The sequence below is a fragment of the uncultured Methanobrevibacter sp. genome (assembly GCF_937881195.1).
In the GTDB taxonomy this organism is placed as follows: domain Archaea; phylum Methanobacteriota; class Methanobacteria; order Methanobacteriales; family Methanobacteriaceae; genus Methanobinarius.
This window is the reverse complement of record NZ_CALGFC010000059.1, coordinates 57,672-98,432: the sequence shown is the minus strand read 5'-3', so window position 1 is coordinate 98,432 and position 40,761 is coordinate 57,672. Positions and strand designations below refer to the sequence as shown.

Genomic DNA, 40,761 nt, shown 5'->3' with positions numbered 1-40,761 from the left:
TATTAGTATTAGTATTAGTATTAGTATTAGTATTAGTATTAGTATTAGTATTAGAAATAAGTTTATTTTGAAATAACTATATAATAATAATTCTTATTATAAATTAATTCAGAGATAATTTAAAATGTTTACACATATAAATAATTAATAATTTCAATTTAATTATAATAATTGAAATATCATGCATAAAACTAAAATTAATTCATAATTATGTGATATAATGAAAGGAAAAGTAATTTTTATAGGTGCTGGTCCTGGTGACCCAAAATTATTAACGATTGGTGGATATCAAGCAATAAAAAATGCAGATATAATAATATATGCAGGTTCATTAGTTAACCCAGAAGTCTTAAATCATCGAAAAGAAGTTGCAAAAGTTTATAATAGTGCATCAATTGATTTAAATGAGATTATAAATATTATTGAAGAAGGAATATCTGAAAATAAAATAATCGCTAGAGTTCATACAGGCGATCCATCTATTTATGGAGCTATTGGAGAACAAATTAGGGAATTGAAAAAAAGAAATATAGATTATGAAATAATTCCTGGAGTAAGTTCTGTTTTTGCAACAGCAGCTACACTTGAATCTGAACTTACATTACCACAAATATCACAAACAGTAATCATAACTAGACCTGAAGGAAGAACACCCAAACCAAAAAAAGAAAGTTTGGCTAGTTTAGCAACACATCAGGCTACCATGTGTATATTTCTTGGAGTTGGAATGATAGAAAAGGTTGTAGAAGAACTAAAAGAGGGTTTTAATGGCCAAGAAGGATATAATGAAAATACTCCTATAGCTGTAGTAAAAAAAGCTTCATGGAAAGATGAATTGATAATTAAGGGAAATTTATCCAATATTGTTAGTAAAGTTAAAGAAGCAAAGATTACTAAAACCGCAATGATTGTTGTTGGGGAAGTTCTAGACCCTGGTGACTTTGAAAGCTCAAAATTATATGATAAAAATTTTAAACACGAATATAGAAAATAAATGACAATTAATATAAAAAAAATGAAATTCAATTAAAAATAAGATAGAAAAAATAAAAAATCATATAATAAAAAAATTTAAAATAAGGAATTATATTTAATAATAATTAAAAATCAAGTGCAATAAATTAAAAATAAGTTAAAAAATTATAATTTAAGAATTATTATATATTTTTCTAAATTATTTCATAATTTTAAAATATTAAATATCTAGATTATTAAATATTTTAGATATTGATTATTTTAAAATCTTTAGACCCTCAGATGTTCCTATCATCACTTGATCAACCATTTGAGAAAAAATACCATTTTCAACAACCCCTGGTATTGAATTTAAATCTTTTTCTAGTTGAATAGGGTTATCAATTTTGGAAAAATCAGCATCAACTATAAAATTTCCATTATCAGAAATAACTGGCCCATCTTTATATCTAGCCATTCTTATTTTAGGATTAGCTCCCATATCTTTAAGTGCTGAAAAAACAGGTTTTTTTGATTCAGAAATAATTTCTAAGGGAACAGGAAACTTTCCAAGCGTATCAACTAATTTTGAGTCATCAGCTATTATAATAAGCTTATCTGCAGAATAATCAACTATTTTTTCTAATGTGTGGGCAGCACCTCCACCCTTAATTAAATTGAATTTAGGATCAATTTCATCAGCTCCATCGACAGCAATGTCGACATCATGTTCTTCTAAAGTGGTTACGGGTATTTTCCAGTCTTTTGCTAAAAGAAAAGATTGATATGAAGTAGGAACTCCCATTACCTCAATTCCTTCCTCTTTCATCCTAATACCAACTTTTTCAATGAAATAATGAGTTGTAGAACCAGTACCTAAACCAATAATTTGACCATCTTTAATTTCTTCTGCAGCTGAAAAACCTGCTATTTTCTTGAGATTCATATTAAACACCAAAAATACTAATAAAAAACAATGAAAGTTATTAAATAATAAAAAGATAAATTTTACATAGATTTAACAATAATTATCAATAAATGAAAAAGATTTAATAAAAGCTTTAATCTGTAGATAAAAGATTTAATAATAAAAACTTTAATACTAAAATCTTAAATAATAAGCTAAGCAATTTAATGATAAAAACTTTAATAATAAGCTAAGCAATTTAATGATAAAAACTTTAATAATAAAATCTTAAATAATAAGCTAAGAGATTTAATAATAAAAATTTTAATAATAGCTAAAAGATTAAATCAATTCTATAAAGACCAAATATCAAGGATGTAATCTTAAACAAACTTTAGTAAGACTAAGGCCTTTAGCACATCCAGAATCATGCTTACCTAGATTTTTAACAATAATACATTTATCACCAGATTTTAACCCATCAGGAAAACATAAATCATAATAAATACAATCAATATCACAACTTGGAGATTCAAAAGAAATATTTGATCCTTCAAAAGCCTTTTTAGAATCTATAAAAGCATCAATATCAGCTAATTCTACTTCAACAACTCTTACAATTCCTTCATTATGAACATTACATTTTTGAGTAATATCTTTTACATTAGTAATAACATATTTTCGTCCTTTTTCTAAAGAATCAACACAGGATGCTTTAAATCTACAACTTTCACATTCTTCAACAGGACCTTCAAATATAAAAGACATCCCTACTTCTGCTAGATTTTCTCCAATTAAAGTTATCATTAAATCACTCCTGTTTTTATAGCTAATTTCTTAGCTGCATCTCTAGAAAGTCCTCTATCACCCAATATTGTATAACGCTCTGGCCTTATTGTGTGTGCCATAACAAGAGCTTCAATAATGTCATCAGGATCGATTCCTAATTCATATGCATTAGTTGGTGCTTTCATATCTTTCAATGCACTTTTTATAATTTCCCAGTCTCCACCATGAAGACTCATCATCATTATAGTTCCAACTCCACATTGTTCTCCATGGAGAGCAGGTTTTTTAGCTATTTTATCCAATGCATGGCTAAATTTATGTTCAGATCCACTTGCAGGCCTACTTGATCCAGCTATACTAATTGCCATACCACTACTAAATAAAGATTTTACAACAAGCCTAGCACTTTCTTCTAAACCTTTTTTAATAGATTTTGATGATTTCATTATTAATTTAGCAGTCATTAAAGAAAGAGCAGCAGCAGATTCACTATATGAATCATTTTGAAGCCTATTAGCTAATTGCCAATCCTTAATAGCCGTATAATTGGAAACAATATCAGCACATCCTGCAGAAAGGAGTTTAAAAGGAGCATTACGAATTATGTTAGTATCTGCTATTACTCCAATAGGAGCTTGAGCAGTTAGAGAAACAGAGCCTTTATTATTTTTAATTGAAGCTAATGGAGAAGCTATACCATCATGTGAAGCCGCAGTAGGTACAGAAACAAAATAAATACCAGCATTAGTAGCTGCCATTTTAGCTACATCAATTATTTTACCTCCACCCACACCAATGATTAAAGAAGTATCATCTAGTTTATTTTCAACTTTTTCTACTGTTTCATATGTAGCTTCATTTATTTTAGAAAGATCAACGGAAAATTCTTGCTTTTCTAAGCTATCAATAGCCATTTCTGCCCCAATTTTAGATGTATTTGGACCAGTTACAACGAGAACATTCCCATTAAAGCGTAAATCTTTACATATGCTCCCAGTATTTTCTATAACACCAGCACCTATATGAACTTCTCTAGGCATCTGAATTTTTTTTGAATCCATAAGTATCTCCTATTATATTATAATATATATTAACCTCCACTAATAAAATAAGTTTTGATTTTTTAGTAAAATTAATAGGATATGTTAAGAATATCAAAAAATCAAAACTTATTTTATATATTTTAACACTACATGAAAAAGTATAAGAAAAAATTATTCATTAAAATTACATTATTAATTATAATTCAAGATAATAATAAATTATTATTTGTAAAATAAAAGCAAGATAAATAGAATATAATTATATATAAATAAATCAATAAAGAATATTTATATTATTAATAGATTATTAGATTATATATTAAATTTATTATCTCTTTTTAATTAATTATTATATTAAAATTATTATATTAAATTATTATATTAAAATTAAGTTATAATGATTAAAAAAATAAAATATTAAGAATAAAATATTAAAATATAATATTAAGAATAAAATACTAAAAATAAATACTAAAAATAGAGATTATATTAAAAATTATTGATAAAAATATAATAATAAAAATAGATATTGAAGATATAGATTATTTTAAAATTATTTATAAAAAATATAAGTTAACAATTAATAAAAAAATTATTTTAAATATCCTGGTGATTAAATGGAAGATTTCAGCCAATGGTTTCATAATATTTTAGAAGAAGCAGCGATAATTGACTCAAGATACCCAATAAAAGGAATGAGTGTGTGGTTACCTAATGGATTTAAATTAAGAAAACATATTATTGAACCCCTCAAAAAATTATTAGATAATGATCATGAAGAAGTATTATTTCCCCTACTTGTACCAGAAGATGAGTTAGCCAAAGAAGGAATACATGTAAAAGGATTTGAAGATGAAGTCTATTGGGTGACACATGGAGGACAAAAAAAATTAAATAAAAAATTAGCTATTCGTCCAACTAGTGAAACAGCAATGTACCCTATGTTTTCTCTTTGGGTAAGATCACACATTGATCTTCCTATGAAGTTTTATCAAGTAGTAAATACATTTAGATATGAAACAAAACATACAAGACCACTTATAAGAGTTAGAGAAATTACAACTTTTAAAGAAGCACATACTGTTCATGCGACAAAAAAAGAAGCAGATGAACAAGTTAAAGAAGCTATCAAAATTTATAAAGAATTCTTTGATATATTATCTATTCCATACATCTTAAGTAAAAGACCTGTTTGGGATAAATTCCCTGGTGCAGATTATACAATGGCATTTGATACATTAATGCCAGATGGAAAAACATTACAGATTGGAACTGTACATAACTTAGGACAAACATTTGCTAAAACATTTGATATTACCTATGAAACAGCTGAAAGTACCCATGATTATGTTTACCAAACATGTTACGGACTTTCTGATAGAGTAATAGCTTCTGTAATTGGCATACATGGAGATGAAAAAGGATTAAAACTTCCACCAGAAATTGCCCCTAATCAAGTTACAATAATACCAATTATATTTAAAAAAGGAGGAGAAGAAGTTTTAGAAATGTGTAATGAAATAAAATCCTCCCTTGAATCTAATGGAATAAGAACTAATATGGATAATAGAGACATTAGACCAGGTAAAAAGTTTTATGAATGGGAATTAAATGGATCCCCAATAAGAATCGAACTTGGACCAAGAGATCTTGAAAATAAAAAAGCAATTATTGTTAGAAGAGACACTCTTGAAAAGATTGAAGTTGATTTAGAATCAGATTATGTTTCAAAAATTGAGGATTTATTTATAGAAATTTCTGAAAACATGCAAAAACAAGCATGGGATAAGATGAATAATTCTATTGTTTCCACAGATAACCTAGAAAATGTTAAAGAATTAATTAAAGATGAAAAAATAGTTTCATTTTCATGGTGTGGAGATGAAGATTGTGGAAAATCTATTGAAGAGATAACTGAAATAGATATACTTGGAACACAATCAGAAAATAGTGATTACAAAAATTCCAATGAATCAAAATGTATTAATTGTGGTAAAGAAGGCAAATTTACTGCATTAATGGCTAAAACTTATTAAATAATATTAATTTTGAATTGAATTGGAATAAAAATTAATGAACACTAAAAAAATAAAAAAGACAACCCCCATGGATAAAAAAAATAAAAAATTAAACAAATAAATATTAATAGAGAGTAGATAAAATGGATGAGATATATGCAATCATACCAGTGTCAAAATTTTCAAATGCAAAAACAAGATTATCTCCCTTTTTAGAATTAAAAGAAAGGGAAAAACTTCTTAAAGCTATGCTCAAAGATGTAACAAAAACATTGAAACCAGTCGTTGATGAAATTGTTATAATAAGTGCGGATAAAGAAGTATTGGAATATGCAAATAAGCTTGAGGTTTTAACACTTGTAGAAAATGAAGGCCTAAACTTAAACACAGCTATTTCTCAAGCCATGGATTGGTGTAGACATAAAACTAAAAAAGTAATCATTGTTCCATCAGATATACCACTTATATCTAAAACAAATATTGATGCATTGATAGAATCAGCCAAATCACTTGATTTTATAATAGTTCCTTCTAAAGGAGGAGGGACAAATGGCCTAATAATTAAACCATTAGCTATTGAAATGAATTTTGGAGAATTTAGTTTCAAAAAACATGTGAAAGAAGCTAATAAAAATGGTTTTGATCCTGTAATATATGATTCATTTTATATGTCACTTGATGTTAATATAACTGAAGACCTTGGAGAAATAATGATCCATGGTTCTGGATGTGAAACACAGAGCTTTTTAAAGAAATTAAAAATAGATGTTGAATCTATCCATGGTGCTGAAAGATTGAAAGTCACAAGAGAGAATAAATAAAGAAGATGATTAAATGATGGGGATTTCAATAGCGGGATTAGATCCTTCTGGAGGAGCAGGAATAATAGCAGACATAAAAACATTTTCAGCTCTTGAAATTCATGGAACATCAGTTATAACAGCATTAACAGCTCAAAATCCTAGTGAAGTTTTCTCATTAATGCCTATAGATAAAGGATATATTAAAGAACAATTTGATTCAATATTTGCAGAATATGGAGAAAATATTAAATATGGAAAAACTGGAATGTTATACTCTCCAGAAATAATTAAAACTGTAGCTAAAAAAATAAAAGAATATGATATTAATATTATTGTAGATCCAGTTATGGTTGCAAGTGCTGGAGAATCTCTCCTAAAAGAGAAAAAAGACATGAAAAATTCAAAAGAAACAATAGCTAATGCTCTTAAAAAATATATTCTCCCACAAGCAACAATTACAACACCCAATATTTCTGAAGCAGAAGTTTTAGCTGGAATGAAAATAAACAATCCAGAAGATGCGAAAAATGCTGCTTATGAAATTGGAAGAATTTGTAATGTTATAATAACTGGTGGACATCTTAATGGAATTAATACTATCTTTAATAAGTTTAATGATACATTGAAAACGATTGAAAAAAGCCTTATTAATACTACTAACACACATGGTAGTGGTTGTACTTTTTCAGCTGCTTTAACTGGTTATTTAATTAAAAATAATGATTTGAATAAGGCTATTAAAAAATCATTGGATTTTACAGAAATAGCTATAAAAAATGGACAGTATGGAACATTAAAACAAAACAATTGTTTAGGATTAAAATGATTGAAAATAAAAGATATAATTATCTTAAAACAATAAATTAACATAATGAAATTAAAACTCAAATTAATTAAAAAAGAATTATAATAAAAAATATAATAAGAAATATAATAAAAAATAAAATAAGAAATATAATAAAAAATTAAATTAAAAAATATAATAAGAAATATAATAAAAAATAAAATAAAAAATAAAATAAAAATTATAATAAAAAATATAATAAGAAATATAATAAGAAATATAATAAAAAATAAAATAAAAAATATTTATTTTTCTTTTTCAACATCATATTCTTTCTTTTCCCAATTATTTACAATATCATCAATAGTTGGATAAATTCCTTTATACATATTTAACTTTTTATTCAATCCCATTTTCCATAGTAATTTTCTAACTGGAGAATTTAAATGTGCCAATCTTAATTCAATACCTTTTTTAGCTAAAGTATCATTTAAAAGCTCTAAATTTTCAGCTCCTGCCATATCTAAATAATCAGTATTACCCATATCCAAAACCAAAACAGAAATCCCTTTTCTATATTTTATTCTTTTTAATATTTCATTATCTATATTTTCAGAATTAAGAAAAACCTGTGCACCATCTATTCTAAGTATAAGAATATTAGAAATTGATTCATCAGGTTCATGGAATTTTATATCTTTATATAATTTAGTACCTTTAACACGCCCTAACTCAACAATATGCGGATTGTATATATTATATAATATTCCCAAAACAGAAATTATAACTCCAACAACAACACCTTGCAATATTCCTAAAAATAAAACTCCTCCTGCTGTAACTAAAGCATATATAAGTTCTTTTTTACTTATTTGATAATATCTTTTTAGTTCCTTTAAATTAAAAATCTTTGTAACAGCAACTATTATAATAGCTGCTAGAATAGTTTGAGGAAGATTACTAAAGAATTCTGTGAAAAATAAAATTACAATAATTACAATTATAGCGGAAAATAAGCTTGAAAAAGGAGATTGTGAACCAGATTCTTCATTAATTGCAGATCTTGAAAAACTTCCACCAACAGGAAAACCTTGAGCAATACTAGAAGAAATATTAGCTAAGCCTAGAGCTAAAAGCTCTTTATTACTATCTGCAGAATCATCATCTCTTTTTAGACCCATTATTTTTGTAGTTCCCATACCTTCAACATAACTTAAAATAAAACAAAATGCAGCTAAATTAACTAAAAGCCCTAAATCCACAGAGGGTATTTTTGGAATTTGAAAATTAGGTAATCCTGCAGGGATATTACCAACCAAACTAACACCCAACCAGCTCAAATCAGTGAAAGAAAATAGTAAAATAGGTAAAGCTACAATTATTAAAGCATTAGGAAGTTTAGACAGGTATTTTTCACTTAAAATAAGATAAGCTATTGCTACTACCCCAATAACTAATGTGATTATATTAATTTCATAAAGATGAGTTCCTATGAAAGCTATTCTATCAAAAAATCCGCCAGTTACAGCACCATCAATACCCATCAATTTAGACAATTGTGTTGCCATTATATATACGGCAGCACCAGCAGAAAAACCAGTTAAAACACTTCTAGATATTATTCTTGAAATAAATTCCATATGAAGTAGCCAGGCAACAATAGAAAATATTCCAACCAATAGACCAACAAAAGAAGCAATAGCCCAAAAATTAGACGGATTAATTATAGTTATAGTTCCAATTGTAGACCCTACTAAAATAGATATTGCTGATGTAGGACCAACAGAAAGTTGATTAGAAGTTCCAAAAATAAAATAAACAATTAAAGCAGCGAAAGCAGCATAAAGACCTGCTTGAGGAGGTAAACCTGCTAAAGAAGAGTAAGCTATAGCTTCAGGGATAGTTATTGCCCCAACTGTAATTCCAGCAATAACATCTAATCGAAGAAAGCTTTTATTATATGTTTTTCCCCATTTAAGAATTGGAAATAGTTCCTTAGCACTTTTTAACATGATATTCCACATTTTAAAAAATCTTTAATTGAAAATTCTAATTTTAATGGAAAATTCTAAAATAAATTATATAATGAAATAATAGTTTATTAATAAACTATTTTTGTTAATTAAGTAATAAATAATTTATGTTAACATATAAATAATTTCTATAAATTAAAATAATATTTTTATATTAAGTAATAATTAAAATAACAGAAAATTGAAAATAATTATATTTTAAAATTAAAATTTTATAAATAAAATATAAAATATTATTTTACTATAAAAAGTATTCCAATATAAATTATATACAAAAATTATCCTAATATAAATTATATACAAAAATTATCCTAATATAAATTATATACAAAAATTATTCTAATATAAATTATTTTAATATAAATTTAATCTAAGATTAAGATATTTAAAAAATAGTTTCAAAATAGTTTAGGTTTAATATTATATTACTAAATATATAGAAATAATATAGAAAATAAAATTTTATGAATATAATATAAAAAATAAAATTTTGTAGAATATAATTTATAATATAATAAAATAAATATATTCTTTTTTAAAAAACTGATATCTTCCATTAAATAAAGTAAAATAATTAATAATGAGTTATTTATAATAACTCTTTTCTTAAATCGATTGTATCTTTTAAATCCGGACCAGTTGATATTATTGTAACTGGAACACCAGTTTCTTTTTCGATTTCATCCACAAAACTCTTAGTTTCACCAGAAAGGGAAGAATAATCCTGAGTTCTCTCACAATCGGGGAAAAGACGATCTACACATGTTAAAGCAATTTGTGTTGCACCATTTATCATACAAGCTTCTTTAGCTAAATCCATATCAAAGAGTCCTACTCTTCTTCTTCTTCCTGTAACAGTCCCATATTCTTCAATACCCATATCTTCAGCTTGATCTTGTGGCATCTCAGATGGGAAAGGACCTTCACCTACTCGAGTAATGTATGATTTAAATACAATAATTACATCATCTATTTTAGTTGGACCAACACCCACATCCGCTGCAAAAGTACTTGCAGTGGTATCTTTACTAGTAACAAATGGATAAGTTCCATAATAAAGAGAAAGTCCAAAACCTTGAGAACCTTCAATAAATACTTCTTCACCAGCATCTATAGCTTCATTAACTTCCAAAGGAACATCAGTTATATAATTTTCAAGTTCAGGTAAATCTTGAGCCATTTTAGCTGTTCGAAGAACCCTATCAGAATTAGCTGGACCACAACCAGTTCCAGTACTTCCAATTTTTTTAAATAAATGTTCAGAACCTTGATCACGTTCTTTGTGCTCAGAATCTATCATAGAACATCTATAATCCATAAAAGACCTGCTTTTAACATCATATTTATTAAGATAATCTAACTCATGGAAAAATACTTCAGGATCAACAAGAACCCCTGCACCAATAAGAAGTTTTGCCTCCCTATTTACAAAACCTGAAGGAGTAAGACGTAAACCATATTTTTCACCATTAAATTCGACTGAATGGCCAGCATTGGGTCCAACTCCAGCACGAGCTATTATACTAGGTTTATCATTATCACAGAGATAAGTTATGCATTTTCCTTTACCTTCGTCTCCCCAAGCTCCACCAACTAAAATATTACAAGTCATTTAAATCTCCTAAGCCATTAAATAATTATCAAACTTAAATTTTATATTATAAGATTATTATTAATTAAATTTATTGTTTTTGTAGAATATTATTTATTTTTCTACAATATTATATTTTATTTATATAGGATATTAAGCTATTTGATTTTATTCAAATATTTTTTAACTTAAAATCAAAAAAATCAATCCAATTATAATATTTAGAATTATCCTATATTAAGTTAATTGTTATTAATCAAAAATATAAAATATAAAATAAAATTATTTATTATTTTTAAAAATATTATTCATAATTAATCTATTATTTATAATTATATTTTTTAATTAATTATATATAAATAAAAATTAATTTAGTAAAAATTAATAATAAAATATTAATATAAAAATTAATACAAAATATGGCAATAATTTAATATCACATAGTGTAAAATTAACAAAAACTAAAAATATATGTTATTATCAAAAGTTATATTTCTAAAAAGTTATTTCTGTATCAGAATAATGATTCATAGATATATATTCAAAGTATATTGATTAATATTTTTTATTATAATAAAATATAATGATTATAAATATACTATATCCCATTCCTATTATAAAAAATATGATAAAAATAATAGGAATATACTAAATATTGTATAAAAAAATCCGAATAATATAGATAATATATAATAAGAAGGATGTTTTTATGTACACAATTTTTTTATACTATTAAAATTATATCTAAAAGATATTAAAAAAATATTTTTTATTATTAAATTTTTTATTAAAATTAAATCTTTTATTAAATTTTTTATTTTAATATAATTCATTTTAGCAAAATTATTTAAATAATATTATTAGTTATTTATAAACTCAATTATCTAAATAATAATACGTTTACCTAAATTTGTATTAAATAAATTTATTAATCTAAATTTAATCAGAAGATAAGATATATATGTAATCAATTACAAATGATAAAATATAAATTTCATTTGATAAAATAAATAAAACATTGAAAAACTATTAAAAATTTTTATAAATAAGGGGGAACTACATCTGAATATTAATAAAACAAAAATTGGAATATTTACAATAATGATAGCATTCTTCATACTATGCTCAATATCAGCAGCATCTGCTCAAGGAACATATGGAAGTAATGGATTTGAAGTAACTGATTCAAATGCAGATATTTTTACGCAATTAAGTGCAAATAAAGGAATTTATACTATTGAGAAGAATAAGGTTCCTAAAAAATGGAAAGCATATGAAAATTACACATTTCAAGTAGCTAAAGGGAATAAAATTAAATATAAAGCTTCCATAAATAGTGCCGGTGATGTTTTAGTATCTAATTTAAAAGGTATGAAAGTCAGTGGAGCGACTATAGATTTTGGAGATGGAACTAAAAAGAAGACTACTGGGTGGATATACCACACATATAATAAAGCAGGTTGGTATATTCTTAAAGTTAATCTTAATGGTAGTTGTACAGGTTATAATCTAAATCTTGGTAGCTCACAAGAAATAAAAGCAAAAGGAAAAATAGTTAATGGGACTAAAATATACCTTGTTAAAGTTACAGATGCTCCTCAATTATCATTGACCACATCACCATCAATATCTGCAGGATATTACACTAAAAAGAACTTTAAAAAAGGAAATATTGATTATTTAGTAATTAAAGTTGCTAATTTAGGTTCAAAGACTTCAAAAGCTAGTAAAATAACTATGTGGTATCAAAAACCAGGAAGTAGTAATTTTGGTAAGGTTTATTCAAAATTAAAAAAATATACAACAAGTGCTTACATTAAATAATTGAAACCTGGAAAAGCTACAAAAGTAGTTTTAAGATTTAAAATTCCAAAAAAATATTCTAAACTTGTTAAAAATTTAAGATTAGGCAGTACCAGTTTAACCCAAATAAGTAAAAGAGATGCATTATATAATATTAATTAGATGAAAATCTATTTTATTATATCTTTTTTATTTTTTATTCAAATATCATTTTTATTTTTCAATTTTAAAATTAAAATCTCCTAAAAAAATAATTAAATAATTAAAGATAATTTAATTTTCATATTGACTATTTTTATAAATTTTAAAAATATTATATTAAAAATTTATTTAGTTACTATTGATATATTATAATTTTTATATCCACTATTTTTATAAGTTAATTTTTTCATATGATAGGCAAACAGTTGCCTTTTTCCATAATTAATTTTATATAATAAAAACAATCTAATAATAATTGTATAACCCTATAATCACACTTATGAACAATTATTATAACCCCTTTCTAATTATAATATTGTTAATTATAAAAATGATTAGGGTTATACAATATTTATTATAAAAAAAGAATATTTAGACCATATAAAACATTTTAAACAATGCAAAAATAATTATTATATATAAAATAAAAAAAATAATATTCAATTAAAATCTTCAATATTTATTTTTATGAAATCTCGAGCATCAATAGTATTCTTTTTATAAATTACTATATCATGTAGAAATTCATATTTTTTCCCAACTTCTATAATTGATTCAATAGCCCAAAAAATGTCTATAACTTTAAAAACAGAACATTTAATATTATTTTCTTCAATATTTTCATTTTTAGGAATATTTAAATCAAAATCAACCTTAATCTTTCTACCAACACAGTCTTTTTTAAGTTCATCAATAACAAATGGTTCGATTATTTCTATAAATTCATCTAAATTTTCATTAAAGTTATCAACTGCAGAATCAAGCCATTTAATAAAAATGAATCCTTCTTCTAAATTTCCAAACTCGTTAGTTATATCCCTTTTAGTAATATTTTCAAATGAGATAGTAGTATAATAATCAGTGAAAATACCAATTGCTTCATCTAAGGTAAATAATTCATTTTTAAATCTTTTAAAAAAGTTATCATTAATAGCTAATTTGTCATTGCCACTAGGATATTTCTCCTTTTTAGTACCTATATTAAAAATAATATTTTCATTATTATCTAATTTAATAGAGTTATCATCATCTAAAGAATTCACTTTAATATTACTATCATTATCTAAAGAGTCCATTTTATTATTATTTTCATCTAAAAAATTTATATCATCTTCATAATCTTTGTTATTGTACTCAGTAGTATTATGTCCTAAAACATAATGTTTAAATTTATTATTTTTATAAACTCTTTCTTCAATTAGTACATTACCATTATAATTTATACATTGAAGATAGCTACAATCCCCTCTTTCTAATATAAAAAATGAATCAATATTCTCAAGATCATTAAGATAATTAGCTATATCTTCAATATTTATATCTTCAGATTTAAGATGTGAATTATTTCTCATGATAAAAAGTCCTATTGATATATATTAATAAAAACATTAATAAAAGTATCATTATATTTTTAAAATAGGAGTTTTATATAAAAATAGTTCTTAAATAAGGGAATTCTTTTATTTTTTTATATGTTCAATGAAAAAAATAATGATATAATAATTTTAGTTAAATATTACTTAAAATCTTTTTAGCTAATTTTTCATGGCCATTTACATTCCATATTCCTAAATAAATACAATCATTATTAATTGGAACATAATATTCAATTGAACCACTATTTTCTGTTAAATAAGCCTCTTTACCATTAATTTTTATCTTTTCATAGCTATTAGAATTATTTTTTATTAAAGACTCAATCTCTTCAGATGAAAAATTTTTACCAACTGATATCATAACTGAATATGATGAATCATTTGCCCAATAAATCTTATTAAACGACTCACTATCATTATAAGAATTATTCAAATGCAAATCACTAGGAATATTAAAATTATACCCCCCAAGATCATCAACATAATAACTAACACCATCAAAATTATCAGAAAAAGAATTAAAAGCAAATATTACTAATATAGCAAACAAAATTATTGTTACAACTGAAAACATAGCTAAAAATTTCTTATTCTTAGAATTAATAATATCACACACCACAAAACATATAATAATAATATTTAATAAAAAAAATATTAGAAAAATTTATATAAACTCCTTTAAAATATGAAAAATATTAGGAAATATTTCTCAAAATCTCTTCAACTAAAATATCCGTATTTTTAACTCCTCCAATGCTAATTTTAACAGTACCTTTATTTATTTTAAAAAAAATATCCTTAAAATTATATCCATGAAAATATTTCACAAGCAGGATCATACTCATATTCATGTTTAGTCTTTTTTGATTTCCAATAATCAACCCAATAAATCCACCATTGATTGGAAAGTTTCTTAATATCTAAATCATTTAATGATTCAAAATCATTAAAAAAATTGATTTGATTAGCTCCACAAGCAATAGCGATATCTTCAAGAATAAAAACTAGCAAAAAATCAACATCTATATTGTTATTAATATTATTAGTATTAATATCGTTATCATTATTACTAATATTAGTATTATAATCCCCAATATCGTCTAATAAATTGTAGTGATGCTTATAATCATTAAAAGCTTCTTTTAAAATAATAAAGTTCTGAAATTTCAATCCATTTTCAGCTATTTTATAAGAAAAATCATTTGCAAATAATACACTATCTTTAATATCTTTTATATTTAAAAAATCCAAATCTTTAGAATCATTATAAAAAATAGTAAAAAAAGGATTATCTGCTAATCGAATAGTTATTTCACTAGAATGTTTAGAATGCTTTTCTAAAGTTGATTTATATAATTGAACATCTTCAAAATCTAATTGTATAGAATCATGAGATGTTTCTATCCATGTCCAACTTCCTGCTGATGAAATAGCATCTTCCATTAATTTTAATGTTTTTTGTTTCATATTCTAACACAATTTAAATTTTTTTTTGTTTCATATCCCAATAAAGCTTAATATTCAAATAAATATATGATTTCTATCCATATTTATAGAATTAATTACAACTTTTATCCATATTTATAGAATTATTGTGTCTATTTGTTATTATCCAGATAAGATTTAAAAGCTCCTTCCATTTCATAGAAATTATCATCAAAAGCTTTTTTCCAGTAAAATGGGTTAATTTCAATTCTTGTATTGATATTTTCATCCCATTTAATTGAAAATCCATTATCTTTAAATATTTTAGCTATTTTTTTACCAATAGCTAATGATCTTTCTTTATTATTTGAAAAATCCCCAAAAGCAATATTTAATAAATTGTAATTAATAGCTATTTCTATATCTTGAAAATTATAAAAACAGAATCCAATTGGATCCATATTTTTTGTTTGAAGATGATGAAACACCTCAAAAGCATCATGGACTCCTTCATCAATAGTAAAACCAGCATTATGGATAGCTATTATGTTTTCTTTATTAATCAGTTTAAAACACTTAGAAAGTGCATCGAAATCAGTTGGTTTTTCCCAATCAGATTCTTTAGCTATTTTTTCATCATATTTATCCATTATTATATTATTAATTATATCCAGTGATATATCTTCATCAATAAATTGTTCCTCTATAATTTCAAGGATCTCATCAGGCAAATAGAATCCAGAATCAATTAATGTTAAGATTTCATAATTTATTTCTTCAATTAACTCTTTATTCATAAAATTACTCCAAAATACTATAAAACCCATTATTTGAATATAATACTTAAATAAATACCATATATTAAGATAATAAAATAATTAGATATAAAATAAAATACAATTAAGACAGTTATTAATATGTAAAAATATGTAGGAATATTAAAATATCAAAAAATATCTATTAAATTTAAAATAAATAGAAATAAAATTAGAGAACAGATATTAATTATCCCAACATAGTTTGAATGTGAGTCATATTGCCTCTTTCTGAAAAACCAACAATAACTCTTGATTCTCCCATTTTAGCTACTGAAAACTCATCTCTCTCTTTATATTCATATCCTCTAAGCTTTGTATAACCTTCAAATGCAAGTCTAGGTTTAACATCAAACTCTTTTTGGAATTTATTATATACTTTTATAAATCTTTCAATTGAACTATCTCTAGGTATTTTATCAGATTTAATAGTTACAAAGAGCATTACATCTCCTAATTCAACAGCATAATAGGCATCATCATTCATAATACCTGAAACAGCCATAGCTATTAAATGAGCTTCAAGCAAGTCAGCATCAAACACATCAGTAGTAAATTGGCCAATATTATATTTTTCACCAATTTTTTTAACTTCAAGTGATTCTTCTATTAAATTTTCAGGAAGATTTACATCACCATTATCCCATGCCCAATGCCATTTATTGTTTTCATTAGATAATGTCCCAATTATCTGTACAGGGAATTTTAAGTTATCTCCAAAAGAAATAGTCCCATCATCTATATTTAAATCCCCAATGTTATCTCCAATAAGTTCACCAAATCCTTCTTGCTTATCTAAAGCTAATGCTCCATATTTAGTGAATATTACTTGAAATGAATCTGAATCCTCTATTTTTATTGCTTTTTCTTTCATAGTTTATATTAATATAAATTAGTATATATAATTTAATGTTTATCTAAATCCCTTAATTTATCTAATCCAAAAAATATTCTTTTAATAAAATTAATTCTCATTATTAGTTGCAAAATATATCATGGCTTTAGATAGATAATCAGCAAGCCCTTTATTATAGTTATCAAAAAATACTATAAGATCCTCATGTTCACTATAAAGATTTGCTAATTCAATATATGATTCTTTATTAGTTGGGTTTAAAGTTCCAACTAATTTAAAGTGTTTAAGTATTAATTTTTGGACTTTTTTTGAATTATAGTCATTTTTATCCATTGAATCTGCTATTTCTTGGATTATATTATTTAAATTAGCTTGGTAATTTTCCCATTCAGGACCACTCATTTTTTTAAGCTTTTTATCTGCTTTTCTAAATGATTTTTTACCATATCTATTTATTGTATCTTTTTTATATCTTTTTTTACCATCTTCTGTCATTCCATCAAATAGGTCTTTATCTGAAACTATTGTAATTCCCCCTAATATTTAAATATTTAAATATAGGAATTTCCTAAATATATGAGTTTAATATGTATCTACCTTAATTTATTTTTGGAATAATTAATTCTAATATTTCTTAATCTAATATTTGTTAATATATTAATTTATTATTTATAATAACTAATTCTAATATTTCTTAATCTAATATTCTAATATATCAATTTATTATTTATTATAACTAATTATAATATTTCTTAATCTAATATTTGTTAATATATTAATTTATTATTTATAATAACTAATTCTAATATTTCTTAATTTAATATTTTAATATATAAATATTTTATAAAAAAATTTTAATATAATATCAACAATAAAGCAATTAATACAAATTTTATTAAAAAGCTGGAAATATTAAAAATAATAATATTTTTCTAGATTATTAATATATAATAATAAAATATATAATCCAATTTATACAAAATTATAAATGTAAAATTTATATATAATGCTTAATTTATATAATGTTTAATATTTAATTTAATAGTCGATATTAAATTTTTAATTTTTAGTTTTTAATTAATTCTAAATTTAATTTAGGGGTGATTATATGAAAATTATAGGTTTTTCAGGAAGTCCAAATAAGGAAGGAAGTACAAATACAATAATTAATAAGATACTTAATATAGCTGAGGAGAACGATAACGAAACAGCTTTTTTCTCTTTGAATAATTTAAATATAAATCCATGCCAAGCTTGTGGTTATTGTAAAGAAAACGAAAGTTGTGATTTGGATGATGATATAAATAAGGTCCATAAAGAAATCGAAGATGCTGATTATATTATTATTGGATCTCCAATTTACTTTGGTGAAGTTACAGCACAAACTAAATTATTCACTGATAGATTTTATGGCATATATAACAATGAAAATAGAAGTGTTGATGGAAAAAAAGTCATCTTAGTATATACTCAAGGAAATCCTGATCCTAAAACTTATGAAGAGTATACTAAAGGTCAAAGAAACTTCTTATATGAATTTATGAATTTTGATGTTGTAAATACATTAGTTGTTGGTGGAATTCATTCAAAAGAAGACTTAATACAACAAGAAAAAATAATGAAAGAAGTTGAAAATATTGCAATGCGTATTTAAGAATTAAAATAAAATTAAATAGATTAATTCTTAATTACCTAAAAATTGATAATCAAATTTATATTCCAATTATATTTTTATCTATTTTTATAATTTCTATCTATTTCTATCTATTTCTATAATTTCTATCTATTTCTATCTATTTTTATAAATTTTATCTATTTCTATCTATTTTATATAGTAAAATGTTTTTAATTTTAAAAATTTAGTTAAATGTAAGATTTTAAATTATAAACAGCAGGTCCATGAATTACTTCTCCATCAAAACTAAATCTTGATCCAAATAATGGACATTCCCATGATTTTTCCGCTGTATTCCAAACTAAAGTACAACCACTATGTGTAGACTTGGATTCTACTCCATAAAAATTAGAATCAATATCCTTGTAAATAGCTATTGAATGATTTCCAATATTAACTATTTTAGCTTCATCATAATTTAGTTTTAATAAATATTCAGATAATAATCTTGATTCTTCCTCATTTAACTCTTTAAAATTAGAAAAATTATTTATAATATCTTTTTTGAATGAATTAACATATTTCTCAATGTTTTTAGAACTATTTTTGTTTTTAAACCGTTTAGGATCAAAAACATTGATATATTCATCTATTTCTAAATCTTCGTCTATTTTTGTTTCTATCCTATTTTTATCTAGTTTATTTAATATCAACTGAGATATAATATTAGCAGAAATAGTTCCAGTAGTCATTCCCCAACTACCAAACCCAGTAGCTATATAAACACCATTGTGAGATGTTTCTCCAATTAAAGGAACTCCATCTTCAGTACTATTATCTTGATTAGACCAAAAATATTCAATATCTCTTGTATCAAAAACATCTTCAATATAATTATTCAATTGTTTATAACATTCCCAAGTATCTTTAGCTTCACCTACAGCATGATGTTCACCACCCACTATAAGCATCTCACCTTTTTCTGTATTAGTTGTCCTATAAGAATGAAATGGATTAACATCAACAAACATACTTGAATTATTATTCTTATTAGTATAAATCCCCATTATATATGATTTATTTTGATACATAAAATTACATACAGAATCTGGGTCATATATTGGAGAATTAGTAGCTATAACTACAAAATTAGCTAATAAATCCCCTTTATTAGTATGAACTATTTTTATGTCATCATAATCCTCAATAGAAATATTTTTTTTAGATTCAACATCTTCAACATTTATGGCTTTTGTTTTTTCAAATACAAATGAACCTTCTCCTTCAATACAATCTACTAAATGGTTTAAATATTTTTTAGGATGAAATTCTGCTTGATTTTCATGTAATATACCTAATCCTTTGTGAGGATAAGGTAAGTCATCAGTTAATTGAGCAGGAATACCAAGTTCATTTAAAGAATTATATTCATTTTCTATTAGATAAAAAGAATCTTCATTAGAAGAGTATAAATATAATGGAGACATTTTATAATCACATTGAATTTTAAACTCTTTAACAATATTTTGAATCGTTTGAAAAGCATCAATATTAGCTTTATAAAATTTTAAAGCAAATTTATCCCCAAAATTTGATTTAATATTGCTATATATTAAGCTAGAGGTAGTTGTGATTTTAGCTGTTGTTCCAGCTGTAACATCCCCAACTATACGATTAGCTTCAATTAAAGCAACTTTAAACCCCTGATTTTTTAAAATAAAAGCAGTTGTTATTCCAGCTATTCCCCCACCAATTATAGCTACATCAACTGCAACATCTTCTTTGAGAGAAGGGAATTTTGTTCTTTCTGCACTGTCTAACCAGTAAGATATGTGTTTTCCATTAAACAAAATATCATTTCCTTATTAAAAAAATTGATTAATGCTCTTGAATAAAAATAAAACAAAAAATAAACAAATCAAATTTTAAAAATAATATATTCTTAAAACAATAATTAAAAAATATAAATAAAGAATATGAAAAAATAATAAATAAAAAATTATTCAATAAATAAAAATTTTTATATTGAAATTAAAAGATCTAAAAAGACAATTCAGAAATTCTCTTCATAGCATCTTTTGTATTTTCTAATGTATTAAATGCAGTTAACCTTAGGTAACCTTCACCACTTGGACCAAAACCTGCACCAGGAGTTCCAACTACATTTGCTTCATTAAGAAGAAGATCAAAGAAGTCCCAAGAATCCATATTATTAGGAGTTTTAACCCAAATATAAGGAGAGTTTATTCCACCATAAACAGTAAGCCCAATATCATTTAAACTTTCACGTATTATCTTTGAATTATTCATATAATAATCAATATTTGCCAATATTTCCTCTTTTCCATCTTTTGTAAAAGTAGCTTCAGCAGCTTTTTGAACAGGATAAGAAACACCATTAAATTTTGTAGTTTGTCTTCTATTCCAAAGTTCATTAATAGACTGAGGATTACCTTCATTATCTACAGCTTTAAGTTCTTTTGGAACAATGGTATAAGCACACCTAGTTCCGGTGAACCCTGCAGTTTTTGAAAAACTTCTAAATTCAATAGCTACTTCTTTAGCACCATCAATTTCATATATACTGTGAGGAACATCATCTTCAGTTATGAATTTCTCATAAGCAGCATCAAATAATATTATAGAATCATTTTCCCTTGCATAATTAACAAATTTAGCTAACTGTTCTTTATTAAGTGTAGTACCAGTAGGGTTATTAGGGAAACATAGATATATTATATCTACCTTTTCATCAGGTAATTCTGGAACGAAGTCATTTTCTTGGATACATGGTAAGTAGACTAATCCTTCATACATACCATCATCTTTAATAGGGCCACTTCGACCAGCCATTACATTAGTATCTACATAAACAGGGTAAACAGGATCAGTTACAGCAATTTTATTATTTAAACCAAATATTTCTTGAATATTACCAGTATCACACTTTGATCCATCACTAATAAAAACTTCATCTAAATCTAAGTCAATACCCCTTGGTTCAAATTCATTTTTTATAATTGCTTCAGCTAAAAAAGAATAACCTTGCTCTGGGCCATAGCCCATAAATGTTTCTTCATTACCCATTTCAGATACAGCGTTTTTAAAAGCATCTAAAACAGTGGGAGTTAAAGGTTTTGTTACATCTCCTATACCCATTCGAATTATATTAATTTCTGGGTTATTTTTCTGGAATTCATCTACTCTTCTTGCAATTTCGATGAAGAGATAGCTATTTTGTAATAAAAGATAATTTTCATTAATTTTTACGCTCATAAATTGTCCACCATTATACAGTATAATGTTTAATTTAATATTATTTATTAATTTTACTATTAAGACCTATTTTATAAATAAAATCAAAATGATTGGTTATAATATTATCTAAAAAATATCACTAATTAATAGAGAATAATAAATATTTATAAAAAGTATCTAATAAGTTTTTTTATAAAATAAATCTAAAATAAGATTAAATATTAAATTTTTTATAAAATATCCTAAAAATAATAATTTTATTATAATAAGATATTAATATAAAAAGATTTATTATTAATCAGATGAAAATTATAATTAATTTTAAAATAAAGCAAAAATATAAGGAAAATAAGAATTATACATAAAAATCATGATAAGTAAAATCATCATGAATGAAATTCATAAATAAAATTATAAAAAATGAAATGTATAAATAAAATAAATAAAATTAATGAATAAATGAAATCATTAATAAATAAATATCACATAAATAAAACAAAACAAATAAATGAATATTATATAAATAATTATTATATATATTAACTAAATACTTATGAAATAATGTATAATTTTTATAAAATAATATCTAATTTAATTATATTATATAAATTAATTTTATCTTATATAAAAATAATATAAGGCATATAAATAGCTAATAAAAAGCTAATATAGTGATAATATAATTATAATATAGAAATAGCTATTTAATAATTATTAAAATAATGTATATATTTTAATTCATTAAAAATTTAATTAAGATAGTACTTTAATTAATAATACTTTATTTAATTTATTAATTAGTATATTTTAATTTATATTATATAATTTAATTATATAGATAGTTTTATAATTATGCTAAAAATTAATAAAATATAAATCGATGATGAAAATGAATCCAATAACATTTCCAATAATTGTTACAATAATAGTGATTGGGGCAATAGCTATTATATTAGTTAAATTATTGTATAAAGATAGAAAAACTTCAGATCTTTCAGATGATCTCCCCCCAATAGTTGATAAACATTGGCGAGATCCTTTTAAAGAAGATATGCCAGAGGAAAAAGAAGAATCAGAAAATTATAGCTTTGTGAGTAAGTCTTGGGAAGAACCAATGAAACAAAAAAAAGAACTGAAAAATGGAGTAGCAAGCAAAGTATTTCAAGAACCTATGCATGTAAAACACCAAGACATTATTAATGAGTATAATAATGAGAATTATGATAATCTAGATAATAGTTTTGAAAAAGATAATTTATATAATTTAAATAGTTCTGAAAACTTAGAAAATGAATTTAGTGATATTGATAGATTTGATGATAATGTTAATCTTGAAGAAAAGGATGATGGGAGTTTTAGTATAACCTCAAATGAATCAATTCCAGTAGAATCAAAGCCTATGAATAATAGCTATATTGTTCCAGAAGAAAACTATCCTCCTACAAATGATCTAAAAAATAGTTATGAAGAAATTGATAATAATGAAAATAATGTAAGTTATAAAAGTCTTGATGACTATCAAAAAGCTAAATACCCTATTAATGAAAATACTGATAATTATAATAATGAGCATAATAATAAATATACTGATGAACATGCTAATAATTATAGCAAGAGCTATGAAAGTGATAAAAATTATTCAGATTCCAATCAAAATGAGGAAAAATCTTCAAAATCTGGAATAGATAATCCCTATGGATATAAAGATGATGATTTAGATAATGAAGGATTGTTTAACATGAGTGAACAGATATTTATTGGTGGCAACTATTATAATATAAAAGTAGGGGACGAAATAATATTTAATTATAATGGTGAAAGCTATTCTAGTAAGATATTAGAAATAAAACATGAAAATATTAGGGTAAAATATAGGGCTCAAGAAAAGTGGATAAGTTTTTCTGATGTTAAAAAGGTATTCTAAACAAAATATAAACTATTTTAAAAATTAGATATTATATTATACTTCAGATTCAATTATTATTTTTCAAATAAATCATATTAAAAGATTTTTTTATTAAAAATATTATTTTATTAAAGATATTATTTTATTAAAAATATTATTTTATTAAAAATATCCTTATTGGACTTATTATATTTCTAGAAACTAATATATAATCCATAAATTAGGTTATTTTTAATAATTATTTTTAGCATATTTATTTAATTTATAAATTTATATAGAATAATCCCAAAGATAAATTTAAAATTTATTAATAATTTCCAAAAAAAATAAATAAAACCAATTACATATATATTATTAACTTAATAATGGGGGTGATGAGTTATGGATAGAATTCCCGTTAATTCAAAAAATCTTGCTTCGGTAGGATATGACCCTATAACACAAACATTAGAAATAGAGTTTCTTAATAAAAAGATTTATCACTTTTATGGGGTTTCTAATTCCGACCATGAAGATTTATTATCTGCTGATTCCCATGAAACATACTTCAGCAATAATATTAAGGACAAATATCCATATAAAAAACTTTAAATAATAGAGAATGATGGATTTATACACATTTCTCTATTAATTTTATTTTTAAATATTTATATATTGATTTTTAATAATTTATAAAAAAAATTATTAAAAAAATTAATTAAAAAATTAATTAAAAAATTAGCTAAAAAATTAGCTAAAAAAATTATTAAAAAAATTAATTAAAAAATAATATATAACCATATTCTTATTTATGAGCAAAATAGAAGATTAATTCATTATCAAGAATTTCATCTAGTCTTGCAAAGCCAAATCTTTCAAATTGTACAATATCTCCAACTTCGAGGTTTTTACAATCAGATTCACAAAGACCTTCTACTGTTGATGCATCATCCATGACTATTTTTGCTTTAATACAATCATCAGCTGGGACCCATTGAATAATTCTAGCTTTTAATTCTCTTGCTTCTTCAAAGGACTTACTATTATATATAATATCATCCTTATCAATGATATCAATATTGACTGCATCCATTAACCTAGTGATACCTTTATTTAAGTCATTATCAGATATAAATACTTTTCCATTGAAAATAAGCTTTCTATTACCTCTTTTCAAATGATCTGGGTGGAGTGGTCTTTCAATAATCTCTTCCTTAACCATATCATTATTTAAATCTTTAATATCGACTTTTTTAGGATTTGGAACAAAAAAATAACGATTAGCAATTTCTTCTAAAATATTTCTATTTAAACCATAAATTTTTTTCCAACTAATTGCAGAATCAGACATTTTTACGCCAATTTCAACCATTAAATCATGAATTGTTTTACTTTGAATCCCTCTTCGAGCTATTGCCCTTAAAGTTCCAAGACGAGGGTCATCCCACCCATCATAAACTCCTTCTTCAATTCCAGCCAAAGCTTTTGAAGTACTGAGTGCAATATCTTCCATTTTAAGTCTTCCATAGTGTATAAACTCTGGAACATCCCATCCCATATGTTCATAAAGATATTTTTGTTTTTCACTATTAGCTAAATGATCCTTACCCCTTAAAACATGAGACATGCCCATTAAATGATCATCAATAGCAACTGAAAAATTCATCATTGGATATATCTTATATTTTGTACCTATTCTAGGATGTTCCTCTTCAACAATCCTCATTGCAACCCAATCACGAATAGCAGGATTTTTATGTTTTATGTCTGTTTTAACACGAAGTACTGCTTGGCCAGCTCCCATTTGAGGAAATTCTTTCCAAAGTTCCATATTTTCCTCAGGAGATTTAGATCTACAAGGACAAGGTTCACATGCATCTTTAAGCTTTTTAAAATCCCCACCATCACATTGACACATATATGCAGCCCCAATTTCAATTAATTTTTCTGCATATTCATAATAGACCGGAAATCTGTCACTTTGATAGTAAATTTCATCAACTTTTATGTCTAACCATTTTAAGTCGTCTTGAATCATATCATATGCAGGAGGATATATTCTTTTTGGATCAGTATCTTCAATACGAAGAATTAATTTTCCATCATATCTTTCAGTATATTCCCCATTAGGTATTGCTGCTCTTGCATGACCAATATGTAAAGGACCACTTGGATTAGGAGCAAAACGCATTACAACTCCTTTATGAGAACCAGGCAAATCTGCCAATCCTTTTTCTTTATCTTTTACATTAGACTCATTATTAATTTCAAGCCCTAAATTAACCATTTCAAGCTTTTGATCTTCTTCAGCCATCTCGTTAACTTTTGCAACGATTTTACCAGATATAGGACCTATTTTTTTTGCATCTTTTCTTAAATCTGGTTCACTACTCATAATAGCCCCCATAACAGCGCCAGGGTTAGCATTTCCATTATGTTTGACTGCATTTAAAATTGCATATTTATAAATTATTTTTTCTAAATCACTCATTTCCAAAATATCCATATAATCACTTGTAAAATTAATTATTCAATTAACCAAATAAAATCTAAATATAACAGACATATAATCCCAAATATAAACTATAATCTAATCCCAAATATAAACTATAATCTAATCCCAAATATAAACCTAAATAGCAAAATACTAAATTATAATAAAACTAATTATACTTAATGGATTAATTTAAAGTTTATACTATCTTGAAACATTATTGAATTTTAAAATTATTAATAATAAGGATTATAAAATTATAATGAATTTTAATAATTATAATAATAAAAATTGTACAATAAGAAAAATTATTTATTATAAATTTTATTGAATTATATTATAATTTATAGATTAACAAGATATAAATAGTTAATATAAAATTAAGATATTTAATTTTATAATAATTTTATAATATAATTATCATGAAGCAAAAATAAAGTAAAAAGAAGGATAAAAAAGAATAATTAAAAATAATAAAACAGTGCCAAAAATAATATTTATAATAATAAAAAAATTAAGCAAAATTAGGAATAAAAATATAAAATAAGAATAACAATATTATATTATAAAGATATTATACCCCAAATTATGAGGAGATAAGATGTCAGACGAAAAAAAGGTTTTGAAACATATAAAGAAAAAAATAGACAAATATAGTGAAAAAGACAAAAAAATTTCGATTATTAACAAATTAAATATTGAAATACCTTCCTTTTATCAAGAAGATGATGGCACCATAGAAGTATCCTCAAAATCTATGAAAATAAAAGATGAAGATATTACTTATGAAATATTTAACAATGGAATAATATTAAAAATCGAAGAAAGAACAAAAAAAGCTTATGGGGCTACAAATAATAAGCCACACTGTAATCCAAATATATAAAATAATATTATAAAAAATCATGAGATATCAATAAGGGATTTTAAACTCTAAAATAATGTTAAAATCTGAGATAAATTAATTAAAACAAAAATAGATAAGAAGCTAGATAAAAAATAAATAAGAATCTAGATAAAAAATAGATAAGAATCTAGATAAAAATCATTTATCAGAACTTCTTAAGAAATTAAAATCATTTCTAAATTTTTGAAATACATATCCGATTACAATAGTTAAAAATAGTATAATAGTAATTATTAATATAATACTATTATTTTCATTTATTTTATAATTATTGTCTTCCATTTGTATTTCTTTAGCAGCTACTGTTTTAGTTGCACTATCATAAGTGCCACCACTAGATGAACCACCAATATTTGAATTAGAATTTTTAGTATTTTTTAATCCTGAATTTCCTTTACCATCTCCATCATTATTTCCAATACCATTACCCTCATTATTTCCATTTCGATTTCCATTTAATCCATCATTTTTATTATTACCAACAACAGTATAAGGTTCTTCATAACCCCCATTAGATAATGTAGGTAATATTTTCATAGAAAGAATATCTTTTCCAAAAGAAACAGTTAGATTATTAATATTATACCTATCCATAGAACCATTAAACGTGGCCATTCCGTTTATTACTTGTGATGTCTGTACTGCTTTACCATTAAGATAGAAGGTAACTGGAAAAGAAGCCAATCCACTGACGATTGAGTTGCCATCATAGAATATTAGCTGATAACCATTGGCAGTCTTTTGAAAATAGGCTTTAATCAATGAAGAATCAACCCTATGACAAAGCTGTGTCTTTTCTGGATCATTACTTCCAAGCCAATTAGCTCCAATATGAACTAAATCCCCATCAGATGGAGCCCTTATAGAAAATTGAGAGTTATCAGTGATCGAATTCTTACTTATATCTACATCAGAATCATCAAAATTAAAATTGTGGCCAAATAGGATACCTACCCCATAAGGCAAATCATCATCAACATCAATACCTTGATAATCATTATTATTTATATAATTTGACCTAATAACATCATTTTTAGAATTAGAATTTAAATAGATGCCTCTTGTAGATTTAGAAATATTATTTTTTGTAATATATGTTTTTTCAGTTGCACCATTAAGTTCAATACCATGTAAAGCGTTATTTCTAATTTCATTATTACTAATGTTAGATTTTAACGTATTTTCAACACTAATCCCATTATTATTGTTATTAACATTATTATCCACTATAATTGTATTATTTGATGAAACAATGTTTATACCTTTTTTTTTATTATTATAAATCTTATTTTTTTTGATATTAACTTTATCTGACTTTTCAACATTTACTCCCACATAATTATTAGTTATATTATTATTAAATGAAGTAACATTCTTTGAAGATTCAATAGAAATTCCACTCTTAGAAGCATTAGATATTTTATTATTATAAATGTTAATATTAGAAGTATTATGAATTGTTATCCCATGATCCTTTGCAATTATGTTGAAACCTTTTATAGAAGATCCTTCACTTCCTTCTTTAAAATAAAAGGCAGATGAATCCGAATTTCCATCGGAACTAGAACAGCCATAAATTTTAGTTTCAACATTACTTATTATTGTTAATGTTTTACTAATAACAAGAGATATATTATTATAATTTGAACCAGAAAAGATTATTCTACTTCCAGAAACAGCATTATTAATAATATTTTGAATTTCATTATTATCTAACCCTGAAGCAATATTATAATCCTTAGCATAAGTGAAATTGTTATTGAAAATTATACTCCCATTTATTAAGAAAATAAATATCATTGAAAAGATTATTAAATTTAATATCTTATTATCTTCAATTTTCATCTTACCTATATCTTCTTAAATTATTCTTAAACTAAACATAAAATTCATTAATATGAGTTCTAATAAAAGAATTATGATTAATTTTTAAATTACAAATATCGTGAAAATTAATATTTATAATTATTTTTATTTAATATACTTTCAGATATAGCTATTTAACTATTGTTATATAAGCCATATTCATTTTAATCTTACCACATCCATTATAGGTTAATTATATAAAAATTATTACTAAATTTATTATGCATATATAAATGTAAGTTAGGTGAATATATATACATTTCGATTAAAATTATATTTTTTAAAACTGTTTAATTTATCTAAAAATAATTAATTAACTATTTTAAATTAATTAAACAATTTTAATCTATTTTTATAAAATATTAAAATTAAGTAGTAAACCTTATATATAAGTAAGAATTTAATACGATATGTAATAATATACATATAATAATTTAAAAATTATTACTTATTACAAAAAATTTTAATGGAATGTTCATTGGCATAAAATAAAACTTTAAAGTAATTATAGAATTTGTATAATATTATAAATTCATAAAATTTTATAAATTCATATAATTTCAAAACCTTTGAAACTATCCATTATAATCATAAGTAAAAAATTAATATAGAATAGGAGTCTAAAAAAAATGACAAAAAAAATAAAATACCTCTTAAATATTTCTATATTCCTTATGGTTCTATTGTCAGTAGCTACAATTGCTGCTGAAGATGTAAATGGAGCTAAAGTCATAGATATTGATGATGGTATGACTAATGATCAGATTCAAGCCAAAATTGATGATCCAAACACACAAAATGGAGATACTCTAAATTTTAAAGGTTCAAATTACAATGGCATTAATCTGGTTGTAAACAAAACTTTAAACTTTGTTTCAACAGTAAATGGTGGAACCACAATTAATACTGTAGAAAATCAAAGTTATCTATCAAACACCGTGAAAAATCTGAATAGTACTTACGGTGTGGGCAGTGGAACAAATAATATCAATAGTACTGTAGCTGCTTTTTATTTACTGCAAGGTAGTCAAAATAGTTCAATAACAGGATTTAACTTTAAAAGTACAATATTTAATCCTGGAAATTCAACATCTAGAAGTTTTTCACATATTCTAGTCATAGGGACTTCTAATGTAGATATAATAAAAAATAATTTTGATGGTTCTGGAGTTCCAATAGCTATTGCAAACTCACAAAATGTCCTAGTTGAAGAGAATAATATTACTAACAGTTCATATTATGCAATTAATGTTAGAGAAGATGCTTCTGGAATAAATAACATCATAAATAAAAATAATGTTATAAATGGTTATGATGGAATTTCTGTACAATGTTCAAATACATTAGTCAGTAATAATTATGTTTACAACATGGCAGATAATGGATTTGGAATATGGCATTCAGGATCCAATTCTACTTTGATTAATAATACTGCAAATTCATTTAAATATGGAGTATTTGTTAAACATGGTGGAGGAGGAGACTTCATAATAAACAATACATGGATAAATGCAAGTAGCTGGGCTGTTGAACTTCAAGGAACAAATACTCAAATTATTAACAATACTTTTTATAATATGAGTACAGCTATTTATCAATATGCAAAAGGAGCTTCCTATTACTTATCTGGAAATATTTTCAACAATGTGACTGTTAAATTTGCTTTAAGAGATTCAATATTAAATGGAAGTTATGTTAACACTAGTAGTGCTATTCCTAACGAAACCGTCTATAATGGAGCAAATATAAGCATCTCATCAAAAATATCACAATCCTCAATAGTTAATGGGAAAACTGTGACATATACTATTTTATTATCAAATAATGGAGATCTTGCAGGTAAAGATATAAGAATATCTGACATAGTCCCAGTTGGTTCTAAAATAATATCTTATCAAGCTTCAAGAGGAACATTTGCAAATGGAACATGGAATCTTGAAACATTAGGTGCTGATGGAGATGCCATACTAACTGTTACTGTTCAACCACTCAATAAAGGAACATACAATACCAATACCGAAGTTAGTTATGATGCTGGCGTAGAACCAATAATGAACACTACAAAAGCTAATACATTAAAATTAACAGTTAACCCCGATGTAAAACTATCCTATTCTGCTTCAACCAGCAGTAGTAAAGTTAAAGTTGGTAAAACTGCTATAATAAGTGTTAAAATTACTAACAGTGGAAAAGATAAATCTAGCCCAATAGTGATTTACAATAAATTACCAAAAGGTTTAAAAAATATTTTAGTTACTAGCAAATCCCTATTTAAATCTTCCAAATGGCAATTTAGTCCAAGTGGTCAAAAAACTATCACTCTTAAAATGAAAGTTAAAGTCACTAAAAAAGGCACATTTAAAGTTCCTATTTATGCAAATGGTAAATTAATAAAAACTATTGTAATAAAAGGAGTTTAATTAAAATAATTTTTTTTATTTTTTTTATTTATTTATTTTAAATATAATTTTAATACCAATTTTTTAATATTCATATTTATTTAATTAATATCAAATCAACAAAATTTATATATCAATATAATTTTTAAAAACTAATTTATGAAAAACCATATGAAAATGGAGTAATTTTATGGATAATAGTAAATGCATAAGTAAACTCGATTCAAATGATTGGGAAAAAGCTTGGAAAGATGAACTTGGTGAAGAGATTAAAAAAAAGAAATTTTGGACTAAAGATACTCCCAAAATTAATTTTGAAAAAATAGCTATTAAAGATGAATATCATGACAAATTAATTGAAAAATTAATTTTAGATGAAAATGATACTGTCCTCGATTTAGGATGTGGAGAAGGGGCAGTTACTACTTTAGTAGCTGAAAAAGTATCAGAAGTAGTTGGATTAGATTCCTCTGATATGATGTTAGATTTATTACAGCAAAGAATCGATCATGGCAATATTGAAAATATCCAAACAAAAAAGATGAAAATTGAGGATGCCACTGTTGATACAGTTGGAAAATTTGATATTGTTTTAGCATCCCGTTCTTTTATGGGAATACATGATATAAAAAATGTTTTAATAAATTCTAATGAAATATCTAAAAAATATGTATTTTTAGCTGTTTTTGGAAGAAGAAATTGGAGAATAGAAAAAAAATTTTATGAAAAAATTGGAAAAGATTATCCTGACTTTGCCCCACATGATTATATATTCAATATGTTAATCAATTTAGGCATCTATCCTAATATTGAACATTTTGACCTTGAGGGTAATCGAAAATATGATGACTTAGATGATGCTTTTATAAGAATGAAATGGAAAAATGAAAATCTTACAGAAGATGAAATTGATAAAATAAAACCATTTTTAAAAGAAAATCTAACACTGAATAAAGAAGATGGGATGTTAGAAAATACTCTCGATAAATCAGATTTGGTTCTAATATGGTGGAGTAAAGATAGTTATAATTGGTAAAAATTAAAAATTTTAATTTAAAAAATTTTTAGAATATAAAAAAATTTTTAGAATGTTAAAAATTATAATTAAAAAAAATATAATTAAAAAAATATAATTAAAAAAATTATAATTAAAAAAAAATTATATTTAAAAAAATTATATTTAAAAAAAATATAATTAAAAAAATTATAATTAAAAAAATTATAATTAAAAATATTAATGCTAAAAAATATTAAAATATAATTTTAATATTTATATTCTATTTACTTTTTTCAATTATATCTAAAAACTCTTTTATACTGGATATATTTTCATTTAAAAATTTTTCATCAACATTTTTTAACATTTCTTTGTTTTTACCTTCAATTTGGCCTTTTTTAGTAGTTTTAATATCATCTAAAAGCTCAATTACCTCTTTTATTGTTGTTATTGTATCATTACGATCTATTGTTCCTTCAGGAGCGTAATAAGATTGGTTTCTTTGAACTTCAAATATAACTATATCTCCATTTTCTATTAATTCATCAGTTAATTCAGCTTTTGTAATTTGATTATTTTCATATGAAGTAAAATAAAAGGACCTATTCTCTAAACACATTGCAGCTAAATATTGAGTGAAATCTTCACCTTCAGAATCTTCAATAACAATTCCTTTTGGAATACGAACTGTACTCAAAATTTGCCAGATATTTGTAACTCCTTCTTCTTCATTTTTAGCTTTATTAATATATTCTTTAAAAAAAGCTGCACGAACAAAACGATCTGCAGGAGTAAAGCTACCAGGGAGATGTGATGTTCCAGTACCCTGTGAAAAAGGTGTTGCAGTGAATTCTCCATATTTTTTTGAGCTAAATTGTTTTGGTTGGATACCTAAATAATTTCTAAGATTTTGAGTGTGCCATTCTAAATTTGGAGTATTTGTCATTACACCTACAGGATTCTCTTTAAATTTTAATTCTCCACCAGTAGGTTCGATAACAACTACTTTACCAGTTTTATCAGCGAATATATAATGTAGCGGTATTGATTTATTTAAAATTGGTACTTCTTTATCAATCAAACGAATATTTTTTAAATCTTTCTCTAAATCTTTAATTGATTTATAATTTCCTAAAACCCAATTTAAAAACTCCCATGGAGCTAAATTATTTTTCCCTTTAATTTCTTTTTTGTTGTATGATGCTTCACCAGGCAAATATAGTTCTGCCATTGCAAGACCATGCTCATTTATTCCATCAGTAAAGATATAATTTCCAGCTATTCCCCTGCCAGTTCCAAGCATTGCATATTTGTTTGTCATTTCCTTACCAAAAACATGCCAGTTATAATCTCTTGGTAAAAAAACAGGATTTCCATCTAAAGGAAATGAAAAATCCATTGTCCTTGCTAAAAAATGTTTATTATCCTCAGTTTTAGTAAAAATACTTGTACACATCGTTTCACCTTTAATATTTACATGTATTAAATATATTGCAACTAATAATATGTTATTAATACAATATATATTTTATTGACATAATTGTGTAAAAACAATTGAAACAAAAATAAAATTAGGATTTATTATAATAGCTAATAGTTAACAATTAAAATTTTTTAAAAACAATAAAAATATTAAAATACAAAAAATTCCCAACAAAAATAATAAAGAAATATTAAAAACTAAAGAAATAATGAAAAATAAATAAAAAACTAAAGAAATATTAAAAAATAAAATAAAAAAATTAAAAAATAGAATTATTCATAAACAAAAGATATAAATTTTCCTAAAAAAGATTTATAATAAAAAATCTTCAAAAGTCACATATTCTCTTCTTTTAGTCCACTGCTTTTAAGTATATTAATAACATCTTGATCACTTAAATCATAGTGATAAAATTCTTTATAAAACATTTTAACTTCAGATTTAAGATCAATATCAGAATATTTATCTGGATAAATAACTTTAGCAGTCCAAGGAATACCAATAATTATATTTGCACCCGGAGGCCTATCAAACCATTTGAAAGGAGATTGTGGAGACAAATAAACTTGTTTATTTTTAACTGCATCAATATTTGACCATTTAGAATCATTATAGACTTTTGCATAGAAATCAGGACTAGTAGTTATTATAACCTCCGGATTCCATTTGATAACTTGTTCTATTGATACATCAACTTGTCCAACTCCTTCTTGTAGCTGAACATCAGCAACATTCTTTCCACCAACAATATCAATCAATTGTGCATGAAGTGATCCACTAGGATCTGTCTGAAGACCTTCATCACCTTCAGCATAATAAACCTTCTTTTTCTCACTATCAGGAATAGAGCTAGAAACTTTTTCAGTTTTATCAAGATATTTATTAGTAAAATCAATTAATTTGTTAGCTTTATCTTCTACACCGAGTAATTTTCCCATAAATTCAATTGATGGAGTAATTTTAGTAACATCAGAATTATCAGTAACTCCAACAACAGGAATAGTTCCAAATTTTGTTTGCCGCTCATTTACAGTAGCTAAATCAACATCACCCATTGCCCCTTCAATTACAAGATCTGGATCAACTGCCATTATTTGTTCATAGCTACCATCTTGTCGTCCAAACCATCCCCCAATTACAGGCAAATTAAGATATTTACTATCCAAATATTTTTTTTCTATATCTGTCCACTGGTAGTTTATCCCACCTAATTTATCAGGTGCAAGCATAAAAACCATTGTAGTCATCGGAGGAGAAGTAGTTACTACATTATCCACACTACTTGGAACTGTAACTGTTCTACCGACCATGTCAGTTATAGTAATATTTCCTTCTTGAGCAATAGATGATCCTGGATTAAAATAATAAGCAACTCCAACACCAGATACTATTAATATAGCCATAATAGCAAGTATAATATTTTTATTGATCTTTACAACTCCATTAGGTAATAATTTATAATAATTTCTAAAATAATTTATAATAATATAATGTAAGATAATTTATAATAATATAATGTAAGATAATTAATATAAGATATCTAAAAATCCAGCCATCACATAATGAATTATTTACTTAATCTTCCACCACATTAAAACTATATCTGCTTTGTCTGCAGGGTTTTCTAACATTCCATCTTCTTTATTTAGTGTTAGATTTTCTTTTATAAATGGTTTTATTTTATCAATTTCATCTTCTGTAAGATTTCCCATTTTCCATTTCATCCTTATAAATGCATCTTCAATATCATCATATTTCCTATTACCAATAAGATCAAAGTTCTCAACATTTGGATAAATACCTAAACTAATCAATAAATTAAATAAATAGTCATAAGGGGCAAAGTCAGGATAATCTTTACCAATAGACTTATAAAATTTTTTCTCTAAATTCCAATTATTCCTTCCAAAAACCACTAAGAATACATACTTTTTTGCAATTTTATTAATATTAAGAATTGTATCTTTAATTTCATGAATTCCCATAAAAGATCTTGAAGCAACAATAACATCATATTCTCCAACATTATCAACAGTAGCATCTTCAATATCCATCTCTACAATATCAATATTATCAATATTATAGTGTTCAATTCTTTGTTTAAGCATATCCAGCATAACCGGTGAAGAATCAAGTGCAGTTACAGATTTTACTTTTTCTGCTATTAATGATGTTACAGCACCCTCACCACTACCTAAATCTAAAACAGTGTCTTTTTCATTTAATATTAATTTAGGAATTAATTTTTCATGATACTCATCTTTAACAGCCATTTTTTCAAAAAAAATCTTAGGAGTGTCTTTAGTCCATTTTTTTTGTCTTTTTTTAGATCCAACCTCGTTAGCCCATGCTTTTTCCCAGTCACTAGTACTAATATTTTTTACACAATCATTAGAACTCATAATATTCCCTATTTTTTATTTATTTAATATATTTATCATTTATTTAAAAAATAATTATTAATTTTAAGTTATTTAAAAGATTTAAATCTTATAATAAATTTATTGATTAACTAATTTATTGATTAATAAATTATTAATTTTAAATATAATTATAAAATAAAAACGAAATGTATCAATATACATAACATTTTACAATAATTATATTTATAACTATCTAAAACATTTAAAAACGAACAAAGAATATTTCAAAAAAGAAAAGGAATATGAATAAAAATATATATCCATAACATTGTTATTTAAAAATATTTAAAAAAATAAGTCGAAATGTATATATATTCATTACGAAATATTATAATTATACAGTTAATTATGCTAATAAACCCAGAAATTAATACCAAAAATAAATTTCTTTAAAGCTTTTTATTTTAAAATTTTTTATAATAAATTTTTTATCATAAAAATCTTTTATAATTAGATTTTTATATTAGAAATACGTTATATTAAAAATTTTATTCTTTTAAGCTATAAAAATGATTTTTATATTAAAAATATTGTAAATAGGTATCTGATTTTTTAAATAATAACTGTAAATTGATTTAAATAAGATTTATTATATTTTTTTAATTATTTTTAAGTCTTGTTAATCAAACAAATTAGTAAAAAATCAATGAAATTAGCTATAAGTATATAGTAATATTTAAAAACTAAAGCTAATTTATGATAAAAATTGGAGTTGATTAAATTAAAAATATAAAATTAAGATTAATGTTCCTTTTAGTCTTTTTTGTAGCTGTGGGAACGATGACTTCATCAGCATCTGCAGCAACAGTAAATATTGATAATGGAGCAGATTTAACTGCTATTCAAGCAGCTATTGATGGTGCAGGAATAGGAGACATAATAAGTTTTGCTACTGATGGTGTTTATAATATCGATGGTTCAATCATTATTAATAAAACATTAACAGTTTTGGGTAATGGAGCTACAATAAGTGGGGTTCAAACTGGTAACACATACATATTTAATTTAGTATCCGGTAATGGCACTCCTGAATTATACAAAGATATTTCAATATCTAATTTTACTTTAAATGCTATGTCTACAGTAAATGTAGCTAATGGAGCAAGTAATATAACTTTAGATAACTTAACCCTTAATGGAAATAATTCCAACAATGGAACTGGAATTAATACTCGTGGAGTACTTGGACTTACAATAAATAATGTTATAGCAACAAACTTCCGTGATGCTATTGGTGTTGGTGGAGGAAATAATACTGTAATAACTAACAGTAATTTCCACGACCTTGGAAGAAATGCAATGTCATTTTTCCAAAATGCAGGAAACATTTTAGTTGATAATAACAATCTTACAAATGCTCAGTATGGAATCTTCTTTGGAGGAGGAGTTAAAAATATAGTAATAAGTAACAATAACATTACTGGTATGAGTAGAATTGGATTAGGTCTAGTTAAAGCTGCTGAAAGTGCTACTATGTTAAACAATACAATTGTACATAATAACATAGGCATTGTTATTAAAGCTGGAGACACAAATCATGGAGCACCAACTCAAGTAAATGATATCTTAATAGATGGCAATAATATAAGTAACAATACATTAATGGGAATATTATTAGAAAACATTCCTGAGTCAAATATTGCAAAAGAAATTAATATAACTGATAACAACAACATAACTGCAAATGGTAATGGTTATCGTGAAGCAATGAATTGGTCCCAAAGCGAATGGAATAATGAAATAAACAATAGTTTCAACATTGTCAAAAATTACTATGTAGAAGACACCCCAATAACAGAACCTGTTCTAACAATCGCAGATACAATAAGTACTAGTGTTGTAACCAATGGAGCAAAATTAGTCTATACCATAACTGTTAAAAATAATGGAAATGGAACATCAAGCCCAATAACTGTAGATACTGGAATATTATCAAATCTTGCAAACTCTGCTGTAACCTACAAATCAATTGGAAACTTTGCTAACAACCAATGGACAATAAACAGCTTAAACGCTGGAGATACAGCATCATTAGTCCTTGAAGTAACAACCAAAAAAGCAGGAACTCAAAACATTGTTTCAACATTGAAAACTTCAACCCAAAATAATACTTCAACCAATGCAACAAAATTAACAGTAAACAAAGATATTAAATTATCTAGCAGTAACTCATTCAGTGCAAGCAAAGTAAAATTGAACAAATATTTCTATGTAACAACTACAATCAAAAATACTGGATTAGATAACTCTTCTAAATTTACTAGTAAAATAGCTACCACAAAAGGATTAAAAATAGCTGCTGTAAGTAAAAGTAGTTATGCATCCTACAACAAAAACAGTAAAACATGGACAGTTAAATCTGTTCCTTCAAAAAAGACAGTAACTCTTAAAATGAAAGTAAAAGCAACTAAAAAAGGAACTCAGAAAATAAAAGTTTCAACTAATGGTAAATCTCAAACAAAAGCTGTTAAAGTTGTTAAATAAATTTATTAAATAAATTATTATCTAAATGAGAATTTTATATTCTCATTTAATAATTTTTATTTTAAAATTGATCTATTTTTAATATGTTTATTTTTAATATTATTGTTAAATCAAACAATAGTAATATTTTAGTTAATAATAATAATACTAATATTTATAAAAATAAATAACTATTGTTAATAAAATTATAGAATAAGACTCAATAATACTAAAAATGTAATAAAATAGATTAAAACTAATAAAAATTTAAAATATCGATTTATTATTAATAAAATATTGAAATAAGATTTATTATAAATTAAAAATGCTAATAAAAACATTTAATATTATTAATATTATTTTTATATTGATTGTCTTATTTTTATAAATATTAGATAATTCTCAAAAATTAATTAAAAGATAAAATTTAGTGATTTGAATATAAAGTTTAAAATTAGAGGTGTTTAAAATAAATCCAAAAAGAATTCTCATCTTAGGAGCTATTTTTTCAATATTATTAGTTTCATCTCCTTTAGGATTCAGTGCCAACTATGCATCTAATACATGGGTAGTTGATTTTGAAGATCAAGGAATGCCTTATAATATGGACCATATACAGGGAATAATAGACAATGCTTCAAGTGGAGATACCATACTATTTAAAGGTAGTGCATATACACACTTAGCAAATATCATTATAAATAAAACATTGAATATAGTGAGTGATGTTGGAACAACACTTAGTACTTGTCCAGCTCATCCAGAAGACCCAATATTCAGGATATTAAGTGGTGGAAACGGATCAATAATAGAAGGATTCAACATTAATGCACGAGAAACTGGAATTATTATTGAAAATGCAAGTAATATAAAAATTGACAATAATAATATTACAGCTCCTGACATTGCAATTAAAGTATTAGATAGTTTGAATATAACCTTTATCAATAATACCATAAAAAATTCAGGAACTGGAATATTTGCAAATAACACAAATAATACTTTAATAAAAAATAATACAATAACAAATAACAATAATGGAATAGTATCAACTGGAAATACAAACAGTACTGAAGTATCATATAATAATATTTCTAATAATGGAGAATTTGGTGCATATTTCAATAATAATGGTGGATTACAAGATAATATAAAATTATTATATAATTACATAAACAATCAAGGCCAATCAGGAATTTATATCAATAGTAGTTATAATGCTTTTAGTGTTATAAGTAATATGATAACATATAACGGTAAAAACGGAATATATATGGATAGTGGTACCAATACTTCTGGTCAACCAACAATTGAGTATAATTATTTATTATATAATACCGGTTTCAATGAGTTCCAAATTCAAAGAGTACAAACTGATGATGAACACAGGGCAATTTTAGTTATTGGATATAACTTTTATGGTGCAAATGACAGAAGTATGGTAAGATTATGTTCTAAAACAACTACCGGGATGATAATAACTGAACTATCTGAAATATCAAAAGGAATGTTCCAATTAACTTTCAAAACAAATGACACTGATAAAACAGTGCCAGAAATGATTTCTAACTAT

Annotated in this window: 33 protein-coding genes (1 of these 33 cut by a window edge); 14 read left to right on the top strand and 19 right to left on the bottom strand. The window is 24.4% G+C overall.

The genetic code is table 11. From position 1 onward, the window contains the following. Nucleotides 1–220 precede the first annotated feature (220 nt). Nucleotides 221–994 (top strand): precorrin-4 C(11)-methyltransferase, encoded by a 774-nt coding sequence (gene cobM / locus Q0087_RS08410; protein ID WP_297899425.1) that lies wholly within the window; start codon nucleotides 221–223, stop codon nucleotides 992–994. 237 nt (nucleotides 995–1,231) lie between these two features. Here the strand turns inward: cobM and rpiA are convergent, their stop codons facing one another. The 3 genes from rpiA to Q0087_RS08395 all read right to left on the bottom strand — a co-directional run bounded on the left by rpiA (nucleotide 1,232) and on the right by Q0087_RS08395 (nucleotide 3,711). Further along, entirely contained in the window at nucleotides 1,232–1,900 is a 669-nt protein-coding gene (gene rpiA / locus Q0087_RS08405; RefSeq protein ID WP_297899423.1) for a ribose-5-phosphate isomerase RpiA, read from the bottom strand. A 330-nt stretch (nucleotides 1,901–2,230) separates the two neighbouring features. Continuing rightward, nucleotides 2,231–2,668, bottom strand: a complete 438-nt coding sequence (locus Q0087_RS08400) for a UPF0179 family protein (RefSeq protein ID WP_297899421.1) — start codon at nucleotides 2,666–2,668, stop codon at nucleotides 2,231–2,233. Further along, nucleotides 2,668–3,711 (bottom strand): NAD(P)-dependent glycerol-1-phosphate dehydrogenase, encoded by a 1,044-nt coding sequence (locus tag Q0087_RS08395; protein WP_297899420.1) that lies wholly within the window; start codon nucleotides 3,709–3,711, stop codon nucleotides 2,668–2,670. The genes Q0087_RS08400 and Q0087_RS08395 overlap by 1 nt, the downstream gene beginning before the upstream one ends. 599 nt (nucleotides 3,712–4,310) lie before the next feature. Between Q0087_RS08395 and proS the strand changes: the two genes are divergently transcribed. The 3 genes from proS (at nucleotide 4,311) to thiD (ending at nucleotide 7,340) form a co-directional block, all read left to right on the top strand. Beyond that, a complete protein-coding gene (proS, locus tag Q0087_RS08390) occupies nucleotides 4,311–5,729 on the top strand; it encodes a proline--tRNA ligase (RefSeq protein WP_297899418.1) in 1,419 nt (472 codons plus the stop codon). Nucleotides 5,730–5,854: 125 nt separating this feature from the next. After that, complete coding sequence (cofC, locus tag Q0087_RS08385; RefSeq protein WP_297899417.1) at nucleotides 5,855–6,532, top strand: 2-phospho-L-lactate guanylyltransferase; 678 nt, start codon at nucleotides 5,855–5,857, stop codon at nucleotides 6,530–6,532. Between the two features lie 13 nt (nucleotides 6,533–6,545). Beyond that, nucleotides 6,546–7,340: a bifunctional hydroxymethylpyrimidine kinase/phosphomethylpyrimidine kinase gene (gene thiD, locus Q0087_RS08380; protein WP_297899415.1), complete on the top strand. Its 795-nt coding sequence runs from the start codon at nucleotides 6,546–6,548 to the stop codon at nucleotides 7,338–7,340. 263 nt (nucleotides 7,341–7,603) lie between these two features. Here the strand turns inward: thiD and Q0087_RS08375 are convergent, their stop codons facing one another. Continuing rightward, the gene (locus Q0087_RS08375) at nucleotides 7,604–9,310 is read right to left on the bottom strand and encodes a SulP family inorganic anion transporter (RefSeq protein ID WP_297899412.1); all 1,707 of its coding nucleotides are present in this window, start codon (nucleotides 9,308–9,310) and stop codon (nucleotides 7,604–7,606) included. Between the two features lie 610 nt (nucleotides 9,311–9,920). Beyond that, nucleotides 9,921–10,943, bottom strand: a complete 1,023-nt coding sequence (locus Q0087_RS08370; RefSeq protein WP_297899410.1) for an adenylosuccinate synthetase — start codon at nucleotides 10,941–10,943, stop codon at nucleotides 9,921–9,923. 1,080 nt (nucleotides 10,944–12,023) lie between these two features. Between Q0087_RS08370 and Q0087_RS08365 the strand changes: the two genes are divergently transcribed. After that, entirely contained in the window at nucleotides 12,024–12,746 is a 723-nt protein-coding gene (locus Q0087_RS08365; protein WP_297899407.1) for a hypothetical protein, read from the top strand. Beyond that, the gene (locus Q0087_RS08360; RefSeq protein ID WP_297899405.1) at nucleotides 12,747–12,887 is read left to right on the top strand and encodes a hypothetical protein; all 141 of its coding nucleotides are present in this window, start codon (nucleotides 12,747–12,749) and stop codon (nucleotides 12,885–12,887) included. It abuts the gene before it with no gap. Between the two features lie 479 nt (nucleotides 12,888–13,366). Here the strand turns inward: Q0087_RS08360 and Q0087_RS08355 are convergent, their stop codons facing one another. The 7 genes from Q0087_RS08355 to Q0087_RS08325 all read right to left on the bottom strand — a co-directional run bounded on the left by Q0087_RS08355 (nucleotide 13,367) and on the right by Q0087_RS08325 (nucleotide 17,893). Then, nucleotides 13,367–14,278: a hypothetical protein gene (locus tag Q0087_RS08355; protein WP_297899403.1), complete on the bottom strand. Its 912-nt coding sequence runs from the start codon at nucleotides 14,276–14,278 to the stop codon at nucleotides 13,367–13,369. 157 nt (nucleotides 14,279–14,435) lie between these two features. Beyond that, the gene (locus Q0087_RS08350; RefSeq protein WP_297899401.1) at nucleotides 14,436–14,918 is read right to left on the bottom strand and encodes a hypothetical protein; all 483 of its coding nucleotides are present in this window, start codon (nucleotides 14,916–14,918) and stop codon (nucleotides 14,436–14,438) included. A 79-nt stretch (nucleotides 14,919–14,997) separates the two neighbouring features. Then, complete coding sequence (locus Q0087_RS08345; protein WP_297899399.1) at nucleotides 14,998–15,129, bottom strand: hypothetical protein; 132 nt, start codon at nucleotides 15,127–15,129, stop codon at nucleotides 14,998–15,000. Further along, nucleotides 15,107–15,769 (bottom strand): hypothetical protein, encoded by a 663-nt coding sequence (locus tag Q0087_RS08340; RefSeq protein WP_297899398.1) that lies wholly within the window; start codon nucleotides 15,767–15,769, stop codon nucleotides 15,107–15,109. The genes Q0087_RS08345 and Q0087_RS08340 overlap by 23 nt, the downstream gene beginning before the upstream one ends. Nucleotides 15,770–15,900: 131 nt before the next feature. After that, nucleotides 15,901–16,524: a DUF6891 domain-containing protein gene (locus Q0087_RS08335; RefSeq protein WP_297899396.1), complete on the bottom strand. Its 624-nt coding sequence runs from the start codon at nucleotides 16,522–16,524 to the stop codon at nucleotides 15,901–15,903. 208 nt (nucleotides 16,525–16,732) lie between these two features. Beyond that, nucleotides 16,733–17,416, bottom strand: a complete 684-nt coding sequence (locus Q0087_RS08330; protein ID WP_297899395.1) for a DUF6882 domain-containing protein — start codon at nucleotides 17,414–17,416, stop codon at nucleotides 16,733–16,735. 90 nt (nucleotides 17,417–17,506) lie between these two features. Continuing rightward, nucleotides 17,507–17,893, bottom strand: a complete 387-nt coding sequence (locus Q0087_RS08325; protein WP_297899393.1) for a TipAS antibiotic-recognition domain-containing protein — start codon at nucleotides 17,891–17,893, stop codon at nucleotides 17,507–17,509. Nucleotides 17,894–18,506: 613 nt separating this feature from the next. Between Q0087_RS08325 and Q0087_RS08320 the strand changes: the two genes are divergently transcribed. Continuing rightward, nucleotides 18,507–19,052 (top strand): flavodoxin family protein, encoded by a 546-nt coding sequence (locus Q0087_RS08320; protein ID WP_297899391.1) that lies wholly within the window; start codon nucleotides 18,507–18,509, stop codon nucleotides 19,050–19,052. A gap of 209 nt (nucleotides 19,053–19,261) precedes the next feature. Here the strand turns inward: Q0087_RS08320 and Q0087_RS08315 are convergent, their stop codons facing one another. After that, nucleotides 19,262–20,863: an FAD-dependent oxidoreductase gene (locus Q0087_RS08315; protein WP_297899389.1), complete on the bottom strand. Its 1,602-nt coding sequence runs from the start codon at nucleotides 20,861–20,863 to the stop codon at nucleotides 19,262–19,264. Nucleotides 20,864–21,053: 190 nt separating this feature from the next. After that, nucleotides 21,054–22,289, bottom strand: coding sequence for an LL-diaminopimelate aminotransferase (locus Q0087_RS08310; RefSeq protein WP_297899387.1), 1,236 nt, complete (start codon nucleotides 22,287–22,289; stop codon nucleotides 21,054–21,056). Between the two features lie 871 nt (nucleotides 22,290–23,160). Between Q0087_RS08310 and Q0087_RS08305 the strand changes: the two genes are divergently transcribed. Both Q0087_RS08305 and Q0087_RS08300 read left to right on the top strand, forming a co-directional pair. After that, the gene (locus tag Q0087_RS08305; protein WP_297899385.1) at nucleotides 23,161–24,195 is read left to right on the top strand and encodes a hypothetical protein; all 1,035 of its coding nucleotides are present in this window, start codon (nucleotides 23,161–23,163) and stop codon (nucleotides 24,193–24,195) included. A 363-nt stretch (nucleotides 24,196–24,558) separates the two neighbouring features. After that, entirely contained in the window at nucleotides 24,559–24,768 is a 210-nt protein-coding gene (locus Q0087_RS08300) for a KTSC domain-containing protein (protein ID WP_297899383.1), read from the top strand. A gap of 193 nt (nucleotides 24,769–24,961) precedes the next feature. On the opposite strand, the gene Q0087_RS08295 is transcribed toward Q0087_RS08300, so the two are convergent. Next, entirely contained in the window at nucleotides 24,962–26,647 is a 1,686-nt protein-coding gene (locus tag Q0087_RS08295; protein ID WP_297899433.1) for a glutamate--tRNA ligase, read from the bottom strand. 604 nt (nucleotides 26,648–27,251) lie between these two features. Here Q0087_RS08295 and Q0087_RS08290 point away from each other — a divergent pair. Beyond that, nucleotides 27,252–27,536 (top strand): hypothetical protein, encoded by a 285-nt coding sequence (locus Q0087_RS08290; RefSeq protein WP_297899381.1) that lies wholly within the window; start codon nucleotides 27,252–27,254, stop codon nucleotides 27,534–27,536. 159 nt (nucleotides 27,537–27,695) lie between these two features. On the opposite strand, the gene Q0087_RS08285 is transcribed toward Q0087_RS08290, so the two are convergent. Beyond that, entirely contained in the window at nucleotides 27,696–29,402 is a 1,707-nt protein-coding gene (locus Q0087_RS08285) for a right-handed parallel beta-helix repeat-containing protein (RefSeq protein ID WP_297899379.1), read from the bottom strand. 650 nt (nucleotides 29,403–30,052) lie between these two features. Here Q0087_RS08285 and Q0087_RS08280 point away from each other — a divergent pair. Next, on the top strand, nucleotides 30,053–31,843 hold the full coding sequence (locus tag Q0087_RS08280; protein ID WP_297899376.1) for a right-handed parallel beta-helix repeat-containing protein: 1,791 nt from the start codon (nucleotides 30,053–30,055) through the stop codon (nucleotides 31,841–31,843). A gap of 169 nt (nucleotides 31,844–32,012) precedes the next feature. After that, the gene (locus Q0087_RS08275) at nucleotides 32,013–32,858 is read left to right on the top strand and encodes a class I SAM-dependent methyltransferase (protein WP_297899373.1); all 846 of its coding nucleotides are present in this window, start codon (nucleotides 32,013–32,015) and stop codon (nucleotides 32,856–32,858) included. Nucleotides 32,859–33,099: 241 nt separating this feature from the next. Here the strand turns inward: Q0087_RS08275 and Q0087_RS08270 are convergent, their stop codons facing one another. The 3 genes from Q0087_RS08270 to Q0087_RS08260 all read right to left on the bottom strand — a co-directional run bounded on the left by Q0087_RS08270 (nucleotide 33,100) and on the right by Q0087_RS08260 (nucleotide 36,704). Further along, complete coding sequence (locus tag Q0087_RS08270) at nucleotides 33,100–34,275, bottom strand: choloylglycine hydrolase family protein (RefSeq protein ID WP_297899371.1); 1,176 nt, start codon at nucleotides 34,273–34,275, stop codon at nucleotides 33,100–33,102. Nucleotides 34,276–34,637: 362 nt separating this feature from the next. After that, on the bottom strand, nucleotides 34,638–35,705 hold the full coding sequence (locus tag Q0087_RS08265; RefSeq protein WP_297899369.1) for an ABC transporter substrate-binding protein: 1,068 nt from the start codon (nucleotides 35,703–35,705) through the stop codon (nucleotides 34,638–34,640). Between the two features lie 168 nt (nucleotides 35,706–35,873). Continuing rightward, on the bottom strand, nucleotides 35,874–36,704 hold the full coding sequence (locus tag Q0087_RS08260) for a class I SAM-dependent methyltransferase (RefSeq protein WP_297899368.1): 831 nt from the start codon (nucleotides 36,702–36,704) through the stop codon (nucleotides 35,874–35,876). 765 nt (nucleotides 36,705–37,469) lie between these two features. Here Q0087_RS08260 and Q0087_RS08255 point away from each other — a divergent pair. Both Q0087_RS08255 and Q0087_RS08250 read left to right on the top strand, forming a co-directional pair. Further along, complete coding sequence (locus tag Q0087_RS08255) at nucleotides 37,470–39,209, top strand: right-handed parallel beta-helix repeat-containing protein (protein WP_297899367.1); 1,740 nt, start codon at nucleotides 37,470–37,472, stop codon at nucleotides 39,207–39,209. Between the two features lie 439 nt (nucleotides 39,210–39,648). Then, a protein-coding gene (locus Q0087_RS08250; RefSeq protein ID WP_297899365.1) for a right-handed parallel beta-helix repeat-containing protein crosses the window boundary here: on the top strand, nucleotides 39,649–40,761 show its 5' portion. It continues 834 nt past the right edge of the window; 1,113 of the gene's 1,947 nt are visible here — the first part of the coding sequence; it begins with the start codon at nucleotides 39,649–39,651; its stop codon lies beyond the right edge, outside the window.

Excerpts from the sequence above, each read along its gene's own strand:
- Q0087_RS08400 (WP_297899421.1), bottom strand. The coding sequence starts at position 2,668 with ATGATAACTTTAATTGGAGAAAATCTAGCAGAAGTAGGGATGTCTTTT.
- Q0087_RS08270 (WP_297899371.1), bottom strand. The coding sequence starts at position 34,275 with ATGTGTACAAGTATTTTTACTAAAACTGAGGATAATAAACATTTTTTA.
- Q0087_RS08320 (WP_297899391.1), top strand. The coding sequence starts at position 18,507 with ATGAAAATTATAGGTTTTTCAGGAAGTCCAAATAAGGAAGGAAGTACA.
- Q0087_RS08285 (WP_297899379.1), bottom strand. The coding sequence starts at position 29,402 with ATGAAAATTGAAGATAATAAGATATTAAATTTAATAATCTTTTCAATG.
- Q0087_RS08325 (WP_297899393.1), bottom strand. The coding sequence starts at position 17,893 with ATGACAGAAGATGGTAAAAAAAGATATAAAAAAGATACAATAAATAGA.
- rpiA (WP_297899423.1), bottom strand. The coding sequence starts at position 1,900 with ATGAATCTCAAGAAAATAGCAGGTTTTTCAGCTGCAGAAGAAATTAAA.
- proS (WP_297899418.1), top strand. The coding sequence starts at position 4,311 with ATGGAAGATTTCAGCCAATGGTTTCATAATATTTTAGAAGAAGCAGCG.
- Q0087_RS08310 (WP_297899387.1), bottom strand. The coding sequence starts at position 22,289 with ATGAGCGTAAAAATTAATGAAAATTATCTTTTATTACAAAATAGCTAT.
- Q0087_RS08355 (WP_297899403.1), bottom strand. The coding sequence starts at position 14,278 with ATGAGAAATAATTCACATCTTAAATCTGAAGATATAAATATTGAAGAT.
- Q0087_RS08340 (WP_297899398.1), bottom strand. The coding sequence starts at position 15,769 with ATGAAACAAAAAACATTAAAATTAATGGAAGATGCTATTTCATCAGCA.
- Q0087_RS08370 (WP_297899410.1), bottom strand. The coding sequence starts at position 10,943 with ATGACTTGTAATATTTTAGTTGGTGGAGCTTGGGGAGACGAAGGTAAA.
- Q0087_RS08300 (WP_297899383.1), top strand. The coding sequence starts at position 24,559 with ATGGATAGAATTCCCGTTAATTCAAAAAATCTTGCTTCGGTAGGATAT.
- Q0087_RS08265 (WP_297899369.1), bottom strand. The coding sequence starts at position 35,705 with ATGGCTATATTAATAGTATCTGGTGTTGGAGTTGCTTATTATTTTAAT.
- Q0087_RS08290 (WP_297899381.1), top strand. The coding sequence starts at position 27,252 with ATGTCAGACGAAAAAAAGGTTTTGAAACATATAAAGAAAAAAATAGAC.
- Q0087_RS08335 (WP_297899396.1), bottom strand. The coding sequence starts at position 16,524 with ATGAATAAAGAGTTAATTGAAGAAATAAATTATGAAATCTTAACATTA.
- Q0087_RS08365 (WP_297899407.1), top strand. The coding sequence starts at position 12,024 with ATGATAGCATTCTTCATACTATGCTCAATATCAGCAGCATCTGCTCAA.
- Q0087_RS08255 (WP_297899367.1), top strand. The coding sequence starts at position 37,470 with ATGTTCCTTTTAGTCTTTTTTGTAGCTGTGGGAACGATGACTTCATCA.
- Q0087_RS08330 (WP_297899395.1), bottom strand. The coding sequence starts at position 17,416 with ATGAAAGAAAAAGCAATAAAAATAGAGGATTCAGATTCATTTCAAGTA.
- Q0087_RS08375 (WP_297899412.1), bottom strand. The coding sequence starts at position 9,310 with ATGTTAAAAAGTGCTAAGGAACTATTTCCAATTCTTAAATGGGGAAAA.
- Q0087_RS08275 (WP_297899373.1), top strand. The coding sequence starts at position 32,013 with ATGGATAATAGTAAATGCATAAGTAAACTCGATTCAAATGATTGGGAA.
- Q0087_RS08280 (WP_297899376.1), top strand. The coding sequence starts at position 30,053 with ATGACAAAAAAAATAAAATACCTCTTAAATATTTCTATATTCCTTATG.
- cofC (WP_297899417.1), top strand. The coding sequence starts at position 5,855 with ATGGATGAGATATATGCAATCATACCAGTGTCAAAATTTTCAAATGCA.
- Q0087_RS08305 (WP_297899385.1), top strand. The coding sequence starts at position 23,161 with ATGAATCCAATAACATTTCCAATAATTGTTACAATAATAGTGATTGGG.
- thiD (WP_297899415.1), top strand. The coding sequence starts at position 6,546 with ATGATGGGGATTTCAATAGCGGGATTAGATCCTTCTGGAGGAGCAGGA.
- Q0087_RS08260 (WP_297899368.1), bottom strand. The coding sequence starts at position 36,704 with ATGAGTTCTAATGATTGTGTAAAAAATATTAGTACTAGTGACTGGGAA.
- cobM (WP_297899425.1), top strand. The coding sequence starts at position 221 with ATGAAAGGAAAAGTAATTTTTATAGGTGCTGGTCCTGGTGACCCAAAA.
- Q0087_RS08395 (WP_297899420.1), bottom strand. The coding sequence starts at position 3,711 with ATGGATTCAAAAAAAATTCAGATGCCTAGAGAAGTTCATATAGGTGCT.
- Q0087_RS08295 (WP_297899433.1), bottom strand. The coding sequence starts at position 26,647 with ATGAGTGATTTAGAAAAAATAATTTATAAATATGCAATTTTAAATGCA.